The organism is Herbaspirillum sp. YR522, from assembly GCF_000282575.1.
Classification (GTDB): domain Bacteria; phylum Pseudomonadota; class Gammaproteobacteria; order Burkholderiales; family Burkholderiaceae_D; genus Herbaspirillum.
This window is the reverse complement of sequence record NZ_AKJA01000058.1, coordinates 1-45,633: the sequence shown is the minus strand read 5'-3', so window position 1 is coordinate 45,633 and position 45,633 is coordinate 1. Positions and strand designations below refer to the sequence as shown.

At 63.5% G+C, this 45,633-nt stretch carries 44 protein-coding genes and 2 tRNA genes; 19 read left to right on the top strand and 27 right to left on the bottom strand.

The window, feature by feature from the left end; genetic code table 11:
• Window positions 1-270: helix-turn-helix domain-containing protein (locus PMI40_RS09730; RefSeq protein ID WP_008114645.1), on the top strand; the 270-nt coding region annotated here is incomplete at its 5' end.
• A 197-nt stretch (window positions 271-467) separates the two neighbouring features.
• Window positions 468-1,748, top strand: coding sequence for an MFS transporter (locus PMI40_RS09725; protein WP_008114644.1), 1,281 nt, complete (start codon window positions 468-470; stop codon window positions 1,746-1,748).
• Between the two features lie 107 nt (window positions 1,749-1,855).
• Here PMI40_RS09725 and ntrC read toward each other — a convergent pair whose 3' ends face one another.
• The 3 genes from ntrC to glnA all read right to left on the bottom strand — a co-directional run bounded on the left by ntrC (window position 1,856) and on the right by glnA (window position 6,141).
• Window positions 1,856-3,337, bottom strand: a complete 1,482-nt coding sequence (gene ntrC / locus PMI40_RS09720; RefSeq protein WP_008114643.1) for a nitrogen regulation protein NR(I) — start codon at window positions 3,335-3,337, stop codon at window positions 1,856-1,858.
• A gap of 129 nt (window positions 3,338-3,466) precedes the next feature.
• Window positions 3,467-4,549: a nitrogen regulation protein NR(II) gene (gene glnL, locus PMI40_RS09715; RefSeq protein WP_008114641.1), complete on the bottom strand. Its 1,083-nt coding sequence runs from the start codon at window positions 4,547-4,549 to the stop codon at window positions 3,467-3,469.
• Between the two features lie 176 nt (window positions 4,550-4,725).
• Complete coding sequence (gene glnA, locus PMI40_RS09710; RefSeq protein ID WP_008114640.1) at window positions 4,726-6,141, bottom strand: type I glutamate--ammonia ligase; 1,416 nt, start codon at window positions 6,139-6,141, stop codon at window positions 4,726-4,728.
• A 357-nt stretch (window positions 6,142-6,498) separates the two neighbouring features.
• Between glnA and PMI40_RS09705 the strand changes: the two genes are divergently transcribed.
• Window positions 6,499-6,960 (top strand): rhodanese-like domain-containing protein, encoded by a 462-nt coding sequence (locus PMI40_RS09705; protein WP_008114638.1) that lies wholly within the window; start codon window positions 6,499-6,501, stop codon window positions 6,958-6,960.
• Between the two features lie 37 nt (window positions 6,961-6,997).
• Here the strand turns inward: PMI40_RS09705 and PMI40_RS09700 are convergent, their stop codons facing one another.
• A complete protein-coding gene (locus PMI40_RS09700; protein WP_008114636.1) occupies window positions 6,998-7,672 on the bottom strand; it encodes a response regulator in 675 nt (224 codons plus the stop codon).
• Window positions 7,673-7,732: 60 nt separating this feature from the next.
• On the bottom strand, window positions 7,733-8,428 hold the full coding sequence (locus PMI40_RS09695; RefSeq protein ID WP_008114634.1) for a response regulator transcription factor: 696 nt from the start codon (window positions 8,426-8,428) through the stop codon (window positions 7,733-7,735).
• Between the two features lie 724 nt (window positions 8,429-9,152).
• On the opposite strand from PMI40_RS09695, the gene PMI40_RS09690 reads away from it, so the two are divergent.
• The 4 genes from PMI40_RS09690 to PMI40_RS09675 all read left to right on the top strand — a co-directional run bounded on the left by PMI40_RS09690 (window position 9,153) and on the right by PMI40_RS09675 (window position 13,999).
• Complete coding sequence (locus PMI40_RS09690) at window positions 9,153-9,788, top strand: DUF1120 domain-containing protein (protein WP_157221485.1); 636 nt, start codon at window positions 9,153-9,155, stop codon at window positions 9,786-9,788.
• 150 nt (window positions 9,789-9,938) lie between these two features.
• Window positions 9,939-10,721, top strand: a complete 783-nt coding sequence (locus PMI40_RS09685; RefSeq protein ID WP_008114629.1) for a fimbria/pilus chaperone family protein — start codon at window positions 9,939-9,941, stop codon at window positions 10,719-10,721.
• 121 nt (window positions 10,722-10,842) lie between these two features.
• Window positions 10,843-13,395, top strand: coding sequence for a fimbria/pilus outer membrane usher protein (locus tag PMI40_RS09680; protein ID WP_008114627.1), 2,553 nt, complete (start codon window positions 10,843-10,845; stop codon window positions 13,393-13,395).
• A complete protein-coding gene (locus tag PMI40_RS09675) occupies window positions 13,382-13,999 on the top strand; it encodes a hypothetical protein (RefSeq protein ID WP_008114626.1) in 618 nt (205 codons plus the stop codon). The genes PMI40_RS09680 and PMI40_RS09675 overlap by 14 nt, the downstream gene beginning before the upstream one ends.
• Window positions 14,000-14,169: 170 nt before the next feature.
• Here the strand turns inward: PMI40_RS09675 and iscX are convergent, their stop codons facing one another.
• The 9 genes from iscX to iscR form a co-directional block, all read right to left on the bottom strand.
• The gene (gene iscX / locus PMI40_RS09670) at window positions 14,170-14,364 is read right to left on the bottom strand and encodes a Fe-S cluster assembly protein IscX (protein WP_008114624.1); all 195 of its coding nucleotides are present in this window, start codon (window positions 14,362-14,364) and stop codon (window positions 14,170-14,172) included.
• A 33-nt stretch (window positions 14,365-14,397) separates the two neighbouring features.
• Window positions 14,398-14,736, bottom strand: a complete 339-nt coding sequence (fdx, locus tag PMI40_RS09665; protein ID WP_008114622.1) for an ISC system 2Fe-2S type ferredoxin — start codon at window positions 14,734-14,736, stop codon at window positions 14,398-14,400.
• A 54-nt stretch (window positions 14,737-14,790) separates the two neighbouring features.
• On the bottom strand, window positions 14,791-16,656 hold the full coding sequence (gene hscA / locus PMI40_RS09660) for a Fe-S protein assembly chaperone HscA (protein WP_040501865.1): 1,866 nt from the start codon (window positions 16,654-16,656) through the stop codon (window positions 14,791-14,793).
• Between the two features lie 19 nt (window positions 16,657-16,675).
• A complete protein-coding gene (locus tag PMI40_RS09655) occupies window positions 16,676-17,299 on the bottom strand; it encodes a LysE family translocator (protein ID WP_008114617.1) in 624 nt (207 codons plus the stop codon).
• A gap of 7 nt (window positions 17,300-17,306) precedes the next feature.
• Entirely contained in the window at window positions 17,307-17,822 is a 516-nt protein-coding gene (hscB, locus tag PMI40_RS09650; protein WP_008114613.1) for a Fe-S protein assembly co-chaperone HscB, read from the bottom strand.
• Between the two features lie 178 nt (window positions 17,823-18,000).
• Entirely contained in the window at window positions 18,001-18,324 is a 324-nt protein-coding gene (gene iscA, locus PMI40_RS09645) for an iron-sulfur cluster assembly protein IscA (protein WP_008114611.1), read from the bottom strand.
• Window positions 18,325-18,416: 92 nt separating this feature from the next.
• Window positions 18,417-18,818 carry a Fe-S cluster assembly scaffold IscU gene (gene iscU, locus PMI40_RS09640; RefSeq protein WP_008114608.1) on the bottom strand — a complete coding sequence of 134 codons (402 nt, stop codon included), beginning with the start codon at window positions 18,816-18,818 and terminating at the stop codon, window positions 18,417-18,419.
• A gap of 83 nt (window positions 18,819-18,901) precedes the next feature.
• Complete coding sequence (locus PMI40_RS09635) at window positions 18,902-20,155, bottom strand: IscS subfamily cysteine desulfurase (RefSeq protein ID WP_008114606.1); 1,254 nt, start codon at window positions 20,153-20,155, stop codon at window positions 18,902-18,904.
• Between the two features lie 16 nt (window positions 20,156-20,171).
• Window positions 20,172-20,666 (bottom strand): Fe-S cluster assembly transcriptional regulator IscR, encoded by a 495-nt coding sequence (gene iscR / locus PMI40_RS09630; protein WP_008114605.1) that lies wholly within the window; start codon window positions 20,664-20,666, stop codon window positions 20,172-20,174.
• Between the two features lie 282 nt (window positions 20,667-20,948).
• Between iscR and PMI40_RS09625 the strand changes: the two genes are divergently transcribed.
• The 3 genes from PMI40_RS09625 to PMI40_RS09615 all read left to right on the top strand — a co-directional run bounded on the left by PMI40_RS09625 (window position 20,949) and on the right by PMI40_RS09615 (window position 24,471).
• Complete coding sequence (locus PMI40_RS09625; RefSeq protein WP_008114604.1) at window positions 20,949-21,719, top strand: FadR/GntR family transcriptional regulator; 771 nt, start codon at window positions 20,949-20,951, stop codon at window positions 21,717-21,719.
• A 234-nt stretch (window positions 21,720-21,953) separates the two neighbouring features.
• A complete protein-coding gene (gene kdgD / locus PMI40_RS09620) occupies window positions 21,954-22,868 on the top strand; it encodes a 5-dehydro-4-deoxyglucarate dehydratase (protein WP_008114603.1) in 915 nt (304 codons plus the stop codon).
• Window positions 22,869-23,034: 166 nt separating this feature from the next.
• The gene (locus tag PMI40_RS09615; RefSeq protein WP_008114602.1) at window positions 23,035-24,471 is read left to right on the top strand and encodes an aldehyde dehydrogenase family protein; all 1,437 of its coding nucleotides are present in this window, start codon (window positions 23,035-23,037) and stop codon (window positions 24,469-24,471) included.
• 111 nt (window positions 24,472-24,582) lie between these two features.
• On the opposite strand, the gene PMI40_RS09610 is transcribed toward PMI40_RS09615, so the two are convergent.
• From PMI40_RS09610 to PMI40_RS09595, 4 genes are all read right to left on the bottom strand, one after another.
• Window positions 24,583-26,406: a methyl-accepting chemotaxis protein gene (locus PMI40_RS09610; protein ID WP_008114601.1), complete on the bottom strand. Its 1,824-nt coding sequence runs from the start codon at window positions 26,404-26,406 to the stop codon at window positions 24,583-24,585.
• A gap of 275 nt (window positions 26,407-26,681) precedes the next feature.
• Window positions 26,682-27,779, bottom strand: a complete 1,098-nt coding sequence (locus PMI40_RS09605) for a beta-propeller fold lactonase family protein (RefSeq protein ID WP_008114600.1) — start codon at window positions 27,777-27,779, stop codon at window positions 26,682-26,684.
• A 133-nt stretch (window positions 27,780-27,912) separates the two neighbouring features.
• Window positions 27,913-29,493: a galactarate dehydratase gene (garD, locus tag PMI40_RS09600; RefSeq protein WP_008114599.1), complete on the bottom strand. Its 1,581-nt coding sequence runs from the start codon at window positions 29,491-29,493 to the stop codon at window positions 27,913-27,915.
• Between the two features lie 75 nt (window positions 29,494-29,568).
• The gene (locus tag PMI40_RS09595) at window positions 29,569-30,909 is read right to left on the bottom strand and encodes an MFS transporter (RefSeq protein WP_008114596.1); all 1,341 of its coding nucleotides are present in this window, start codon (window positions 30,907-30,909) and stop codon (window positions 29,569-29,571) included.
• A gap of 447 nt (window positions 30,910-31,356) precedes the next feature.
• On the opposite strand from PMI40_RS09595, the gene PMI40_RS09590 reads away from it, so the two are divergent.
• Window positions 31,357-31,923 carry a hypothetical protein gene (locus tag PMI40_RS09590; RefSeq protein ID WP_008114595.1) on the top strand — a complete coding sequence of 189 codons (567 nt, stop codon included), beginning with the start codon at window positions 31,357-31,359 and terminating at the stop codon, window positions 31,921-31,923.
• An 85-nt stretch (window positions 31,924-32,008) separates the two neighbouring features.
• Here PMI40_RS09590 and PMI40_RS09585 read toward each other — a convergent pair.
• The 3 genes from PMI40_RS09585 to PMI40_RS09575 form a co-directional block, all read right to left on the bottom strand.
• Window positions 32,009-32,084 (bottom strand) — tRNA-Asn (locus tag PMI40_RS09585).
• Window positions 32,085-32,299: 215 nt separating this feature from the next.
• Window positions 32,300-32,375 (bottom strand) — tRNA-Asn (locus tag PMI40_RS09580).
• A gap of 89 nt (window positions 32,376-32,464) precedes the next feature.
• The gene (locus PMI40_RS09575) at window positions 32,465-33,682 is read right to left on the bottom strand and encodes an amino acid aminotransferase (protein ID WP_008114593.1); all 1,218 of its coding nucleotides are present in this window, start codon (window positions 33,680-33,682) and stop codon (window positions 32,465-32,467) included.
• A 336-nt stretch (window positions 33,683-34,018) separates the two neighbouring features.
• Here PMI40_RS09575 and uvrB point away from each other — a divergent pair, with 336 nt between their 5' ends.
• A complete protein-coding gene (gene uvrB / locus PMI40_RS09570; RefSeq protein WP_008114591.1) occupies window positions 34,019-36,100 on the top strand; it encodes an excinuclease ABC subunit UvrB in 2,082 nt (693 codons plus the stop codon).
• 77 nt (window positions 36,101-36,177) lie between these two features.
• Window positions 36,178-36,978 carry a hypothetical protein gene (locus PMI40_RS09565; RefSeq protein ID WP_008114589.1) on the top strand — a complete coding sequence of 267 codons (801 nt, stop codon included), beginning with the start codon at window positions 36,178-36,180 and terminating at the stop codon, window positions 36,976-36,978.
• A 197-nt stretch (window positions 36,979-37,175) separates the two neighbouring features.
• Here the strand turns inward: PMI40_RS09565 and PMI40_RS09560 are convergent, their stop codons facing one another.
• Window positions 37,176-37,427 (bottom strand): hypothetical protein, encoded by a 252-nt coding sequence (locus tag PMI40_RS09560; protein WP_008114587.1) that lies wholly within the window; start codon window positions 37,425-37,427, stop codon window positions 37,176-37,178.
• Window positions 37,428-37,530: 103 nt separating this feature from the next.
• On the opposite strand from PMI40_RS09560, the gene PMI40_RS09555 reads away from it, so the two are divergent.
• Window positions 37,531-38,469, top strand: coding sequence for a LysR substrate-binding domain-containing protein (locus PMI40_RS09555; RefSeq protein ID WP_008114585.1), 939 nt, complete (start codon window positions 37,531-37,533; stop codon window positions 38,467-38,469).
• Window positions 38,470-38,505: 36 nt separating this feature from the next.
• Here the strand turns inward: PMI40_RS09555 and PMI40_RS09550 are convergent, their stop codons facing one another.
• From PMI40_RS09550 to PMI40_RS24175, 5 genes are read right to left on the bottom strand one after another with little or no spacing between them, the layout of a single operon-like run.
• Window positions 38,506-38,823 (bottom strand): putative quinol monooxygenase, encoded by a 318-nt coding sequence (locus PMI40_RS09550; RefSeq protein ID WP_008114583.1) that lies wholly within the window; start codon window positions 38,821-38,823, stop codon window positions 38,506-38,508.
• A 54-nt stretch (window positions 38,824-38,877) separates the two neighbouring features.
• A complete protein-coding gene (locus tag PMI40_RS09545) occupies window positions 38,878-39,801 on the bottom strand; it encodes a metal ABC transporter substrate-binding protein (RefSeq protein WP_008114582.1) in 924 nt (307 codons plus the stop codon).
• Window positions 39,802-39,822: 21 nt separating this feature from the next.
• Window positions 39,823-40,713: a metal ABC transporter permease gene (locus PMI40_RS09540; RefSeq protein ID WP_008114580.1), complete on the bottom strand. Its 891-nt coding sequence runs from the start codon at window positions 40,711-40,713 to the stop codon at window positions 39,823-39,825.
• Window positions 40,710-41,519, bottom strand: coding sequence for a metal ABC transporter ATP-binding protein (locus PMI40_RS09535; protein WP_008114578.1), 810 nt, complete (start codon window positions 41,517-41,519; stop codon window positions 40,710-40,712). The genes PMI40_RS09540 and PMI40_RS09535 overlap by 4 nt, the downstream gene beginning before the upstream one ends.
• Window positions 41,516-41,653, bottom strand: coding sequence for a hypothetical protein (locus tag PMI40_RS24175; RefSeq protein WP_162130379.1), 138 nt, complete (start codon window positions 41,651-41,653; stop codon window positions 41,516-41,518). The genes PMI40_RS09535 and PMI40_RS24175 overlap by 4 nt, the downstream gene beginning before the upstream one ends.
• A gap of 190 nt (window positions 41,654-41,843) precedes the next feature.
• Between PMI40_RS24175 and PMI40_RS09530 the strand changes: the two genes are divergently transcribed.
• The 5 genes from PMI40_RS09530 to PMI40_RS24375 form a co-directional block, all read left to right on the top strand.
• Window positions 41,844-42,455, top strand: coding sequence for a DUF2796 domain-containing protein (locus PMI40_RS09530; RefSeq protein ID WP_008114576.1), 612 nt, complete (start codon window positions 41,844-41,846; stop codon window positions 42,453-42,455).
• A 9-nt stretch (window positions 42,456-42,464) separates the two neighbouring features.
• Complete coding sequence (locus PMI40_RS09525) at window positions 42,465-43,181, top strand: ABC transporter ATP-binding protein (RefSeq protein WP_008114575.1); 717 nt, start codon at window positions 42,465-42,467, stop codon at window positions 43,179-43,181.
• Window positions 43,178-44,455 carry an ABC transporter permease gene (locus tag PMI40_RS09520; protein WP_008114573.1) on the top strand — a complete coding sequence of 426 codons (1,278 nt, stop codon included), beginning with the start codon at window positions 43,178-43,180 and terminating at the stop codon, window positions 44,453-44,455. The genes PMI40_RS09525 and PMI40_RS09520 overlap by 4 nt, the downstream gene beginning before the upstream one ends.
• A gap of 7 nt (window positions 44,456-44,462) precedes the next feature.
• Window positions 44,463-45,215 carry a DUF3299 domain-containing protein gene (locus PMI40_RS09515; protein ID WP_008114571.1) on the top strand — a complete coding sequence of 251 codons (753 nt, stop codon included), beginning with the start codon at window positions 44,463-44,465 and terminating at the stop codon, window positions 45,213-45,215.
• A gap of 234 nt (window positions 45,216-45,449) precedes the next feature.
• On the top strand, window positions 45,450-45,633 hold a 184-nt coding region (locus tag PMI40_RS24375; RefSeq protein WP_238540925.1), incomplete at its 3' end, for a hypothetical protein.

The following is a 45,633-nucleotide window of genomic DNA, read 5'->3' as shown; positions in this document are numbered from 1 at the left end:
TGGCTGGCCGCCGAGCCGCTGCAGGCGTTGACCCCGGCCCTGTTCGAACGCCTGGCGCCCGAATTGCTGGCCGCGCATGCGGCCTCGTCGACAGCCTACCCGACGGCTGCACCGACGCAGCCGCAGGCGGTGCCCGCGCCGGCCGAACTGGCCGCGATGTTGCAGCGCTTCGGCGGCAACCGCGCGGCCGTGGCGCGCCATCTGGGCATCAGTCGCACCACGCTGTGGCGATGGCTGCGCGACCGGCGAGAGCCTGGTGAAATTATTTAGTTCAAATGAAATCGAGCGCATGTTCCCGTGTTTCGATAATCTCGCCCGGATCATTCTTGACAGCCATTCACCCCGCGCCTATCCTCGCCCGCTGTGACGCCACCGGCGCGACCGGCAGCGCGCACAGGGCCGCAAGACATAATCAGGACAATACGCCACCGGCCATCCCATATGGCGCTTTCAACCTCGGAGAATGCATGACCACCACCGCCCCATCCACGGCCGGACAAACCCATCCGCAAGCCAGACGCGCGATCGTTTCATCGTCGATCGGCAATGCGCTCGAATGGTTCGACATCCTGATCTATGGCGCCTTCGCCGTGGTCATCGCCAAGCAGTTCTTCCCCACCGGTAACGAAACCGTTTCGCTGCTGCTGACCTTCGGCACCTTCGGCGTGTCGTTCTTCATGCGTCCGCTGGGCGCGGTGGTGCTGGGTGCCTATTCGGACCGTGTCGGCCGCAAGGCGGCATTGAGCATGTCGATCATCCTGATGACCATCGGCACCGCGCTGATCGCCTTCATGCCCAACTACGCCGCCATCGGCCTGTGGGCGCCTGCCGGTATCGCGCTGGGCAAGATGATCCAGGGCTTCTCGGCCGGTGGCGAATTCGGCAGCTCGACCGCTTTCCTGGTGGAACACGCACCGCATCGTCGCGGCTTTTTCTCGAGCTGGCAGGTCGCCAGCCAGGGCATCAGCCTGTTGCTGGCAGCGCTCTTCGGCGCCGCTCTCAACAACCTGCTGACGGCCGACCAGCTGGCCTCGTGGGGCTGGCGCGTGCCGTTCGTGTTCGGCTTGCTGATCGCGCCGGCCGGCATCTATATCCGCCGTCACCTGGACGAGTCGCCCGAGTTCAAGGACGCCAGCGAAAAGACCGACGCGCCACTGCGCGACACCTTCAGCAGCCAGAAGCTGCGCCTGCTGATCGGCTCGGGCAGCGTGATCATGGCCACCGTGTCGGTGTACCTGTCGCTGTACATCCCTACCTATGCCATCAAGCAGCTGGGCCTGCCGGCGTGGTCGTCGTTCGCCGCCATGTCGGTGGCCGGCATCATCATGGCGCTGGGTTCGCCGCTGGTAGGCCATTGGTCCGACAAGTACGGTCGCACCCCGTTCATGATCGCCAGCAGCGCGCTGTTCATCGTGCTGACCTATCCGATGTTCCTGTTCCTCAACGCCTCGCCGGACTTCCTGCACCTGCTGATGCTGCAGGCCGTCATCGGCGTGTTGATGACGCTCTATTTCGCCTCGATGCCGGCGCTGCTGGCCGACATCTTCCCGGTCAAGACACGCGGCACCGGCATGTCGCTGGCGTATAACATCGCCGTGACGATCTTCGGCGGCTTCGCCGGCCTGATCATCACCTGGCTGATCGATTTCACCGGCGACAAGCTGTCGGTGAGCTATTTCGTCATCTTCGGCGCCGCCCTGAGCCTGCTGGCCAGCCTGTCGGCCCGCCTGGTGCTGCGCCTGCGCTAGGACGCCGTCACCCTGCCCTGCCCTGCACCGCGGTGCGGGGCCGCAAGTAAAAATGGCCCGGCGCCAAAAAGCGCCGGGCCATTGTCTTTTCAGCGCTGCGGGACGACTCAGTCGTCCTCGGCACCGCCGATGCCGAGTTCCTGGATCTTGCGCGTGATGGTGTTGCGGCCGATCCCCAGGCGCACCGCCGCATCGTTCTTGCGACCATGCGTATGCTTCAAGGCGATCTTGATCAGGGCCGCCTCGAACTGGCGCCCCAGGATGTCCATCACCTCGGGCTGTTCCTGCGACAGCATCTGCGCCGCCTCGACTTCCAGCAGCGAGATCCAGCTGGCGTGGCTGGCTTCGACGCCGACGGCCTCACCGGCCACCGGCACTACCTGCGCGGCCGAGGCCGGCGCCGACACGGTCTGTGCCGGCACCGGTGCGTGCACCCTTTCCTCGACCAGGTCCTGCGGCAGGTCCTTGACCTCGACGGTCTGGCCGGGCGCCATCACGGTGATCCAGTTGCACAGGTTTTCCAGTTGCCGCACGTTGCCGGCGAATTCCAGTTGCGACAGGAACTGCATCGCCTGCGGCGACAGGCGCTTGGCCTCGACACCCAGTTGGCGCGCGCTCTGGTTGAGGAAATGACGTGCCAGGATGGGAATGTCCTCGCTGCGCTCGCGCAGGCTGGGCAGGCGCAGGCGGATCACGTTGAGGCGATGGTACAAGTCTTCGCGGAACAGGCCTTCGCGCACCCGGTGTTCCAGGTTCTGGTGGGTGGCGGCGATGACCCGTACGTTGGCCTTGAGCGACTGGTGACCACCGACCCGATAGAAGTGCCCATCCGAGAGTACGCGCAACAGGCGCGTTTGCAGGTCCAGCGGCATGTCGCCGATTTCATCGAGAAACAGGGTGCCGCCCTCGGCCTGCTCGAAGCGCCCGCGGCGCATCGCCTGGGCACCGGTGAAGGCACCCCGCTCGTGACCGAACAGTTCGGATTCCAGCAAGTCCTTGGGGATGGCCGCGGTATTGAGCGCGACGAACGGCTGGCTGGCGCGTGGGCTGTGCTTGTGCAGTGCGCGCGCCACCAGCTCCTTGCCGGAACCTGATTCGCCGGTGATGAGCACGGTCACGTTCGACTGCGACAAGCGGCCGATGGCACGGAACACATCCTGCATGGCCGGCGCCTGGCCCAGTATCTCGGGCGTCTGTGCTGCCGATTGCTCGACATCGGTTTCGCGCAGGCTTTCCTCGAGCGCACGCCGGATCAGCTCGACCGCCTTGTCCAGGTCGAACGGCTTGGCCAGGTATTCGAAGGCACCGCCCTGGAATGCCGAGACCGCCGAATCGAGATCGGAAAAAGCGGTGATGATGATGACCGGAATACCGGGATGCTTGGCCTTGATGGTCTGCAGCAGTTCCAGGCCCGAGGCTCCCGGCATGCGGATATCCGAAACCAGGACCTGCGGCGTGCCGGTCTGCAGGGCCTGCATGGCATCGCGTGCGCTGGAAAAACTCTGCGTGGCGAGATTTTCTCGGGCCAGGGCCTTCTCCAGCACCCAGCGTATCGATTCGTCGTCGTCAACAATCCAGATTGGTTTCATAAATAACTTTTTCCTGCGTTGGTCATAATGCTTGCGGCGCTGCGGTGAACCTGCTCACCACGGCGACGGCCCCCGATGACGACCTTGCGTCACATTGGTCTTGGCGCGCTGCCTGTGGCAAGCATCTGCTCACGGCAGCGGTATTAGTATTCTGAAATCGGTACACCCCGGCCGGCTTTCGCATTCGATCACGCCCATGTGCTGTTGCACGAAGGTCTGCGCCAGCGTCAATCCGAGACCACTGCCTCCTTCGCGGCCCGAGACCAGCGGATAGAAGATGCGCTCCCGGATATCGGGGGGAATGCCCGGTCCGTTATCGATGATATGCAAGTCTAGTGCCAGCCGGTACCGTACCTTCGACAGCGTCACCTGGCGCAGCACCCGGGTGCGCAGCGTGAGCTCGCCGTCGCCGGCGCGAATGCGCTCCGACAAGGCCTGGGCGGCGTTGTGGACGATATTGAGCAAGGCCTGGATCAACTGCTCCTTGTCGCCCCGGAATTCGGGGATCGACAGGTCGTAGTCACGCTTGATCGACAGCCCCTGCGGGAATTCGGCCACGATCAGGCTGCGCACCCGCTCGCATACCTCGTGGATATTGACGTCGCCCACGATGTGCGGATGACGATGCGGCGCCAGCAGGCGGTCGACCAGTGTCTGCAGGCGATCGGCTTCCTTGATGATGACCTGGGTGTACTCGCGCAGCTCCTTGAGGTGGCGCTCGGGCAATTCGAGTTCGAGCAATTGCGCCGCGCCGCGGATACCGCCCAGCGGATTCTTGATCTCGTGGGCCAGGTTGCGGATCAGCTCCTTGTTGGCCTGGCTCTGGTCGAACATGCGTTCTTCGCGATCGAGCTTGAGTTGCTGCACGTTCTCGCGCAGCTCCAGCAGCACCGGCATGTCGGGGCTGTCGAGCGAGGTCACGATGGTATGTACCTGCAACGGCTCGCGGTTGGCGCGCTCCAGCGCCAGGTCGAGCCGCTTGTCGGCAAACTGGTGCGCCACGGCCTGGTAGAACAGCGCAGTGAGCTCACGGCCGTTGAGAAACAGCTCCGACAGCTTCTGCTGCGACAGGACCTTGAATGAACTCTCCAGCAGGTTCTCGGCGGCAGCGTTGGCATAGAAGATACCGCCTTCGGCGTCGAGGATGATCACGGCCGAGGCCAGCAGGTCGAGGCCGTCGAGTGAGGGAGGAAAGGGTTTGGTCGGATTCATTGATGCGGTACAGGCTGCAGGCTTGTTGATGAGTGATGATCTAGCAAGAATCGGGCAAGAGGCCGGACCGGCCGCGGTACGGGCCGCGGTATTAGCCGCGTGGCGGCCACGCGCTGCCGTCGCGCATGAAAAAAGGGGAAGCAAGCTTCCCCTTTTTTGACAGACGCCGACTCGATTTACAGCGAGTAGTACATGTCGAACTCGATCGGATGAGTCGTCATGCGATAGCGGGTCACTTCCTGCATTTTCAGATCCAGGTACGCGTCGATCATGCTGTCGGTGAAGACGCCGCCGCGGGTCAGGAACTCGCGGTCCTTGTCCAGGTTTTCCAGCGCTTCTTCCAGCGAAGCACAGACGGTCGGGATCAGCTTGTCTTCTTCCGGCGGCAGGTGGTACAGGTCCTTGGTAGCGGCTTCGCCCGGGTGGATCTTGTTCTGCACACCGTCCAGCCCTGCCATCAGCAATGCCGAGAAGCACAGGTACGGGTTGGCCAGCGGATCAGGGAAACGGGTCTCGATACGACGGCCCTTGGGGTTGGCCACGTGCGGGATACGGATCGATGCCGAACGGTTGCGGGCCGAATAGGCCAGCTTGACCGGTGCTTCGAAGCCTGGAACCAGGCGCTTGTAGGAGTTGGTGCCGGGGTTGGTGATCGCGTTCAGGGCCTTGGCGTGCTTGATGATGCCGCCGATGTAGTACAGCGCGAACTCGGACAGGCCGGCATAGCCGTCGCCTGCGAACAGGTTCTTGCCGTCCTTCCAGACCGATTGGTGCACGTGCATGCCCGAACCGTTGTCGCCGACCAGTGGCTTGGGCATGAAGGTGGCGGTCTTGCCGTAGGTGTGGGCGACGTTCCAGATCACGTACTTCAGGGTCTGGGTCCAGTCGGCGCGTTCGACCAGGGTCGAGAAGCGGGTGCCCAGTTCGTTCTGGCCAGCGCCAGCGACTTCGTGGTGATGCACTTCGACCGGGATGCCCAGCGATTCGAGGATCAGCGACATTTCCGAGCGCATGTCCTGGAAGCTGTCGACCGGAGGAACCGGGAAGTAGCCGCCCTTGACGGTGGGACGGTGACCCGAGTTGCCGCCTTCGATCTTGGCACCGGTGCTCCACGATGCTTCTTCGGAGTCGATCTTGACGAACGAACCGGACATGTCGGCACCCCAACGCACGCCGTCGAAGATGAAGAATTCCGGTTCCGGACCAAAGTAGGCGGTGTCGCCCAGGCCGGACGACTTCAGGTAGGCTTCGGCGCGCTTGGCGATGGAACGTGGGTCACGGTCGTAACCCTTGCCATCGGACGGCTCGATCACGTCGCACTGCAGGAACAGTGTGGTTTCTTCCATGAACGGGTCGATATTGGCCGTGTTCGGATCAGGGATCAACAGCATGTCGGAGGCTTCGATACCCTTCCAGCCGGCGATCGACGAACCGTCGAAGGCGTGACCGGACTCGAACTTGTCGATATCGAAATGGGACACAGGAACCGTTACGTGCTGCTCTTTGCCCCGGGTGTCAGCGAAACGAAAGTCAACGAACTTGACTTCGTTATCCTTGACCATCTTCAAAACCTCTGCGGCCGTCCTTGCCATGCGAATCTCCTAAAACGAGGAAGTAGTATAAATTTGAATGTTGAGCCGTTTTCTGCGACTGGATCTTTGCATTTAATACAACGGTCTTGCGCCGGAACTCAGGCGAGGATGATAGCAGATTCCATGCCACCGGCCTTTTGGCGGCGGCAGGAATGGAATATTTTAGGGAGCCGCGAGCCCTGGCGGTGCTCCCTTCAGTGCATCAGCCGGGCCGGAATGCACCAATTCATGGCAATTTTCATTTTTTGACCCAATATGATGCATTTATTGGGGCAATTCAATTTTCTGCACATTATTGGTGCATTTTGAGAATTCGAGAAATAGGGGCATCCTTGTTCTTTTCGATGAGAGGTTTCCATGAGCCCACAACACATTCTCGACCTTGCACAACAACGAGGCAAAGACGGCCAGACTCCCTACCGCGGCGCGGTCACCCCCACCGAAGCTCATTCGTTGCTATTGGGAAACCCCGTTGTCAAATTGGTCGATGTGCGCACCAGGGCCGAGCGCGACTGGGTGGGGATGGTCGACCTGCCGGCGTCCCAGCATCTGTTCGTGCAGTGGAACCTGTACCCCGAGGGTACGCCGAATCCGCAATTCATCGAGCAGCTGGCGGCCGTGGCAAGCCCGGCCGACACCCTGCTCTTCCTGTGCCGCTCGGGGGTGCGTTCCAGGCACGCCGCCAAGCTGGCCAGCGAACATGGCTATGGCAACTGCTTCGATATCCTGCAAGGTTTCGAGGGCAACAAGGATGCGCATGGGCACCGCAAGACGGTCGAGGGCTGGTGCCAGGCTGGCCTGCCCTGGATCGGCGCCTGAAACCGGTGACCGCGGCCGTGGTGGCGCCGGCCGGATCTCAGCCCAGCGCTTGGCGCAGCGCCTGGATCAAGGCAGCGACATCGCCCTCGGCCTCGGGCTGCGCCCCCGCGCTGGACTCGATTCGCTCGAGCAGGCTCACCATGACCGGGCGTTGCATGGTCAGCGCCGCCCCTTTCATGCGGTGTGCCAGCCGCATCACGACATCCCGCTCGGATTGCCGGTGCGCCAGCGCCATGGCGTCGAGGTCGTGCAGCGAGGTCTGGCGAAACAACGATTCGAGATCCGGCGGGACCTGTTCGGCGTACGCCACCGGCGCCTCCTGGACCGGGTCGAAGTCGCACCACAGCGCCAACAGGTGCTTGAACTGGTCCTGCGGCAACGGCTTGCCCAGCATCCCGTCCATGCCGCTATCGAGGCACAGCTGGGTGTGCGCAGCGTCGACCTCGGCCGAGATGCCGATCAGTGGCGTATAGGTGGCAGCGCCTTCTTCGCGTCGGCGCACCTCGCGTGCGACTTCGTAACCGTTCATGTCGGGCATGTAGCAGTCGAGCAGCACCAGGTCATAGTGCGTCCTGGCCAGCGCCGCCAACGCGCTGCCACCGTCTTGCGCGCACTCCACCTCGCAACCGCTACGCAGCAATTGCTTTTCCAGCATGGTGCGGCTGGTGGCCGAATCATCGACGACTAATATCCTGGGCCGGTGTTGGTTCATGTTCATTCCATGTTGGAGTTTGCGTTGGCCGCTGCGCCAGCCGCCGTGAGCAGCAATTGCCTAGAGGTCTGCCAACTGGTGCTGGATCTTGAACAACTCGTTGTCGCTGCGGACCCCGAGCTTGCGGAATGCCGACTGCTTCTGGCCACTGATGGTTTTGACGCTGCGCGCGAATTTTTCTGCGATCTGGGTGACCGACATGCCTTCCAGGCAGCACCGCAATACCTCGCGTTCACGGGGCGACAGTTCGGAATTGCCGATCAGCGAATCGCGCACCGGCTCGTCGCCCGGCGGCTGGTACAGCAACGGATCCTTGACGTTCATCGACGACAACTCGGCGTCCATGGCGTCATTGATGTAGGTCCGCCCCACGGAGACGGTACGTATCGCCATGATCAGTTCGGACAGCTCCTGCGACTTGCCCACGAAACCACGCGCGCCGGCGCGCATTGCCATGGCGATGGTGGCCGGGTTGTAGTGCGACGACGAGACCAGGATCCGGCTATCCGGAAAATGCACCCGCAATGCCCGAATCAGGTGCAGGCCATCGATGTCGTTGGAGCCGAGCGAATAATCGATCAGCAGGATATCGGCAGGCGTGCGGCGCAGGCCGGCCATCATCTCCCGGCTGCTGGAGAACATGCCGACGACCTGGAAGTCGGGCTCTTCAGCAAGGCGGCCGGCCAATCCATAGCGCACCACGGCATGGTCGTCGAGCAATGCGATGCGAACAGTCGGTGCTGATGCCCATGTCATCCTGGAATCCCCTTTTTGGCTGGTGGCCTGACGGCTCTGCACGGGCGAGCCTATCAACGCCAGAGCCCCCCGCCGACGCCGATCCGAATACGGCGACGTCTACGGCAGAAAGTTTAACAACAGCCTGCCCGCTCAAACGGATGAATAGAAGGATGAATGTCGCCAGTGATGCGACAACCGTGGTTGAACGTCGCCCCCGTGCAACATTGCGCTGCCAGTTCAACCGTGACATCCACGAACGCCGCGGGCGGTACGGTAACGCTTTTTTCCTCGGGTCGCAAACGATGCAACAGTGTCCGGGCCGGCCGGATGTCACGACTGCAACATGTTGTACCGCGAGAAACACGACAAAAACAACACAGCGATTTTCACGGTCCGACGCATTCTGACAAATGAGAATTTTCTTGAATATGCATGAAATAAAAAATATAGGATTTAGTAATTTTTCAGACACCTGAAAAATTCTGGAAACATGGCAACAATTTTCGAGCGCGTGGCCTTGCAGCGAGGGCACCGATGTGCGCCACGCACCAAGCCTGCAGCCGTTCCCGGGCCTGCCGGCGATGGCCCCCGGCGCGCTGGATTTAATTGATGAATCGCTTTATCGTTGGCGCAAGTCATCCCTGTTTGGTCGCGCCGCGGCCTGGATCGATCATCGAGCGCCATGCAACCAGAATCGATACCCTTTTTTCGCTCTTCCCGCCTGCGACTGCCGGCCGTGATCATGTCACTGGCGCTGCTGCCGGCGTCGGCGCAAGCAAGCACCACGGTGGCCATGGAAGTGCTGACCACGGTCACGCCAGCGGCCTGCACACCGGCCCTGTCGCACGGCGGCAAAGCCAACTACGGCGTGAAGGACATGGGCATGCTGGTGCCGGGACGGATCACGGCGCTGCAGCCGTTTTCGCTCAGGCTGACCATCACCTGCGATGTCGCCGCGCTGTTCGCCATCAAGCTCACCGACAACCGCAGCGCCTCGATGATTCCAGGCATCGTGGCGTCCGGCCTGGGCAATGCCGCCTACGATGACGATCTCAATTTCGGCCTGGGCATGGCGTCTGGCGCACGCATCGGCGGCTACGCCATCGTGTTCGACCCGGCCAGCTACACCGGCGACTATCGCCGCGTGCAATTGATGGCGTCGGCCGACGGCGTCAGTTGGCGCCATCACGCCAGCGGGCTGGGATCGAAGCGCGAACTGTTGTCGTGGGGCGCCGCCGACACCACCAGCATCTCGCCCTACAAGGCGGTCGAAGGGGTGCTCACGGTGCGGCCTTTCATCGACAAACCGGAACACCTGCGACTGAACCATGAGATCGAACTCAATGGTTCGACCACGCTTGAATTGAATTACCTCTGAATGGCAAAAAGCCGGTGCGCCGCGCGGCGCATGATGGCCGCTCGAGCCACCAAATCAAATTATTTTTAGGAAAATCTCATTGTTTTCGCCATATAGACTCTAGTCGCTCATAGTAGGCGACCATGCGTGCAGATTTCACTCGGGGGCCTCATGACATCTCACGCATCAACGCTGCAAGACATCCACTTCTCTTCCCATATACCGCAATCATCGATCACCGCCGGGTTGGCGCGGCGGGCGCCAGCCTGGCTCAAGTCGCTGGGCATGCTGCTGCTGTTTGCAGGATCGCCCGCAGCATGGGCCAGCGGCATGCTGCCCGAGACCTCGGTAGTCATCATCAACGAGGCCGATGGCGAAAGCACGATGAACGTCAAGAACACCGACCCGGCCGCCACCCTGCTGCACACTTCGATCCAGCACCTACCCGAAGACAAGGAACCGCTGGTGGTGGTATCGCCACCGGTGGCCCGGGTCGAACCGGACCAGACCCAGCTGGTGCGCTTCATCCTGCAACTGAAGGAACCGCTCAAGACGCAACGCCTCAAGCGCGTCGTGTTCGAGGGTATCCCGCAGCGCAATGCCGACGGCGGTGTCAAGGTCACCATGAACGTGCGCCAGAACCTGCCGCTGATCATCCACCCCAAGAACCTGGCCGCCAATCGCGAGCCATGGAAGTTGTTGAAGTGGGCCATCTCGGGCGACCACCTGGTGATGCACAACGACAGTGCCTACGTGGTGCGCTTCGCCCAGGCGGTATCGCTGCTGCCGTCCCGGGTCGATGTCGACATGGGACGCACCTATATCCTTCCAGGTGAAAAACTCAGCGGGCAGATCAAGGACGGCGCTGCCGGCGCCACCACGGTGCGCATGTCGCCGGCCACCGTGTACGGGTTTTCGGTAGATAACTTCGACGCTCCGCTCGGCAAGTCCTGAGCCCGTCCCGACGATGAAGATCCATCGCATGGCCTGGTTGCAGATGCAACCGGGAAAGACATCTGTTCGCCGCTGCCGGACGGCGCAGCAAGCCCTCCGGCGGGCCAACAGGAGCGCGCTCATGCCGTGCATGCGCGGCACGCCGCATGCGATGCTGCTGACATTGGCCGGCCTGATGGCACCGGCACAGGCCTGGGCCCAGGACTCGGCCGGTTTCGACCTCGACATGCTGCGCGAACGGGGCATAGATCCGCAGATCGCCGAATACTTCAAGGATGCCGCGCGATTTCGCCCCGGCATCAACGTAGTGACGCTGTTCGTCAATGGCCAGCTACGCGGACGACTGGAGGCCCGCTTCGACGACAAGGGCGAACTCTGCTTCGACGAGCGCCTGCTGGACAAGGGCAACCTGCAGCTGCCGCAGCCCTCCGTGGCGGCAGTGGACGGTGCCGGCCAGGATGGCGCCGGCGCCGTCTGCCATGGCTTTCTCGAGGCCTATCCGCAGACCGTGGTCGAGCTGCGCCCCGGCAAGGAAGAAGTCGCGCTGGTGGTGCCCACCGAATCGCTGCGCCCGGCCCAAGCCGATTTCTCGGGCTACAGCTCGGGCGGCGTGGCGGCCCTGAGCAACTATGACATCGTCGCCTCGCGCAGCCAGTTCGGCCAGGCCGGCAGCAGCTTCATGTCGGCCAACCTCGAGTTCGGGCTCAACATGGGCGACTGGATCCTGCGCACGCGCGAGATGGTCTCGCGCCAGGAAAACTCCTCGCAGCGCCAGCACCTGTATGCGTATGCGCAGCGCACGCTGATCGATTACACATCGATTCTGCAGGGCGGACAGATCAATATCCTCAATACCGCCTTCGCTGCCGGCCCGATCACCGGCATTCAACTGGTGCCCGAGGCGGCGCTGTCGACCGGGTCGCTCAACACGGTGATGGTCGAGGGAATCGCGCAGGGCCAGGCGCGCATCGAGGTACGCCAGAACAGCGCCTTGATCTATTCCACCATCGTCCCGGGCGGCCCGTTTGCGCTGACCGACCTGCCGCTGCTCAACGGCACCGGCGACCTGGACGTCACGGTCATCGAGAACAACGGTGCGCAGCGCCGCTTCACGGTGCCGGCCGCTTCCTTGCACGGCGCCAGCTTCGGCCTGCAACGCGGTATCTCGGTGGCGCTCGGCAAGATGCGCTCGCTGGGCAATTCGACCGCGCGCCAGCCCTGGCTGCTGACCGCCAGCGGTGGATGGGCATTGGGCAAGAACAGCAACCTCAGCGCCGGCATCATGGCGGCCACCGGTTACCACGGCCTCAGTTGGGGGCTGGACGGCCGACTCGGCGCCAACAACCTGAGTTTCCAGCAGCGGCTGGCGCGCGCCAGCCGCCTGGGCCAGCGCGGCACCCAGTTCAGCCTGGGCGCCAGCCGCATCCTGGCAGACGATTTCTCGCTGAGCCTGTCGACCACGCAGCAGACCCTCGGCTATCGCGACCTGGGCGACATCGGCGCCAGCCAGCCGGCCCAGGACATCCCGTTGCCGCCGACCGATCCCGGCGCGCCAGCGAGCAAGCCGGAATATGCGCGCTATCGTGCGCAATATTCCGCCACGCTGGGCTGGAACCAGCGCTGGCTGGGCGGGTTCAGCATGTCGTATTCGCGCTCCACCCAGTTCAACGGCAGTTCGACGCAGCGGGTGATGGCGTCCTGGGGGCGTACCTTCGACTTCGGCACCGTCAACCTGAACCTGGAGCGCCAGTTGGGCTCGGCGCCGGGGTCTGCCGGCATCGGTAGCCGCCGCCAGGATGGCGGCAATCCCACGGTCTTCTACCTCACACTCAGCATCCCGCTGGGCAAGAGCAGCGTGCGCGGTTACCTCAACAACAGCGGTGGCCACCAGCGCATGGGCACATCGTTCAGCCAGCAGGCAGGTGACGGCCTGAACTATTCGATCGCGGCCGAACGCAGCGCCGAGTCGGGCGCCACCGACCTGTCGGCGCAGGCGTCGATGCTGCCACGCTATACCCAGGTCAACCTGGGTTACGCACGCTCGGGCAGCGGCAGTACTTCGATCAATGGTGGCCTGCGCGGCGGGATGGTCCTGCACAAGGGCGGCTTGACGCTGTCGCCCTACGCCGTGCAGGACACGTTCGGCGTACTGCAGGTGGGCGACATCGCCGGGGTCAAGGTCAATACGCCCTATGGGCCGGTGTGGACCGACTGGAAGGGACAGGCGGTGGTGGCACAGATGGCGCCCTATGCGTCGACCCGTCTTGAGATCGCCACGCGCAGCTTGCCGCGCAATGTCGACCTGCGCAACGGGCTCAAGCAGCTCGATCCGGGTCGCGGCTCGGTCAGTCATGTCGATTTCGAGGTGCTGCGGGTGCGGCGTATCCTGCTCAATGCCAGGGACCTGCAGAAGCGACCGCTGCCCAAGGGCGGGTTCGTGCTCGATGCCGACAAGCAGTTCGTCACCACCGTGGTCGACGATGGCCAGATATTCCTGCTCAACGTCACGCCCGGCGCGGCACTGCAGGTGGTCATGCCCGACGAGAAGACCTGTCGCTTGCACTACCAGTTGCCGGAGAAGGTCGACAGCGAGGTGTTCTACGAGGCAGTCGATGCCGTCTGCAGCCCCGACATGCACGTCAAGATGAAAGGAGTCCCCCATGCGCACAGCTGAATGCCGGCCTACCGGCCGGTCCCGCCGCCTGCCATCGCAATGCCACCGATGCCTGTCGTGGGCCTGGCTGGTCGCTGCCCTGCTGCTGCCGACGGCGGCCGGCGCGTCAGAAGACCGGCAGTGCCAATTGCAGATCAGCAGCGGCACCGTCGACTACGGCGCCGTGACGCGTGCCGAACTGCTGCTGCGCCAGGTCTCTCCACTGACAATGGCGCTGGGAAAACAGACCGTGACGCTCAGCGCCAATTGCCCGCAACCGAGGTTGATGACCGTGTTCTACCGGGGCAGCAGCGCCGACGCAGGCAGCTACCGGCTGGGCGAAGGCGGTGCATTCAGCCTGCGTGTCCTGAGCGCGCGGCTGGACGGTCGCACGGTGGGCGTGGGTACTGTCAATACGGTGGGACAGCTTCCCCTGACCCGGGGCGACAGCGCGGTGCTGGCCCCGGCAACGGGCGTGGTGCCGATCGTCGATGACGTACCGGTCAAGGGCAGTGTGCTGTCATTGCAGATCGAGATCGACGCCAGCGTGCACGCCATCGCCAGCCGGGTACCCGACCGTACGGTGTTTCGCGGCAACGGCAATTTCGAACTGCTCGAGCATTGAACTCGTAATGAGGTGGCATCGACGCCCGGCGCATGGCCGTGGCGCAGTTGGCCCGCCCGGCGGAATACGGCGCTGACCGGCAGCCCTTTACCGGCGGCCCTTGACCGACTGCCGGCGCACGCGGGCCGACGCCATGGCCGGCGCGAGCGCGGTGCGGCCATCCCTGCGCGTTACCGGGCTTCCTCGATCCAGGCGGCCTGGATCGCCTCGAGGATGCGCTCACCGGAACGGTTCGGTTCATCGTCGAAACCGTCGAGCTCCAATACCCAGCGATGCAGGTCGGTGAAGCGGATGGTCTCGGGGTCGACGTCGGGAAACCGGTCGTTGAGATCCTCGGCAATGCGCTGGGTGTCGGTCCATTTCATGTGCTGCTCCGGTTGGCGCGTGGCATGCGCCGTTCAGTGGTTTTCGGAAGCGTGGTTGATCGTGTACTTGGGGATCTCGACGGTCAGGTCGTCCTCGCCCAGCACGACCTGGCACGACAGGCGCGAGGTCGCTTCCAGTCCCCAGGCCATGTCGAGCAGGTCTTCTTCCTTGTCGGTCGGTTCACCCAGGGTCTCGAATCCCTCGCGGATCACCACGTGGCAAGTGGTACAGGCGCACGACTTCTCGCAGGCGTGCTCGATATCGATGTCGCTACCCAGCAGCGCATCGCACAGGGTCTGGCCGGAGGGCGCGTCGATCACCGAGCCCTGGGGGCACAGTACCGGATGCGGGAGGATGACGATCTGGGGCATAAATGACTTTCAGCAATGTTCAATGGTGACGCCACGGCATACCAGCACCGTGGCCTACGATACTTCGTCGAGTTTCTTGCCGGCCAGCGCGGCATGCACGCTGCGATCCATGCGCCGTGCGGCGAACTCTTCGGTGGCGTGCGCCAGCGCTTCGACCGCGGCCTTGATGACCAGGTGGTCGCTGCCCTGGGCCGCTGCGGTCACGGCCAGCATCCGCTCTTCGATGGCGCCGCGTTCGTCCTCGCTCAACAGGGCACTATCGACGGCCAGCGCCGACTGCGTGGCCAGCACGATGCGCTCGGCCTCGACCTGTTCTTCGCGCAGGGCGCGACGCAGCATGTCTTCGTCGGCCGAACTGAACGAATCCTGCAGCATGCGTGCGATCTCGTCGTCGGCCAGGCCGTACGAGGGCTTGACGCTGATCGAAGCCTCTACCCCCGAGGTCATCTCGCGCGCCGAGACCGCCAGCAAGCCATCGGCATCGACCTGGTAGGTCACCCGGATACGGGCCGCCCCGGCGGCCATCGGCGGAATGCCACGCAATTCGAAGCGCGCCAGCGAGCGGCAGTCGGCAACCAGTTCGCGCTCGCCCTGCACCACATGCACGGCCATCGCCGTCTGACCATCCTTGAAGGTGGTGAATTCCTGCGCCCGCGCGCACGGGATGGTCGAATTGCGTGGAATCACCTTCTCGGCCAGCCCGCCCATGGTCTCGATGCCCAGCGACAGCGGAATCACGTCCAGCAGCAGCCAGTCGTCCCCGGGCGCCCGATTGCCGGCCAGCAGGTTGGCCTGCACTGCCGCGCCGAGCGCCACCACCTTGTCGGGATCGATGTTGGCCAGGGGATTGGTCTGGAAGAACTCGCCCACCGCCCGCCGCACATGCGGCATGCGGGTGGCACCGCCCACCATCACCACGCCGTCGATGTCGTCCACGCTCAGGCCGGCGTCGCGCAGCGCACGACGCACGGGGGTGACGGTCTTGGCCACCAGGTGCTGGGTCATTTCGGCGAACTGCTCGGCCGACAAGTTCAGGTGCACCTCTTCGCCCGACCTGAGCACGGCATCGATGTCGACCTGCGCCTTCGACGACAGCAACTCCTTGGCTTCGCGCGCCTTGACCATCAGCAGTCGGGTATCTTCGTCCGACAGCGGCTGCAGCTGCGCCTGCTGGCTGATCCAGCAGAACAGGCGATGGTCGAAATCGTCGCCGCCCAGGGCCGAGTCGCCGCCCGTGGCCAGCACCTCGAACACGCCACGCGCCAGCTTGAGGATGGAAATATCGAAGGTGCCGCCGCCCAGGTCGTAGACGGCGAAGATACCCTCCGAACCGTTATCGAGTCCGTAGGCGATGGCGGCAGCCGTGGGTTCGTTGAGCAGGCGCAGCACGTTCAGGCCGGCCAGTTGCGCCGCATCCTTGGTGGCCTGGCGCTGGGCATCGTCGAAATACGCCGGTACCGTAATGACGGCGCCGACCAGGTCGTCGCCCAGCGCATCCTCGGCGGTCTGGCGCAAGGTGGCCAGGATCTGCGCCGAAATCTCCACCGGACTCTTGACGCCGGCCACGGTCTTGATCTGCACCATGCCAGGCGTGTCCTGGAAGTCATAGGGCATGTTCTCGGCATGGGCGATATCCTTCAGGCCGCGCCCCATGAAGCGCTTGACCGAGACGATGGTATTGCGCGGGTCGCTGGTCTGCGCGGCTTGCGCCTTGTAACCGATATTGGCGTGGCCGTTGGGCAGGTAGCGCACCACCGACGGCAGCAGGCTGCGACCGTCGTCATCGGCCAGCACTTCGGGAATGCTGTTGCGCACCGTCGCCACCAGCGAATTGGTGGTGCCGAGATCGATGCCGATGGCCAGGCGCCGCTGATGGGGCGCGGTCGACATGCCCGGTTCTGAAATTTGGAGAAGAGCCATGAGGTATCGGGCGTTTGCGTTATTCGGGTAAGGCCATCCTGATGCCCAGGCCGATGAAGGCACAGCCTGCGAGGCGATTCAGATGGACCGAGGCCGATGCGCGACGACGGAAATACGCGCCGACGCTACCGGAGAAAAGTGCAATGCTGCTGAAGATGACGAATGCCTGGGCAATGAACACCATGGCCAGTACCAGCATCTGCAACGGTACGTGGCCAGCTTGCTGGTGCGTAAATTGCGGCAGGAAGGCGATGAAGAACAGCGTCACCTTGGGGTTGAGCATGTTGGCCAGTACGCTCTGCCAGTAGATGCGGCGCAGCGGTACCGCTTGCTGCGCGGCGGCGCCACTGGCCAGCATGCCACCGGCGGCACCGCGCAAGGTGCGGTATCCGAGGTAGATCAGGTAGGCCGCGCCGGCATACTGCAACGTGTGATAAGCACCCGGATAGGCCTTGATGACGGCGGCAAAGCCCAGCACGGCCAGCAGCGTATGGAACACCAACCCCGACGAAAACCCGGCCGCCGCCACCAGCCCGGCGCGCCGGCCCTGCGCAATCCCGCGGGTGAGCACGTAGATGTTGTCGGGTCCGGGGGCCAGCGTGAGCGTCATGGCCGCCAGCAGGAACAGGAAAACGTCTGGCATGGCGGGCCTATCCTTCGATCATCGCAAAGGCGTCGCCGATCTCGCTGGCGAACTTCTCGAGGAACATCAATTGCCGCACCAGCTGCGCCGTCTCGACGTACTGGGCCGCCTCGAGCAGCACTTCGATCTGCGCCACTTCGGCCCGGCGCGCAGCCAGCAGTTCGGTGTTGAGCCGCTCCAGTGCGTCGAGGTCGCGCTGGGCGCGCGCATCGTCGAGCGTCTCGCGCCATTCCATCTGCTGCATCAGGAACGCCGGCGCCATCGAGGTGTTCGATTCGGTCTGCAGGTCGACGCCATGCAATTCGCACAGGTAGCGTGCGCGCTTGAGCGGGTTCTTCAGCGTCTGGTAGGCCTCGTTGGCACGGGTGGCCCACTGCATCGCCACCCGCTTTTCGGCGGCGCTGGCGTCGACGAACTTGTCGGGATGCGCCTGGCTCTGGACGCGATGATAGGCCTGCTCCAACGCCTTGATGTCGACGGCGAAGCACTGCGGCAACTGGAACAATGCAAAGTGGTCTTGCATGGTGTGGGCGATGGTCGGACTCGAAAAATAAAAAGCCTGTCGGACTTCAACAGGCTTGGCAGATCAATAACCGCCTCGACAAGGGACGGGATGATGGGAAGATCGCAGGCTGTCACGTGGTTCGGCTAAGCGCTGGCCGCCGTCGGCACCGCACGGCGTCGAAAGAACGACGGCGTGGTCAGATGCGGAAGCTTTCGCCGCAACCGCATTCATCCTTGACGTTCGGGTTCTGGAACTTGAAACCCTCGTTCAAGCCTTCACGCGCAAAGTCGAGCTGGGTGCCATCGATGTAGGGCAGGCTCTTGGGATCGACGAAGACACGAATGCCATGCGATTCGAAGACCTCATCCTCGGCGATCTGCTCATCCACGTATTCGAGCTTGTAGGCCAATCCCGAACAGCCGGTCGTGCGCACACCCAGGCGCAGGCCGATGCCCTTGCCACGACGCTCCATGTAGCGAGTGATGTGTTTCGCTGCCTTCTCTGTCAATGTGATTGCCATGATTGCCTGCCTTGCTGATCCATGACGACGGCCGATGCCGTCGCCAGTTGTGTCACGTACTCGATATGCCTGCCGCTACCCTGCGCTGCCTCTCAGGCAGCCACCTGCTGCTCGCTGCCGTGCTTGGCCTTGTAGTCCTGCACCGCAGCCTTGATGGCGTCCTCGGCCAGGATCGAGCAGTGGATCTTCACCGGTGGCAGCGCCAGTTCCTCGGCGATCTGCGTGTTCTTGATCGACAAGGCCTGGTCCAGCGTCTTGCCCTTGACCCACTCGGTCACCAGCGACGACGAGGCGATGGCCGAACCGCAGCCATAGGTCTTGAACTTGGCATCCTGGATGACGCCATCGGCGCCCACCTTGATCTGCAGCTTCATCACGTCGCCGCAGGCCGGCGCGCCCACCATCCCGGTGCCGACGGTCTCGTCGCCCTTCTCGAAGGCGCCGACGTTACGTGGATTTTCGTAGTGGTCGAGTACTTTTTCCGAATAAGACATGTTGTTGCTCCTTGAACGTGGTAAAGACCGCCACCACAGTGCTGCAAGTCATTGCGTGCTAGCGGCGGCTGGCGTTGTGCTGGTTAGTGGGCAGCCCACTTGATCGTCGAAAGATCGACGCCGTCCTTGTACATATCCCACAGCGGCGACAGTTCGCGCAGCTTTCCGACCTTGCTCTTGATCAGGTCGATCGTGAAATCGATATCTTCCTCGGTAGTGAAACGACCGATGGTGAAACGGATGGAGCTGTGCGCCAGCTCATCGCTGCGGCCCAGGGCGCGCAGCACGTAGGATGGCTCCAGGCTGGCCGAGGTGCAGGCCGAACCGGACGACACGGCGATATCCTTGATGGCCATGATCAGCGACTCGCCCTCGACGTAGTTGAAGCTCACGTTCAGGTTATGCGGCACGCGATGATCCATGTCACCGTTGATGTAGGTTTCTTCGATCTGCTGCAGGCCGCGCGCGAGGCGATCGCGCAGCGTACGGATGTGCTGCAGTTCGCTTTCCATCTCTTCGCGCGCCAGGCGGAAGGCTTCGCCCATGCCCACGATCTGGTGCGTGGCCAGGGTACCCGAGCGCAGGCCGCGCTCATGCCCGCCGCCGTGGATCTGCGCCTCGATGCGCACCCGCGGCTTGCGGCGTACATACAACGCCCCGATGCCCTTGGGACCATAGGTCTTGTGGGCCGAGAAGCTCATCAGGTCGATCTTCCACTGCTCCAGGTCGATCTTGACCTTGCCCGTCGCCTGGGCGGCGTCGCAATGGAAGATGATGCCCTTGGAGCGGCAAAATTCGCCGATCTCGGCCACCGGCTGGATCACGCCGATTTCATTGTTCACCAGCATCACCGAGACGAGGATGGTGTCGGCACGCACGGCCTTGGCGATATCGTCGACCGACACCAGGCCGTTGTCCTGCGGTTGCAGGTAGGTCGCCTCGAAACCCTGGCGTTCCAGCTCGCGGAAGGTATCCAGCACCGCCTTGTGCTCGGTCTTGACGGTGATGATGTGGCGACCCTTGGTCTTGTAGAACTGCGCCGCGCCCTTGATGGCCAGGTTGTTGCTTTCGGTCGCGCCGGAGGTCCAGATGATCTCGCGCGAATCGGCGTTGACCAGCCTGGCCACCTCTTCACGCGCCTCTTCCACCGCCTTTTCGGCCGACCAGCCATACATGTGGCTACGTGAAGCCGGGTTACCGAACTGTTCGCGCAGGTACGGGATCATCTTGTCGGCAACACGCGGATCGACCGGGGTCGTGGCCGAGTAATCCATGTAGATCGGGAAGTGCGGAGCCTTGATGGTCTCCAGCAGGCTTTTTTCCAGAGGGGCGTTCATAGTTAAAGACTCCAAATCAGGCTGCGGCTTGCGGGCGATGCATCACCACCACGCTTTGCTTGTCGGCGGCACGATGCTCCGCCGTCTTTTGATGCTTTTGCTGGTCGACCAGGTCCTGCAGCGACACCGAATCGAGATACTCGACCATCTTTTCGTTGAGGGTCGACCACAAGTCGTGCGTCATGCAGCGCGGTCCGCCCGGATGCGTGGTGCTATGGCAGTTTTCCTTGCCACCGCACTGCGTCGCATCGAGCGGCTCGTCGACCGCGATGATGATATCGGCCACCGATACATCGGCGGCCTTGCGGGCCAGGTTGTAGCCGCCACCAGGGCCGCGCACCGACTCCACGATCTGATGACGTCGTAATTTGCCGAACAATTGTTCGAGATATGATAAGGAAATTTCTTGACGCTCGCTGATGGCAGAGAGCGTGACGGGGCCATTGCCTTGGCGTAACGCCAAATCAATCATTGCTGTCACGGCAAAACGGCCTTTGGTGGTAAGACGCATGAAATCCCTGCTCCCGATACAAGTGAACCAGATCCCTGAATTCCCGAATATTTGACTCAAGTATATCAAACCTGACTAAATCCGTCAGGTACTAAATGTGGTCATTTCCTGGGGTACAAGTGCGCAAAAATTCGCTTGAAGTGAAAATCCTGTCAATTTCATCGTTCGCGTCGGCATTTGATTGCAAACCGCTCTTATCGATCTGGTAAGATGTCGCAACTCTTTTTCATCTGGACGAGGCCTGGCGACCGACGCTGCCCCGTCATTCCAATTAGAAACGACATGGATGCAAGCGATACCCCCAGTCCCCTGATGCGCCCTCGCCGCAAGGCCCAGAGCCTGTCCCAGGAAGTTGTCGCGGCGCTGTCCGAGATGATCGCCAACGGCGGCCTGCAGCCGGGCGACAAGTTGCCCACCGAATCCGAGATCATGCAGGCCCAGGGCGTCAGTCGCACCGTGGTGCGCGAAGCGATCTCGCGACTGCAGGCCGGCGGCCTGGTCGAGACCCGGCATGGCATCGGCACCTTCGTGCTGGAGCAGAAGAAGTCGTCCAACATCAATATCGATCCGGCTACCATCACCACCATGCGCGACCTGCTGGCGCTGCTGGAATTGCGTATCAGCCTCGAAACCGAGACCGCCGGCCTGGCCGCAGCCCGGCGCAGCGAAGAGCAACTGGCCGACATCCGCCGTGCACTAGAAGCGTTCCGCGAAAACCAGTTGTCGGGCGGCGACACGGTCGGTCCCGACTTCCGCTTTCACTTCGCCATCGCCAACGCCACCGGCAATCGCTATTTCATCGAGATCATCAGCCACCTGGGCATGGGCGTGATCCCGCGCAAGCGCATCAATACCGCCGAGCTGGCGCACGATCCGCAGTCCAGCTACCTGGACCGGGTCCAGCGCGAGCACGAGGATATCTACGACGCCATCGCCCGCGGCGACACCGAAGCCGCACGCGCGGCCATGCGCAACCACCTCACCAACAGCCGCGAACGCCTGCGTCGCGCGCAGCAGGAAGCCGAATCCGGCCACTCGGGCGCCACCGCCTGAGGCCAATGCCCTGCCCCGCTGCGCCGGGCGCCATTGCGCCTGGCGCATCACCGCCGCCGCACTGCCATCCCACCGCTACACCACTGCCGCACCAGATCGCCCACCCCGGGTGACACCAAAAAGTGCTGGCTTTCTGCGATTTCATGTTGTACGATGACTGATATCCTATCGAGAGATAGGATCACGACAAGAACAAGCGGCTTTCCATCCAATTCCTAATGGCGACAGACAACCATGTACACACCCCAAGACCTCAAAAAGATCCTTTCCTCCGGCCTGCTGTCGTTTCCGCTGACCGACTTCGATGAGCAGGGCGACTTCCGCCCCAAGACCTATATCGAACGCCTGGAATGGCTGGCCCCGTACGGCGCCAGCGCCCTGTTCGCCGCCGGCGGCACCGGTGAATTCTTTTCGCTGGTCCCCAGTGAGTACTCGGATGTCATCCGCACCGCCGTCGAGACCTGCCGCGGCAAGGTGCCCATCATCGCCGGTGCCGGTGGCCCGACCCGCACCGCCATCGCCTATGCGCAGGAAGCCGAGCGCCTCGGCGCACACGGCATCCTGCTGATGCCCCACTACCTGACAGAAGCCAGCCAGGACGGCATCGCCGCCCACGTCGAGGCAGTCTGCAAGTCGGTCAAGTTCGGCGTCATCATCTACAACCGCGCCGTGTGCAAGCTCAACGCCGAGACCCTGGCAGGCCTGGCCGAGCGTTGTCCCAACCTGATCGGCTTCAAGGACGGCGTGGGCGAGATCGAACCGATGGTGGCGATCCGTCGCAAGCTGGGCGACCGCTTCACCTACCTGGGCGGCCTGCCTACCGCCGAAGTCTATGCCGCCGCCTACAAGGCACTGGGTGTTCCGGTGTACTCGTCGGCCGTGTTCAATTTCATCCCCAAGACTGCGGTCGAGTTCTACCAGGCCATTGCCAAGGACGACCACGCTACCGTCGGCCGCCTGATCGACGATTTCTTCCTGCCTTACCTGGAAATCCGCAACCGCAAGGCGGGCTACGCGGTGTCGATCGTCAAGGCCGGCGCCAAGATCGTCGGTCACGACGCCGGTCCGGTGCGCACGCCCCTGGTCGATTGCACCCCGCAGGAAGTCGAACAACTGGCCGCGCTGATCAAGCGCCTGGGCCCGCAGTAAAGGCAGGCTCGTCAATGCCCGTGCGCAGCCTGGATCACCCCGGGCAACGCCGCGCTTGACGGTGTCCAAAGGGGCCGCAGGAAACTGGGGCCCCTTCGCTTTTGTGCCGCCCCTGGGTTGCCGGCCTGTTGCCGGCACCGACAACAACTCATGCAAGGAGAACCGAATGTCCGAGTTTGCCAACCTGATCAACGGCGAATGGCTGCAAGGCGCCAGCGTCAACAAGAACATCAATCCATCTGACCTGTCCGACGTCATCGGTGAATACGCCCAGGCCGACGCGGCCCAGACCGAGATCGCCATCGGCGCCGCGCATGCGGCGTTCCCGGCCTGGAGCGTAGGCAATATCCAGGCCCGTTCGGATGCCCTCGACAAGATCGGCACCGAGATCCTGGCACGGCGCGAAGAGCTGGGCACCCTGCTCTCGCGCGAGGAAGGCAAGACCGTGCCGGAGGGCATCGGCGAAGCCACGCGGGCCGGCAACATCTTCAAGTTCTTCGCCGCCGAGGTGCTGCGCATTCGCGGTGAAAAACTGGCATCGGTGCGGCCCGGCATGGATGTGGAGATCACCCGCGAACCGCTGGGCGTGATCGGCATCATCGCGCCATGGAATTTCCCGCTGGCGATCCCGGCCTGGAAGATCGCGCCGGCGCTGGCCTACGGCAATACGGTGGTGTTCAAGCCGGCCGAACTGGTGCCAGGCTCGGGCTGGGCAATCGCCGACATCATCAGCCGCTCCGGCATTCCGGCCGGCGTCTTCAACCTGGTCATGGGTCGCGGCTCGGTGGTCGGCCAGCGCTTCATCGAGGACCGTCGCGTGGCCGGCATCTCCTTTACCGGCTCGGTGGCCACCGGCAACCGCGTGGCACAAGGGGCGATTGCCCGCATGGCCAAGTTCCAGCTTGAAATGGGCGGCAAGAACCCGATGGTGGTGCTCAACGATGCCGACCTCGACATCGCAGTGAGCGCCGCCGTGCAAGGCGCATTCTTCTCCACCGGCCAGCGCTGCACCGCATCGAGCCGCCTGATCGTCGAAAAGGGCATCTATCCGCGCTTCATCGAAGCGGCCCGCGAACAACTGGCCCAGGTCCGGGTTGGCCATGCCCTGCACAAGCAAACCCAGATCGGCCCGGTGGTCGACCAGTCGCAACTGGACCAGGACCTGTCCTATGTCGCCATCGCCAAGGATGAAGGCGCGCGCCTGGTCAGCGGCGGCGAGCGGATCGCGCGCGACACCGAGGGCTTCTTCATGGCACCGGCCCTATTTGCCGATGCCGACAACAACATGCGCATCTCGCGCGAAGAGGTGTTCGGTCCGGTGGCTGCCGTGATCCCGGCCGACAACTACGAGCACGCGCTGGCCCTGGCCAACGATACCGAGTTCGGCCTGTCGTCGGGCATCTGCACCACCTCGCTGAAGTACGCCACGCACTTCAAGCGCCACGCGCAAGCCGGCATGGTGATGGTCAACACCGCCACCGCCGGGGTCGACTACCATGTGCCGTTCGGTGGCCGCAAGGGTTCCAGCTATGGCGCACGCGAGCAAGGCGCCTATGCCGCCGAGTTCTACACGACGGTCAAGACCTCCTATACGCAGGCCTGATACCGGCACGGGGCCATGCCGGCCGCGCATGGCCCTCATCGCGAACATAAAAAAAAACCTTCGTCGACATCGACGAAGGTTTTTTTCATCCCGGCCGGGCCGGTCGGTGCATCAAAACTCTTCCCAATCCTGGCTGTCGTCCTTGGCCCGGGTGCTGGCCGAGGCCGGCTTGGACGAGGGCACCGGCAGCTTGGGCGCGCTCTTGGGAGCAACCGGCTTGGGCGCGGGTGCAGCCGCGACCTTGGGTGCAGCCGCGACCTTGGGTGCAGCCGCGACCCTGGGTGCTGTCGCCGGCGCCGCGGCCGGCGGTACCGGAGCGCTCGCCAGCGGCGCCGGCTTGGGTGCCGGCGCGCGGGTGGCCGTCACGGCTGCCGCATGCGCCTGGGCATCGATCTTGAAGATGCTCACGGCGTCGACCAGATGGGTCGCCTGCGCCTGCAGCGACTGTGCGGCCGCCGCTGCCTCTTCCACCAGGGCGGCATTCTGCTGGGTCACCTCGTCCATCTGCGTGATGGCCCGGTTGACCTGTTCGATGCCGGTGCTCTGCTCACGGCTGGCCTCTGCGATCTCGCCGACGATATCGGTGACGCGTTGCACGCTGTCGACCACATCGCTCATGGTCATGCCGGCCTGCTCCACCAGCTGGCTGCCGGCGGTCACCTTCTCGACCGAGGCATCGATGAGCGACTTGATTTCCTTGGCCGCTGCCGCCGAGCGCTGCGCCAGCGACCGCACTTCCGAGGCCACCACCGCAAAACCGCGGCCTTGCTCGCCGGCACGCGCGGCTTCCACCGCCGCATTCAATGCCAGGATGTTGGTCTGGAACGCAATGCCGTCGATGACGCTGATGATGTCGACGATCTTTCGCGAGGACTCGTTGATGGCCTGCATCGTATCGACCACCTGCGCTACCACCTCGCCGCCCCGGCTGGCGGTGCCCGAGGCCGAATGCGCCAACTGGTTGGCTTGCATGGCGTTCTCGGCGTTTTGCTTGACGGTGCCGGTCAGCTGCTCCATCGAGGCGGCGGTTTCTTCCAGCGAACTGGCCTGCTGTTCGGTACGCGAGGACAGATCCATGTTGCCGGCGGCGATCTCACGCGCGCTGGTGTCGATGCTCTCGGAACTGGTACGCACCCGCGAGACGGTGTTCAACAGGCTTTGTTGCATGGCCCGGATGGCACCGAAGAGGCGGCCGATCTCATTGGTGCTGTCGACCTCCACCCGCGCGGTCAAGTCGCCGCCGGCCACCTGGTCCAGCAGCGCCACGGCGCGGTTGAGCGGGGTCAATACGATATTGCGCAACAGGAAGTGCACGCCCAGCACCAGCAACAGCGCACCCGTGAGGCCAGCGCCCACCAGCCACACCACCATGTTGTATTCGTTGGTCCGTTCGTTGGCGGCGGCGTCGTTGAGCTCCATGGCGCGCGCCTGGTATTTCTCGAGCGCGGCCGAGAAGCGACCGCCACCCGGGTTGATCTGCTTGTCGTTGAGTTCGGAATAGGCTGCCGCATCGTCGGCCTTGAGCAGGTCGTTGGCCTGCTTGAGCATGGCCGACAAGGCGCGTGCCGATTCGATCAGCTCGGTCTTGTGGGCCGGGTCCTGGCCCGGCAGGTCGGCCAGGGCGGCGAAGCTGTCGAGCGACTTCAGGCCACGTTCATAACTGTTCTGGGCGCTCTTGAAGGCCGACTCCTTGATGGCGGCCTCGTTCTTTTCCTTCAGGTTGCCGTACGCGCGAGACAAGGCCGAACGCGTGCGCGTGGTGTCCTTGTAGACGTCATTGATGAGCATGTTGCGCTCGGTGACCTGATGCACGAACTCGGTCGACTGGTTGGCGCGGCCCAGGGCAAAGATGCCCACTGCCGCACCGACGACGATCATGCACGAAAACAGCGCCAGCGCGCTCATCAGACTGAAGCGAACCGTTAGATTACGCATACCACTCTCCCACTCTCTGCTTGGTTTTTTTGCAATAAAGAAAGCCAGCTTCCCTGACCCAGCCGCTGAAGATACATCAGCCCCGCCCCCGGCCAAGATATCAACATGCTGGCGAAAACCCGCCAATTCCGCTGTTAGGTGACTTTCTGCTGGCGCGATTTTGCACGCATGACAACACCAGGCCCGTGTCCTGGATCAAGTAATGCGTCGATTGAACGAACAATTGCCGAGGCACAACCGGCAACGCGAGCCCGCCGCGCTGCCGGTCGAAACGGTCAAGGCAGGTCGATGATCTCGACCCAGTTGGGATTGCGACCCAGGCTATAGCGGAACAGCGGCTTCAAGGCGCCACTGTCGCGGTCGATGGCGTAGCTGGTCAGGCCCGCCTTCTGCCCTACCGACAACAGGAAACGCCCTTGCGGATCGATGTTGAAACCGCGTGGCTGGGTCTCGGTGGGGATGTTGGCCAGGCGCGTGAGCTTGCCGCTGACGGTATCGACGGCATAACTGGTCAGGCTGCTGGAGGTGCGTTCGCTGGCATACAGGAAGCGCCCATCCGGGGTCAGGTGCAAGTCGGCGGTGGCCAGTTGTTCGCTGCTCTTGAAGCCTTCGGGCAAGGTCGAGTCGGTGCCCTGCAGGCTCAGGCGCCCGGTCGCCGCATCATAGCCGTAGGTGTTGACGGTGCCATCGAGTTCGTTGGTCGAGTACACGAAGCGCTTGTCGCGCGCAAACACGAAATGCCGCGGACCGGCGCCGGCCCGGGTGGCCACCGAGGGCGGATCGTTGGGCACCACGCGGCCGGTGGCGGCGTCGAAGCGAAACTGCAGGATCACGTCGCTGCCCAGGTTGGAAGCGAACAGGAACCGGTTGTCCGGGTCGACCTGCGCCGAATGGGCATTCTTGCCGGTCGCCAGCACCGCCAGCGGCGGCACCTGCACGGTGCCATCGTCGCCGATGGCATTGAGCGAGATACGGTTGCCGGTATAGGACGCCGCCAACAGGTACTTGCCGCTGCGGTCGGTAGCGATATTGGCCATGTTGTCGGCCAGTGGCACCGTCGACAGTTCCTTGAGCTTGCCGCTGGACGGATCGATGGCGTAACTGACCACCGAATAGGGCTGGCCGCGCAACGAAGCGTAGAGGTAGCGATGGTCCGGGCTGATGGCCAATGGCATCACGGTACTGCCGGTGGCGACCTTGTCGATCAGGTTCACGCTGCCGTCGCCGTTGAGCAGCAGCACGTAGATATCCTGGCTATCGGCATTGGACACGTAGGCCACGGTGGCGGCGGCGGCATTGCCGCCGACCACGGTCAGGGCCGAGATGGCCAGCGCGGCCGCGCCGCGCGCCACGGTGGATGAGTTGAAATGCATGGCGTCTCCGATATTGGATGATGTTTTTGTGGGTGCGGCAAGTACAGCAACTACGATGAGTAAGGCAGGCGCAGCCGACGAAACCGGGCCTGCCAGAAAAAAGGACCCGCGAACGGGCCCTTGCTGAAAAACCTCAGGTGACCGGCGCCGGATTGAACAGCGTCAGCGCGTTATGCAGCTTCCACTGTTCGGCCCAGGTGCGCTTCTTGCCACTGGCCACGTCGAGCATCAGCTGGAACAGTTCCCAGCCGACGTCTTCGATGGTGGCCTCGCCGCTGGCGATGCGTCCGGCGTTGACGTCCATCAGGTCGTGCCATCGACGCGCCAGGTCATTGCGGGTGGCGACCTTGATCACCGGTACCGCCGCCAGGCCGTAGGGCGTGCCGCGACCGGTGGTAAAGATGTGCAGGTTCATGCCGGCGGCCAGTTGCAGGGTGCCGCAGATGAAATCCGAGGCCGGCGTGGCCGCGTAGATCAGGCCCTTCTGCTGCAGCTTGTCGCCCGGCGACAGCACGCCCGAGATCGGGCTGCTGCCCGACTTGACGATCGAGCCCATGGCCTTTTCGACGATGTTGGCCAGACCACCCTTCTTGTTGCCGGGGGTGGTGTTGGCGCTGCGATCGACGCCGCCCTGCTGCAGGTATCTGTCGTACCAGTCCATCTCGCGGATCATCGCCTGGGCGACTTCCTCGTTGACCGCGCGCGAGGTCAGCTGGTCGATGCCATCGCGCACCTCGGTGACTTCCGAGAACATCACCGAGGCGCCCGCGCGCACCAGCAGGTCGGTGGCAAACCCCACTGCGGGATTGGCCGTCACGCCCGAGAAGGCATCGCTGCCGCCACACTGCACCCCGACCACCAGGTCGGCGGCGGGACAGGTTTCGCGACGACGCTTGTCGAGTTCGACCAGGCGCGCCTCGGCCATCGCCAGGATCGAATCGATCATCGAATTGAAGCCGACATGTTCGGCATCCTGCAGGCACACCACATAGGGTTCGCCAGTCTTGTGGATGGGGATCATGTTCTCGGGCAGCAAGCGGTTCGGTTGCAGCTTTTCGCATCCCAGGCTGACCACCATCGCCTGGCCGCCGAAGTTGGGGTTCAAGCTGATATTGCGCAAGGTCCGGATCGGAATGCCGGCATTGGGTGCATCGATGGCCACGCCGCAGCCGTAGGTGTGTTCCAGCGCCACCACGTCCTCGACGTTGGGGTACTTGGGCAGCAGCTCGGCGCGGATGCGCTTGACCGCATGCTCGACCACGCCGGCCACGCATTGCACGGTGGTGGTGATGGCCAGCAGGTTGCGGGTGCCCACCGAGCCATCGGCATTGCGATAGCCCTCGAAGGTATAACCTTCCAGCGGCGGCTGCGGCGCCGGCTTGCGGGTGGCGATGGGCAGGTTGTCGAGTTCGCGTGCCGGCGGCATGACCACCAGCGACTCCTCGATCCAGCTTCCCTTGGCAATATCGCGCGCGGCGTAGCCGATGGCCACGTCGTAGCGCATGATGGCGTCGCCCTTGGCCAGGTCGCGCAGGGCGATCTTGTGACCCTGCGGCACACGGTCGATCAAGGTCAGGCCATCGGCAAAGACGGTACCGGCCGGCAGGCCCCCGTCGTTGACGACAATGGCGACGTTGTCGGTGTCGTTCATCATGATGTAGCGCGGGCTGGCGGCGGAAGCTGAAAGCGTGCTGGCGGTGATTTCGGTAGTCATGCTGATTCCCTGCAACTGGACCAAACTTGAAAGAAGAGACGTGCGGCCCGCCGGGGCGGGCCGCCTGCTGCCGGCTCAGGCGTCCTTGAGCTCGACGCGCTTGATTTCCTTGACCACGACAAGATAACTGATCACGGTAATGAGCGCATTGATGCCCACGAACACCAGGGCACCGGAGAACGAGCCGGTTTCCTTGACGATGTAGCCGATCACGATCGGGGTGGTGATGCCGGCGATGTTGCCGAAGGTGTTGAACAGGCCGCCCGACAGGCCGACGATCTGCTTGGGCGCGGTATCTGCCACCACCGCCCAGCCCAGTGCGCCCACGCCCTTGCCGAAGAAGGCCAGTGCCATGATCGCCACCACCATCCACTGCGCTTGCACGTAGTTGCACAGGATCATGGTCATCGATAGCAACATGCCACCGACAATAGGAATCTTGCGCGCCCAGGTCACCGAGAAGCCGCGCTTGATCAGGCGATCCGAGATGAACCCGCCCATGACGCCACCGATGAAGCCGCACACGGCCGGGATCGATGCCACGAAACCGGCCTTGAGGATCGACATGCCGCGCTCCTGCACCAGGTAGACCGGGAACCAGGTCAGGAAGAAATAGGTGATGACGTTGATGCAGTACTGGCCGATATACACACCCAGCAGCATGCGATTGGTCAGCAACTGCTTGATGTAGCCCCGCCCCTTGGTCGAGGGCGCGGCCACCTTGCGGTTATCCATGTCGACCAGGCCGCCGCCCTGCTCGATATGATCGAGCTCGGCCTTGTTGATCATCGGATGATCCTTGGGGCTGTAGATGATCTTGGCCCAGATCGCAGCCAGTACCAGGCCGAATACGCCCATGACGGTGAAGACATGGTGCCAGCTGTAGGCATGGACGATCCACGCCATGAGCGGCGTAAACAGCACCGCCGCGAAGTATTGGGCCGAATTGAAGATGGCCGACGCAGTGCCGCGCTCGTTGGTAGGAAACCAGGCGGCGACGATGCGGCCATTGGCCGGGAACGACGGCGACTCGGCCAGGCCCACGATGAAGCGCAGGATGAACAGCGACACCACGGCCGCGCCGGTGCTCATCCAGGTCACGCCAGCCTGGAGCATGGTGAAGATCGACCACAGCGCGATACTCCACATGTAGATCTTCTTGGAACCGAAGCGGTCCAGCAACCAGCCGCCCGGCAACTGCGCCAGTACATAGGCCCAGCTGAAGGCCGAGAAGATATACCCCATCGTGAGGGGATCGAGGTTCAGTTCGCCCTTCATGGCCGAGCCGGCGATGGACAAGGTGGCGCGGTCGGCATAGTTGACCGTGGTCACCACGAACAGCATGAACAAGATCAGGTACCGCACATGGCTTGGCTTGCCGGCGATGATCGACGCCGTCGTATTGCTTTGTGTCACTTGTTTTCTCCAGATCTCGTCTCGCCTTCAGTCGATACGCCCACGCCCGGCACCGTGCCACGGTGCGCCGCAGAGTGTCTCCTTTAACGTTTTGTTTTTTATTGAAGGGGTGTATTTGTTATAAGACATCGTACAACGATGAAGCGAGTATATCAGGTGTCCACACTTTGGCAAGTGCCCGGATGACAGGCCGATGACAAAAACCTTGGTCGGCTGCAATCCCTTTGCTGTCGCGCGCTCTGGTCAATTCCCCGAAGCTCGGCGGCGGGCGCCGCCCGGGCCTCGCGCGGACTATCCCGACATCTGCCACACAAGGCTTGGCGCCCATCCGAGCGAGCAGGTTGTATGACATGATCGACTCGCAGGATGATAATGCGCGTCCTGCGACACCCCGCGCATGATAGATTGCGTCGCAGCGAAATAAAATAACACTCGGAGGAGCTCGCCATGTCAGAAGCCCAGGTAACGGCAAACTATCGCTTCGTCGGTGCTTACCAGGAGGTCAATACCCGCATTGCGCAACGCCAGCAGGCGCTGACCATCTACGTATCCATGGTATTGAGCCTGCTGGCGGCACTGGTGGCGCTCAAGCCGGGCACCGCAGGCGCCCCCTTGCCGATCCAGTGGCTGGTGCTGGGCTTTCCGGTGGCCTCGACCTTCCTGGCGCTGATGAGCTACAAGGCAGAGATGGCCATTACCAACCTGCGCCGTTTCCTGTGCACCCTGGAGCGACTGGGCAACGACAATGGCGCGCTGCCCAGCTATAACGCCAATGCGTCGTGGTCGATCAACGCCAACCGGGCGCGGCAGATGCAGGACTATGCCGCTGCCCTGCTGGCCGCCGGGGGCAACGCTGTCGGCTTGCTGGCGGCGGTAAAGATCTACCCGGTGCAATTTGCCGAGAGCCCCTCGGCATGCTGGATCGCGGGCACCGTGGCGGTGGTGTCGGTGGGCTTGCTGTTATGGATTCCGCGCCTGAGCTTCATACCGGTCGAGGACGACGGGTCGCGCTAAGCCATCGGTTACACGCGGCGCGGCAGGATGGACGAAAAAAAAGCACCCCGATGACTCGAGAGTGCTTTTTTATTACCGAATTCTGTGGCTCCCCGACCTGGACTCGAACCAGGGACCTGCGGATTAACAGTCCGTCGCTCTACCGACTGAGCTATCAGGGAACAGATGAGGGCGCGATTATGAACGATTTTTTCTCTCTGCGCCAGAGTGCAGGGCAGAAATTTTCATGCTCGTTGCCAATCACGTCTGCGCCTTTCCCTCCGGCGCAAATTCACTACCAGAATACAAGCAACCAGTCGCTGCCCATACCGCATCGACAGCGCTACTCCCTGCTAATTGAAAAAGCCTCGCACGAATGCGAGGCTTTCAAATTTCTTGGCTCCCCGACCTGGACTCGAACCAGGGACCTGCGGATTAACAGTCCGTCGCTCTACCGACTGAGCTATCAGGGAACAGCTGAGAAAAAGATTATGACGGGATTTTTAGTTCTTGTCAAAAACTTTTTATCAAAAATGCCCCGGACTGCCGGGGCACCCGATCCTTACAGCACCTTGGCAATGGCATCGACCACATTGTCGATGTTCTTGCTGTTCAAGGCTGCCACGCAGATGCGGCCGGTATCGACGGCGTAGATCGAGAACTCGTTGCGCAGGCGATCGACTTGCGGCTTGGTCAGCCCGGAATACGAGAACATGCCGCGCTGCTTGATCACGAAGTCGAAATCATGCGCCGGGGCTTTTTCCTTCAGCTTGGCCACCAGCAACTGGCGCATTTCGCGGATACGCACGCGCATCTCGGCCAATTCGTCTTCCCACAGCTGACGCAGCTCTAGCGAAGCCAGTGCCGTCGCCACCACCTGCCCGCCATGGATCGGCGGGTTGGAATAGTTGGTGCGCACCACCCGCTTCAACTGCGACAGCACGCGCGCGGCTTCTTCGGCGCTGGCGCCGACGATGGACAAGGCACCGACGCGCTCGCCATACAGCGAGAACGACTTCGAGAACGAGTTCGACACGAACAGCGGGCCGCCTGCCTCGGCGAAACGACGCACCACCTTGCCGTCTTCTTCGATGCCATCACCAAAACCCTGGTAGGCCATGTCGAGGAAAGGCACCAGGCCGCGCGCGGTCACGACCTCGATCACTTCGGTCCATTGGTCGGCCGTCAGGTCGGCGCCGGTCGGGTTATGGCAGCAGGCGTGCAGCAGCACCACCGACCCGGCCTTCATGGTCTTGAGCGCGTCGAGCATGCCGGCGAAGTTGACGCCGCGCGTGCCTGCATCGTAGTAAGGATAGGCATTGACCTTGAAGCCGGCCATCTCGAACAGCGCACGGTGGTTTTCCCAGCTCGGGTCGCTGATCCAGACTTCGGTGCCGGCCGGCGAGAAATGCTTGAGGAAGTCGGCACCCAGCTTCAGTGCGCCGGTACCACCCAGCGCCTGCACGGTGATGGCGCGCTTTTCGGTAACCACGGCGCTGGCAGCACCAAACACCAGGTCCTGCACGGCGCGGTCGTAGGTCGCCAGGCCGTCGATGGGCAGGTAGGTGCGTGGCGCCAGCTTGGCCGCCAGTTCGGCCTCGGCCTTGCGTACGCATTGCAGCAGCGGCACCTTGCCATTGTCGTCATAGTAGACGCCCACGCCGAGGTTGGTCTTGGCCGGATTCTGGTCGGCGTTATAGGCATCGGTAACGCCCAGGATCGGGTCGCGCGGGGCCATTTCAATGGCGGAGAACAGGGAGGCGGAGACGGGTGCGTTCATCGTGATAACATGAAAAGTTAGCTGCAACGAGGCGCTGCAGTAAGGGAGAGGATGCAGGCGGGTTGCCGTGCCTGCACCGTTATGCAACACCGCATTCTAACAAATGTCGCTGCCCTATTACAGAAACAAACAGCCCGCCGCGCATGCCAAATCTGCATCGAAACCTGCAAAAACGGTATGGTTAGGCGCCCTGTCGCGCTTGAAGAAACAATAGTCGGCAACATTTAGATTGCCAGAACATCGAAGGCATATCCGCGTTTCCATCCTGCAATGTCCAATGATGGGCATGTGCGCACCGAATCGAGGCAATTCAATCACCGCAGGTAACCGATCACCATGGCCGAACTGACTCCCATTACTCCCGAACTCGACGATAGCAAGTTCGTCACGTTTCCCGATTCACCCTTCAAGCTGTACCAGGTGTTTGCACCGGCGGGCGACCAGCCGGCGGCCATCGACAAGCTGGTCGAGGGCGTCAGGGATGGCCTGTTCTTCCAGACGCTGCTGGGGGTGACCGGCTCGGGCAAGACCTACACCATGGCCAACACCATCGCCCGCCTGGGGCGACCGGCCATCGTCTTCGCCCCCAACAAGACGCTGGCCGCGCAGCTCTACAGCGAGTTCCGTGAGTTCTTCCCGCACAACGCGGTGGAATACTTCGTCAGTTATTACGATTACTACCAGCCCGAAGCCTACGTCCCGCAACGCGACCTGTTCATCGAGAAGGACTCGTCGATCAACGAGCACATCGAGCAGATGCGGCTGTCATGCACCAAGTCGCTCATGGAACGGCGCGACGTGGTGATCGTGGCGACCGTCTCGGCCATCTACGGTATCGGTAATCCCAACGAATACCACCAGATGATCCTGACCCTGCGCGCCAAGGACCGGCTGTCGCAGCGCGACGTCATCGCGCGCCTGATCCAGATGCAATACAAGCGCAACGAAACCGATTTCGGGCGCGGTACGTTCCGGGTGCGAGGCGACACCATCGATGTGTTCCCCGCCGAGCACGCCGAACTGGCGGTGCGCATCGAGACCTTCGACGACGAAATCGACAGCCTGCAGCTGTTCGATCCGCTCACCGGACGGGTGCGCCAGAAGATCCCGCGCTTCACCATCTATCCTGGCTCGCACTACGTGACGCCACGCGCCACCGTACTGCGCGCCATCGAGACCATCAAGGAGGAGCTGCGCGACCGGCTCGAGTTCTTCCGCAAGGAGAACAAGCTCATCGAAGAGCAGCGGCTCGAGCAGCGCACCCGCTTCGATCTCGAGATGATGACCGAGATCGGCTTCACCAAGGGCATCGAGAACTATTCGCGCCACCTGTCGGGCAGCAAGCCGGGCGACCCGCCGCCGACGCTGGTCGATTACCTGCCGCCGGACGCCTTGATGTTCCTGGACGAGTCGCACGTGCTGATCGGCCAGTTGAACGGCATGTACAACGGCGACCGCGCGCGCAAGGTGAACCTGGTCGACTACGGCTTTCGCTTGCCGTCGGCGCTGGACAACCGGCCGCTCAAGTTCGACGAATTCCAGGGCAAGATGCGCCAGACCGTGTTCGTCTCGGCCACCCCGGCCGAGTTCGAGAATTCGCATGCCGACCAGGTGGTGGAACAGGTGGTGCGCCCCACCGGGCTGGTCGACCCGGTCATCTCGGTGCGCCCGGCCACCACCCAGGTCGACGACCTGATGCAGGAGATCACCGACCGCGTGGCCAAGGACGAACGGGTGCTGGTGACCACGCTGACCAAGCGCATGGCCGAGCAACTGACCGAGTTCCTGTCCGACAACGGCATCAAGGTACGCTATCTGCACAGCGATATCGACACCGTCGAACGGGTAGAGATCATCCGCGACCTGCGCCTGGGCACCTTCGATGTGCTGGTCGGCATCAACCTGCTGCGCGAGGGACTGGACATCCCCGAGGTATCGCTGGTGGCGATCCTGGATGCCGACAAGGAGGGCTTCCTGCGTTCCGAACGCAGCCTGATCCAGACCATCGGCCGCGCCGCGCGTAACCTCAACGGCATGGCCATCCTGTATGGCGACCGGGTCACCGACTCGATGCAAAAGGCCATCGGCGAGACCGAGCGCCGCCGCACCAAGCAGGTGGCCTTCAACGAGGCCAACGGCATCACCCCCACCGGCATCAAGAAGGAAATCCGGGAACTGATCGATGGCGTCTTCAACCCGTCCGAAGCGCGTGCCGAACTGATGGTGGCGCAGGAACAGAAGAACTATGAAGCCATGAGCGAAAAGCAGATCAGCAAGGAGATCAAGCGCCTCGAGAAGCAGATGCAGGATCACGCCAAGAACCTGGAGTTCGAGAAGGCCGCGGCCGCCCGCGACCAGTTGCAGTTGCTCAAACAGCAGCTGTTCGGGGCTGCCGGTAGCGATTCAGCGGTGGCCTGAGCGCCGGCCACCGCAGGCAGGCCCTGCATCCGGCCAAACCCTGGCTATAATGCCGCCACTTCAGAAGACGGCAAGCCATGACCACATCCCTCCCCGCTCATTTCCTCACCCTGCTCCAGGGTGCCGACGCTTCCTGGCACGTCGCCCTGCGTGACGGCCTCGAGGCCATCGCGCAAGCCGATCCCGGCTACCTGCCGCTGCTGGCACAGGACCACTACCTGCCCACCGAGGGCCGCCTGTTTGCCGCGTTCAAGCAACCGATGGACCGGGTGCGCTATGTGTTGGTCGGTGAAGGCCCCTACCCGCGCGCGGCCAGCGCCACCGGGGTGTGCTTCATGGATGGCGCGGTCGGTTCGCTATGGTCGGACAAAGGCTTGTCCAAGCAGGTCAATCGCGCCACGTCGCTGCGCAACTTCATGAAGATGCTGCTGGTGGCCGATGGCGCGCTGCAGCCCGGCAACACCGCCGGCGATGCGCTGGCAGGCGTGGCGGCACGCGCGATGGCCGACGCCGACGGCACCATCCAGACCTTGGCGCAGTTGCAGCACAACCTGGACACCCAGGGCTTCCTGCTGCTCAATGCCAGCCTGGTGTTTCGCGCCCACGTGGCGCCCGTCAAGGACGCCCGTGCCTGGAAACCGTTCTTCGAGACGATATTGCAGGCCCTGGCTGAGCACGCCACGCAGCGCAACGCCGCTGCGCCGACCCTGATCCTGTGGGGCAAGATCGCCGAACAACTGCACAGCCTGCCGCTGGCGCAGCGTTTCCCGAAGGCGGTGGCCGAACATCCGTACAACCTGAGCTTCATCGAGCACGGTGGCATGCAGCAGCTGTTCGGCGCCATGCACCTGCTGGCAAAACCCGCTGCTGGTGCCTGACCGTCGGGACGGCCGACGCCGTAAACGACAAATCCCCGCAATAGCGGGGAATTGACTGGTGTTACCTACTACCTCGTGGCTTCCGGCTGGCCTGGCGGCTCCGCAATCCGGAGCCGGCGACACGGCACATGGCCGGATACTCCTGCTAGCGTCCAACATCCCGATGACATCGCGGGATCGCTACCTACACCGATCGTTCAGACCTTCGCGCCCAGCACCATCAATGCGTACAGATGGGCACGTTCGCGCTGGTAAAGGCGCTGTTCCAGCTCGTCGTGGCTGGCCACGTCCGCAAACAGGGCAGCTTCTTGCGTATCAGCAACAAACTCGACCGGCTTCAAGGCGTGGGCATTGATGATGCTCTGGATGGCAAAGCGGCCGAGCTCGACCAGGCTGCGCAAATTGTTAGAAAAACCGGCATCTTTGACAAGTACACTAACGGTGTTCATGATCTTCGCTCTCTGTTAAACGTTTCGGTGATTGAAGAATAAGGTCGCCCCCGGCTTTTGCAAAGCAACATTTTCCGACACCACTATAAGTTTTTCTTACATCATGTCGTCTTCCCTGCCACCTCTCAAGGCCTTGCGGGTATTCGAGGCTGCCGTGCGAACCCGCAGCCTGACGCAGGCTGCGCACGAATTGTTCATCACCCACAGTGCAGTGAGCCAACAGATCAAGTTATTGGAAGAACACTTCGGCCAGCCGTTGTTTTTACGCCAGTCGCGTGGTGTGGAGCCAACAGAGGCAGCCCTGCTGTTCTATGCCGAGGTCAAGGCCAGCCTGGACCGCATCGCGCTGGCAGCCGAGCAGTTGTCGATGGCCGGGCAAAGCCGGGTGGTACGCATGATCGCCGCGCCGTCGGTGGCCATGCGCTGGCTTATCCCGCGGCTGTCGCAGTTCCAGATCGACAATCCGCGTATCGAGGTGCGGGTGACCACTACCATGTCCGAATACTTCGAGGACGTCAAAGACCCGTTCGATGTCATCCTGTGGCGCAGCCCGCTGGTGCGCAGCGGCTACGAATGCGTACGCTTCCTGGATGACGTCTCGGTGCCGCTGGCCTCGCCGCATTTTCTCGAGCAGCACCCGGTCAAGGTCCCGCGCGACCTGGTCGAGGTGCCGCTGATCCACCTCTCGAGCCGCTCTGCGGCGTGGTCACAGTGGCTGGGCAAGGCCGGCGTGGCTGTACGCAAGAAGATGCCCGGCACGGTCTACGAGCATTTCTTCCTCAGCCTGCAGGCAGCGGCCACCGACCAGGGCGTGGCCATGGGTACGCTGGCGCTGGTCGACGACGACCTGGCACACGGCCGCCTGGTGCAGCTGTTTCCGGAAGTTGTGTTGCACGGGGAGGGATTTCACATGATGTATCGCAGCAGCGCCGAATCGAACCCGGCGCTGAAGACCTTCATCACCTGGTTGACGCAGATGGGTCAAGCCTCCGCCTACGATGCGCAGCGCACCCATGCGGCGGACTTCCCGGGCGAACACTGACGCAGCGCCGCCCGGGCCAAGGCTGGATTGGCCGGATCAGTCGGCCGAACGCAGGATGTGGACGGCGCGCTCGGCGATCAGGTCCTTCGACTTGTCGCGGTAGTCGGTCATGTGCGGTAGCGTGAAATGCAGGCGCAGGGCCTCCTCGCTGGCCCATTTCTCGACGAAGGCGAAGCTGTCCTGGCCCAGCGGCGCCTGGGATGGGCCGAAACCGTCGACATCGACCGTCAGGCCGTATTCGATGCAGCCTTCCTCGGCGCGCACGGCGGCCAGGTTGGCGCGGGCCAGCGCCAGCAGTTGGTCGCGCTTGCCCGGCTTGGCGGTAATGATGGCCACCACGGTAACGATGCTCATGCTTGTCTTCTCCTTGTTAGAACGAGGCGACAAGCATACGCGATTTGCCCGGCCTCAGTTGAGCCGGATCTTCTCCAGCAACTGCGTGATGTTGTAGCGCATCAGGCTCAGGTAGTCGGGCGCCGGGCCGCCGCGCCCGGACAAGGCGTCGGCATACAGCTTGCCGCCCGGGGTGACGCCGGCCTCGCGGGCGATCTGCTCCAACAGCCGCGGGTTGCTCATGTTCTCGAAGAACAATGCGCGGATCCTTTCGCTGCGAATCTGGCGGATCAGGGCCGCCACTTCCCGCGCACTGGGTTCGCTGTCGGTCGACACGCCCTGCGCCGCCAGGAAACGTACCTTGTAGTGGGCCCCGAAATACTCGAAGGCATCGTGCGACGTGATCACGCGGCGCTTGGCCTGCGGTACCTGCGCGAACTGCTGCAGCGCCCAACGGTCCAGTTCTTCGATCCGTGCCACATAGGCCTTGGCATTGCGACCGTAGACCTCGGCGCCGGCCGGATCGAGCGCGGCCAGCGCACGGGCGATATTGTCGACATACACCACCACGTTCTGCGGGTCCTGCCAGGCATGCGGATCGTGACCACCGTGATGATGGTCGTGATCGTGATCATCGTGATCGTCGGCCCTGGCACGCGCCTTGATGCCGGCCGAGGCCGTCACGATGCTGCCGCGATAACCGGCCGACTGGGCCAGGCGCTCGATCCAGCCTTCGAAACCGAGGCCGTTGACCACCAGCAGCCGCGCTCGCGCCACGGCCTTGATATCGGCCGGCGCAGGCTGGAACACGTGGGCGTCCTGGTCGGGACCGACCAGGGTGGTGACGGCGATGCGCTCGCCGCCGACCTTGGCCACGATATCGCCCAGGATGCTGAAGCTGGCCACCACCGCAATGGGGTCGGCGGCCAGGCACGGCAATGCCGCACCGGCCAGGGAAAGCGCCAGCATGGCGGCGGCGAAGCGACGAAGGATGTTCATAAGGACTCCAAGAAGAAAAAATCAACCCTGCAGGTGCGCTCGGCGCAGCAGGCGCGGCAGCCAGCCGCGCGGCGCAAGCAGCAGCGACAGCGCATAGAACACGCCGGCACAGACGATGATCACCGGGCCCGACGGCACCGAGGCGTAATAGGACAGCAGCAGGCCGGCATAGCCGGCGACGGCGGCCTGCAGCACGCTGTTGCACAACTGTGCCGGCAAGGTGTCGTGCCACAACCGGGCCGACACCGCCGGCAACATCATCAGTCCCACCGCCATGAGCGTGCCCAGGGTCTGGAACGATGCCACCAGGTTCAGCACCACCAGCATCAGGAAGGCCTGCTGGTACCAGGCGCCGCCCAGACGCGCGCCACGCCCTACGGCCATGAAGGCCGGATCGAAGCTTTCCAGCAGCAAGCCGCGATACAGCGCGGCGATGGCCAGCACGCTCACGCTGGCTACGCCGGCCATCAGCAGCAGGCCCTGGCTATCGACACCCAGTACGTTGCCGAACAGGATATGCAACAGGTCGAGCTGGGTGCCGTGGCGCGAAATCAGGATCACGCCCAGCGCCAGGGCCACCACATAGATGGCGGCCATGCTGGCGTCTTCCTTGAGTTCGGTATGCCGACTGATCCATCCGGCCAGCGCCACCACCAGCACGCCGGCGGCAAAGCCGCCCACGCTCAGGGCCGGCAAGGACAGGCCGAAGAAGATGAATCCCACCGCCACCCCCGGCAGCACGGCATGGCTGAGCGCCTCGCCGAACAGGCTCATGCGACGCAAGGTCAGCAGCACGCCCAGCGGCGCGCTGCCCAGCGCCAGCGCAAGGGCCGCCACCAGCGCCCGGCGCATGAACGAGAACTCCAGGAACGGGGAGACGGCAAACTGGACAAACGCGTTCCACAGCATCATGGCAGGCCACCATGGCGGTGCTGGCCGTGCGGGTGAGCCTGCGCTCGGCGTGTCAGCGCCAGCACCTGTTCGGCATCGACCTGGCATACCCCGGCGCCATCGTCGACCGCTTCGGCCATGGCACGCGCGCGCAGCAGGTTGTCCTCGCACAGGACCTCGGCGGTATCGCCCCAGGCCACCACATTGCGCGCCAGCAGCAGCGTCTGCGGAAAGGTCCGGCGCACCTGCTCGTGGTCGTGCAACACGGCGATGACGGTACGGGCCTGGGCATGCCAGGCGGCGATGATGTGCAGCAGGTCGCTGGTGGTGCGGGCGTCGATGGCGTTGAAGGGTTCGTCGAGCAGGATCACCTCGGCGTCCTGCAGCAGGATGCGGGCAAACAGCACGCGCTGGAACTGCCCCACCGACAGGCTGGCGACGGTGCGCGCGGCGAAGCCTTCCAGCCCCACGGCCTGCAGCGAGCGCCGGGCACGCTCGATCATCGGTGCGCTGATGCGCCCCCAGTTACCCTGCCCGGCCCAATAACCGAGCAACACGCAATCGAGCACCGATAGCGGAAAACTGCGGTCGATCTCGGCCTGCTGCGGCAGGTAGGCGATGCGGCCCTGGTCGACATGGGTCACCACCCGGCCATCGCTGCAACGGATCAATCCCAGCATGCTCTTGAGCAGGGTACTCTTGCCGGCGCCGTTGGGGCCCACCACGGCCGTGAGCGAACCGCGCGCGAAGGTACCGCTGACGTGGTGCAGCGCCGGATGCCGGCGATAGCTCACGGTCAGGTTCTCCAGCGTGATGGCCGCGCTCATGCCTGCCCTCCCAGTGCCCAGGCCACGCCCAGCCACAACAGGACGCACACAGGCAACACCAGCAGCACCCGCTGCCACCAGGCACTGGCGAGCACGCCATGCTTGAACAAGTGATAATTAAGCCACGACAACACAGGCAACCCGGATAAAGTGATGACAGCTGCAGCGCGACCAGGCCAGCGCCTAGTCGCAACCGAGTTGCAAAAATTAAAGGAAGCCGAATTATAATGCAACGCTGTTGCAGAATGTAACAGGACAGATTTTTTTATACGGAAAGCGTCACAATGCTGACCTTGTCCGTCAATTCGCAATCGAAAGCCGACCATGTTGCGCAAACTCAGCAAGTTCACCGCCCGCTCACCTGCCCTGGCCATGACCGGCCTGCTGCTTGCCGTGGCTGCCGGCGCGCCGGTCCAGGCGCAGGCACAAGACCCGCGTACCGGCAATCACCCGGCCCATGTCCATGGCGTAGCCCGGCTCGATGTGGCGCTTGAAGGCAATACGCTCACCTTGCAGCTCGATTCGCCCCTGGCCAACCTGGTCGGGTTCGAGCACGTGCCCTCGAGCACTGCCGACAAGGACGCCGTGGCGCTGATGGCGCGCACGTTGCGCGATGTCACCCGCATGTTCGCCACCGATGCCGCCGCCGGCTGCAAGAGTGCCGAGATCCAGTTGAGTTCGCCGGTGCTCACGCCGGCACAGCTCGGTGAAAATGCCCCGGCCACCGGCGAGGCTGTGCCGCGCGACGGGCATGCCGATCTCGATGGCGACTTCACGCTGGTCTGTGCCAGTCCCGGCGCGCTGAGCGTGGTGGACGCGAGCCAGTTGCTGGGCGCGTTCCCGGGCTTGCAACGCATCGACGTGCAACTGGCCACGCCCAAGAAACAGGGCGCATTGCAGCTGGCACCGGGCAATGGCGTCATCCCGCTGCAATAAGCCGCAACCATGAAGGCGGCACCGGCCATCGGCCTTTACGACCTGTCCTTTACCTGGCCGCGCCAGCCGGTGCCGGCCCTGCTGTTGGATGAACTGCGCATCGAGGCCGGCCAGCAGGTATTCATCAGCGGCCCCAGCGGCAGCGGCAAGAGCACGCTGCTGGCCATCATCGGCGGCATCGTCACGCCCCAGCGCGGCACCGTCAGCATCCTGGGCCAACCGCTGCAGTCGCTGGCCCCCGGCCGGCGCGACCGCTTTCGGGTCGACCACCTGGGCTTCATCTTCCAGCAGTTCAACCTGTTGCCCTATCTGTCGGTGATCGACAACGTGCTGCTGCCGTGCCGCTTCTCCAGCACCCGCCGCAACCGCGCCCTGGAGCGGGCCGACGGCCTGCCACAGGCCGCACGCTCGCTGCTCGATGGCCTCGACCTGGCGCCATCGCTGTGGACGCGCGACGTGGCCAGCCTGTCGATCGGCCAGCAGCAGCGGGTAGCGGCCGCGCGCGCCTTGATCGGCCGTCCCGATATCATCGTCGCCGACGAGCCGACCTCGGCGCTCGATGCCCAGCGCCAGCAGGGCTTTCTCGATCTGCTGCAGCACCAGTGCCGCCAGAGCGCCTCGGCGCTGGTGTTCGTCAGCCATGACCTGCGCCTGGCGCAGCGCTTCGATACCCGCATCGCGCTCGAGCAGGTCAACCGCGCCGAGCGCATGCAGGAACCGGCATGAAGCTGTTGCTCAAGCTGGCCACGCGCAGCGCCTGGAACCGCCGCTTCACGCTGGGCCTGATGCTGCTGGTCATCGCCTTGTCGAGCACCATGCTGCTGGGCATCGAGCGGGTGCGCCACGAGTTGCGCGCCGGCTTCGCGCAATCGGTATCGGGCACCGACCTGGTGGTGGGCGCGCGCACCAGCCCGATCCAGTTGATGCTGTATGCCATCTTTCGCATCGGCGGCGCCACCAACAACATGGGGTGGGACAGCGCCCGGACGCTGGCGCGGAACCCGGCCGTGGCGTGGACCATCCCGCTGTCACTGGGCGACTCGCACCGGGGCTTTCCGGTGCTGGCCACCAACGGCGACTACTTCAGGCACTTCCATTACGGCGACGGCCACGCCTTGCGGCTGGCACAAGGGCGGGTCCTTGCCGATGTCTTCGACACCGTGCTGGGCGCCGACGTGGCGCAACGCCTGCACTACCGGCTGGGCGACCACATCGTGCTGTCGCACGGCATGGCCGGCCTCGGCGCCCCCCGCCTGGCCGAGCATGCCGACAAGCCCTTCGTGGTGACCGGCATCCTGGCGCCTACCGGCACCCCGGTCGACCGCACGGTGCACATCGGCCTCGATGCGATGCAGGCCATCCATCTCGACTGGGAAGGCGGCGCACCGCTGCCGGGATTGCATATCGCCCCAGGCCTGGTCAAGAAGTTCGACCTCACGCCGACGTCGATCACGGCCGTGCTGGTCGGTCTCAAGAGCCGCGCCGCGGTATTCCGGGTACAGCGCGACATCGCCGATGGCGCCGGTTTCAACGAGCCGCTCATGGCGGTGCTGCCCGGCGTGGCACTGGACCAGCTATGGGACATCGTCGGTATCGGCGAGAACGCCTTGCTGCTGGTGTCGGCCATGGTGGTGGTCGTCGGCCTGGCAGGCCTGGTGGCCGCCATCCTGGCCAGCCTGGGCGAGCGCCGGCGCGAACTGGCGGTGCTGCGCTCGGTGGGCGCACGCCCGCGCGACATCTTCATCCTGCTGTGCATCGAAGGATTGGGCGTCATGCTGGCCGGGGTGCTGGCCGGGGTACTGATGCTGAGCGGCCTGCTGGTGGTGCTGGGCCCGACCCTGGCGGCGCACTTTGGCATCGTGCTGCAGGCGGCCTGGCCGACGCCGGGCGAACTGCAGCTGCTGGCCGCCACCGTGGCAGCAGGCTTGCTGGCCAGCCTGCTGCCGGGGCTGCGCGCCTATCGCATGAGCCTGTCCGACGGCCTTACTCCTAGAATCTGAACCCATCATGAAATTTCTCTATTGGATCGGCGGCATCGTCGCCGCCGGCTTGCTGGTCGGGACCGGCGTACGCCTGATCGGCCACGCCGACGATCGTGCCGCAAGCCCGGCCGCGCCGCTGCCCCTAAGCGCGCCCGGCGCCAGCGCACCGGCCGCATCGGTGCCGGCCGTGACGGCCCGCGCCGACGGCGGCAGCACCGTCAACGGTGTGGCGCAATACCAGGTGGGCGACCACCTCAAGCAGAGCCCCAGCGTCATGGACCAGCCCTACAAGCCCTCGGGCAAGATGGTCGACGGTTTTCGCGAAGTGGCCTGGGAAAGCCTGATCCCCAAGGACTGGGACGCCATGGCGCCATTCAAGGACCTGCAGCTGGACCAGCTCGATGACAACGACCCGCGTGCCGCCGCTGCCCTGTGGAAAGCCAAGAAATACTGGCGCGATGCGCCGGTCGACAAGAGCATCGAAGGCAGCGCGATCCGCATCCCCGGCTTCATCGTGTCGCTCGACCGCGAAGGCGAGGCGCTCAAGCAATTCCTGTTGGTGCCCTACTTCGGCGCCTGCATCCACGTGCCGCCACCGCCGGCCAACCAGATCATCCACGTGCGCAGCGCCAAGGCCGTCAAGAACCTGCGCACCATGGATGCAGTCTGGATCAGCGGCGTGCTCCGGATCGAGCATGCCGATACCGCCATGGGCGCTGCCGGCTACAGCATGACCGCGGTCGACGTGCAACCGTACACGGCGCCCGACAACGGCTAAGGCACGAGGTGGTCGCAGCTGTGGCTTATGCACAGTTTCCGGGGGCAAGCCTGTGCATAGCCACTGGGTAACCGCCCCAAGTCGTTGAACCAGAAGGACATTTCCAAAACGATGCAGGCTTGGGCCCGGCGGGTGGGCGCATGCGCTGCGGCGCCGTCTTGCGCATGACGGGACGATATCCACATTTTCTGGTGGCAAGCCTGTGGAAAAGCCTTTGAAAACCCACCCAAGCAATTGATTTATATCGTTTTTCCATTTGCGCGACAATGCCGGGCAAGCGACGAGGAAACGCCGCGCAAGGCGCCGGAAGATATCCACATTTTCTGGTGGCAAGCCTGTGCAGAACCACTTGAGAAGTCACTCAAGTACTTGATCGGAAAGCATAATTTAAAGACGAGGCAAGTCGCGGCAGGGCCTG

What these genes read in the sequence shown, in the direction of transcription:
- fdx (WP_008114622.1), bottom strand. Translation starts at nt 14,736, where the DNA reads ATGCCCCAGATCGTCATCCTCCCGCATCCGGTACTGTGCCCCCAGGGC.
- PMI40_RS09575 (WP_008114593.1), bottom strand. Translation starts at nt 33,682, where the DNA reads ATGAACGCACCCGTCTCCGCCTCCCTGTTCTCCGCCATTGAAATGGCC.
- glnL (WP_008114641.1), bottom strand. Translation starts at nt 4,549, where the DNA reads ATGAATCCGACCAAACCCTTTCCTCCCTCACTCGACGGCCTCGACCTG.
- PMI40_RS09545 (WP_008114582.1), bottom strand. Translation starts at nt 39,801, where the DNA reads ATGAACATCCTTCGTCGCTTCGCCGCCGCCATGCTGGCGCTTTCCCTG.
- hscB (WP_008114613.1), bottom strand. Translation starts at nt 17,822, where the DNA reads ATGCAAGACCACTTTGCATTGTTCCAGTTGCCGCAGTGCTTCGCCGTC.
- garD (WP_008114599.1), bottom strand. Translation starts at nt 29,493, where the DNA reads ATGACTACCGAAATCACCGCCAGCACGCTTTCAGCTTCCGCCGCCAGC.
- PMI40_RS09520 (WP_008114573.1), top strand. Translation starts at nt 43,178, where the DNA reads ATGAAGCTGTTGCTCAAGCTGGCCACGCGCAGCGCCTGGAACCGCCGC.
- PMI40_RS09605 (WP_008114600.1), bottom strand. Translation starts at nt 27,779, where the DNA reads ATGCATTTCAACTCATCCACCGTGGCGCGCGGCGCGGCCGCGCTGGCC.
- PMI40_RS09565 (WP_008114589.1), top strand. Translation starts at nt 36,178, where the DNA reads ATGACCACATCCCTCCCCGCTCATTTCCTCACCCTGCTCCAGGGTGCC.
- PMI40_RS09695 (WP_008114634.1), bottom strand. Translation starts at nt 8,428, where the DNA reads ATGACATGGGCATCAGCACCGACTGTTCGCATCGCATTGCTCGACGAC.
- PMI40_RS09725 (WP_008114644.1), top strand. Translation starts at nt 468, where the DNA reads ATGACCACCACCGCCCCATCCACGGCCGGACAAACCCATCCGCAAGCC.
- iscA (WP_008114611.1), bottom strand. Translation starts at nt 18,324, where the DNA reads ATGGCAATCACATTGACAGAGAAGGCAGCGAAACACATCACTCGCTAC.
- PMI40_RS09555 (WP_008114585.1), top strand. Translation starts at nt 37,531, where the DNA reads ATGTCGTCTTCCCTGCCACCTCTCAAGGCCTTGCGGGTATTCGAGGCT.
- iscR (WP_008114605.1), bottom strand. Translation starts at nt 20,666, where the DNA reads ATGCGTCTTACCACCAAAGGCCGTTTTGCCGTGACAGCAATGATTGAT.
- uvrB (WP_008114591.1), top strand. Translation starts at nt 34,019, where the DNA reads ATGGCCGAACTGACTCCCATTACTCCCGAACTCGACGATAGCAAGTTC.
- PMI40_RS09530 (WP_008114576.1), top strand. Translation starts at nt 41,844, where the DNA reads ATGTTGCGCAAACTCAGCAAGTTCACCGCCCGCTCACCTGCCCTGGCC.
- PMI40_RS09625 (WP_008114604.1), top strand. Translation starts at nt 20,949, where the DNA reads ATGGATGCAAGCGATACCCCCAGTCCCCTGATGCGCCCTCGCCGCAAG.
- glnA (WP_008114640.1), bottom strand. Translation starts at nt 6,141, where the DNA reads ATGGCAAGGACGGCCGCAGAGGTTTTGAAGATGGTCAAGGATAACGAA.
- PMI40_RS09705 (WP_008114638.1), top strand. Translation starts at nt 6,499, where the DNA reads ATGAGCCCACAACACATTCTCGACCTTGCACAACAACGAGGCAAAGAC.
- ntrC (WP_008114643.1), bottom strand. Translation starts at nt 3,337, where the DNA reads ATGAAACCAATCTGGATTGTTGACGACGACGAATCGATACGCTGGGTG.
- PMI40_RS09540 (WP_008114580.1), bottom strand. Translation starts at nt 40,713, where the DNA reads ATGATGCTGTGGAACGCGTTTGTCCAGTTTGCCGTCTCCCCGTTCCTG.
- kdgD (WP_008114603.1), top strand. Translation starts at nt 21,954, where the DNA reads ATGTACACACCCCAAGACCTCAAAAAGATCCTTTCCTCCGGCCTGCTG.
- PMI40_RS09700 (WP_008114636.1), bottom strand. Translation starts at nt 7,672, where the DNA reads ATGAACCAACACCGGCCCAGGATATTAGTCGTCGATGATTCGGCCACC.
- PMI40_RS09610 (WP_008114601.1), bottom strand. Translation starts at nt 26,406, where the DNA reads ATGCGTAATCTAACGGTTCGCTTCAGTCTGATGAGCGCGCTGGCGCTG.
- iscX (WP_008114624.1), bottom strand. Translation starts at nt 14,364, where the DNA reads ATGAAATGGACCGACACCCAGCGCATTGCCGAGGATCTCAACGACCGG.
- PMI40_RS09675 (WP_008114626.1), top strand. Translation starts at nt 13,382, where the DNA reads ATGCGCACAGCTGAATGCCGGCCTACCGGCCGGTCCCGCCGCCTGCCA.
- PMI40_RS09685 (WP_008114629.1), top strand. Translation starts at nt 9,939, where the DNA reads ATGACATCTCACGCATCAACGCTGCAAGACATCCACTTCTCTTCCCAT.
- PMI40_RS09525 (WP_008114575.1), top strand. Translation starts at nt 42,465, where the DNA reads ATGAAGGCGGCACCGGCCATCGGCCTTTACGACCTGTCCTTTACCTGG.
- PMI40_RS09635 (WP_008114606.1), bottom strand. Translation starts at nt 20,155, where the DNA reads ATGAACGCCCCTCTGGAAAAAAGCCTGCTGGAGACCATCAAGGCTCCG.
- hscA (WP_040501865.1), bottom strand. Translation starts at nt 16,656, where the DNA reads ATGGCTCTTCTCCAAATTTCAGAACCGGGCATGTCGACCGCGCCCCAT.
- iscU (WP_008114608.1), bottom strand. Translation starts at nt 18,818, where the DNA reads ATGTCTTATTCGGAAAAAGTACTCGACCACTACGAAAATCCACGTAAC.
- PMI40_RS09560 (WP_008114587.1), bottom strand. Translation starts at nt 37,427, where the DNA reads ATGAACACCGTTAGTGTACTTGTCAAAGATGCCGGTTTTTCTAACAAT.
- PMI40_RS09590 (WP_008114595.1), top strand. Translation starts at nt 31,357, where the DNA reads ATGTCAGAAGCCCAGGTAACGGCAAACTATCGCTTCGTCGGTGCTTAC.
- PMI40_RS09550 (WP_008114583.1), bottom strand. Translation starts at nt 38,823, where the DNA reads ATGAGCATCGTTACCGTGGTGGCCATCATTACCGCCAAGCCGGGCAAG.
- PMI40_RS09690 (WP_157221485.1), top strand. Translation starts at nt 9,153, where the DNA reads ATGTCACTGGCGCTGCTGCCGGCGTCGGCGCAAGCAAGCACCACGGTG.
- PMI40_RS09680 (WP_008114627.1), top strand. Translation starts at nt 10,843, where the DNA reads ATGCCGTGCATGCGCGGCACGCCGCATGCGATGCTGCTGACATTGGCC.
- PMI40_RS09535 (WP_008114578.1), bottom strand. Translation starts at nt 41,519, where the DNA reads ATGAGCGCGGCCATCACGCTGGAGAACCTGACCGTGAGCTATCGCCGG.
- PMI40_RS09655 (WP_008114617.1), bottom strand. Translation starts at nt 17,299, where the DNA reads ATGCCAGACGTTTTCCTGTTCCTGCTGGCGGCCATGACGCTCACGCTG.
- PMI40_RS09615 (WP_008114602.1), top strand. Translation starts at nt 23,035, where the DNA reads ATGTCCGAGTTTGCCAACCTGATCAACGGCGAATGGCTGCAAGGCGCC.
- PMI40_RS09515 (WP_008114571.1), top strand. Translation starts at nt 44,463, where the DNA reads ATGAAATTTCTCTATTGGATCGGCGGCATCGTCGCCGCCGGCTTGCTG.